General features: G+C 73.2%; 45 protein-coding genes (1 of these 45 only partly in view). 27 read left to right on the top strand and 18 right to left on the bottom strand.

Annotated features, from left to right (window positions below; genetic code table 11):
* The first annotated feature begins 238 nt into the window (after positions 1 to 238).
* Complete coding sequence (locus Q7L73_RS11935; protein ID WP_304715558.1) at positions 239 to 640, top strand: hypothetical protein; 402 nt, start codon at positions 239 to 241, stop codon at positions 638 to 640.
* Between the two features lie 137 nt (positions 641 to 777).
* On the opposite strand, the gene Q7L73_RS11940 is transcribed toward Q7L73_RS11935, so the two are convergent.
* The gene (locus tag Q7L73_RS11940) at positions 778 to 3,240 is read right to left on the bottom strand and encodes a LamG-like jellyroll fold domain-containing protein (RefSeq protein WP_304691931.1); all 2,463 of its coding nucleotides are present in this window, start codon (positions 3,238 to 3,240) and stop codon (positions 778 to 780) included.
* 86 nt (positions 3,241 to 3,326) lie between these two features.
* A complete protein-coding gene (locus Q7L73_RS11945) occupies positions 3,327 to 4,208 on the bottom strand; it encodes a helix-turn-helix transcriptional regulator (protein WP_304691932.1) in 882 nt (293 codons plus the stop codon).
* A 101-nt stretch (positions 4,209 to 4,309) separates the two neighbouring features.
* Between Q7L73_RS11945 and Q7L73_RS11950 the strand changes: the two genes are divergently transcribed.
* Positions 4,310 to 5,074, top strand: coding sequence for an SDR family NAD(P)-dependent oxidoreductase (locus Q7L73_RS11950; RefSeq protein ID WP_304691933.1), 765 nt, complete (start codon positions 4,310 to 4,312; stop codon positions 5,072 to 5,074).
* 39 nt (positions 5,075 to 5,113) lie between these two features.
* On the opposite strand, the gene Q7L73_RS11955 is transcribed toward Q7L73_RS11950, so the two are convergent.
* From Q7L73_RS11955 to Q7L73_RS11965, 3 genes are all read right to left on the bottom strand, one after another.
* The gene (locus Q7L73_RS11955) at positions 5,114 to 7,411 is read right to left on the bottom strand and encodes a PhoX family phosphatase (RefSeq protein WP_304691934.1); all 2,298 of its coding nucleotides are present in this window, start codon (positions 7,409 to 7,411) and stop codon (positions 5,114 to 5,116) included.
* A 70-nt stretch (positions 7,412 to 7,481) separates the two neighbouring features.
* Entirely contained in the window at positions 7,482 to 9,416 is a 1,935-nt protein-coding gene (locus Q7L73_RS11960) for a hypothetical protein (RefSeq protein ID WP_304691935.1), read from the bottom strand.
* 61 nt (positions 9,417 to 9,477) lie between these two features.
* Complete coding sequence (locus Q7L73_RS11965; RefSeq protein WP_304691936.1) at positions 9,478 to 12,303, bottom strand: LuxR family transcriptional regulator; 2,826 nt, start codon at positions 12,301 to 12,303, stop codon at positions 9,478 to 9,480.
* Between the two features lie 170 nt (positions 12,304 to 12,473).
* Between Q7L73_RS11965 and Q7L73_RS11970 the strand changes: the two genes are divergently transcribed.
* Positions 12,474 to 15,896, top strand: a complete 3,423-nt coding sequence (locus Q7L73_RS11970; protein ID WP_304691937.1) for a glycosyl hydrolase — start codon at positions 12,474 to 12,476, stop codon at positions 15,894 to 15,896.
* Between the two features lie 25 nt (positions 15,897 to 15,921).
* Here the strand turns inward: Q7L73_RS11970 and Q7L73_RS11975 are convergent, their stop codons facing one another.
* The 4 genes from Q7L73_RS11975 to Q7L73_RS11990 all read right to left on the bottom strand — a co-directional run bounded on the left by Q7L73_RS11975 (position 15,922) and on the right by Q7L73_RS11990 (position 20,274).
* Positions 15,922 to 17,295: a dipeptidase gene (locus tag Q7L73_RS11975; protein WP_304691938.1), complete on the bottom strand. Its 1,374-nt coding sequence runs from the start codon at positions 17,293 to 17,295 to the stop codon at positions 15,922 to 15,924.
* Positions 17,296 to 17,299: 4 nt separating this feature from the next.
* A complete protein-coding gene (locus Q7L73_RS11980; protein ID WP_304691939.1) occupies positions 17,300 to 17,713 on the bottom strand; it encodes a hypothetical protein in 414 nt (137 codons plus the stop codon).
* Positions 17,710 to 19,167, bottom strand: a complete 1,458-nt coding sequence (locus tag Q7L73_RS11985) for an APC family permease (protein ID WP_304691940.1) — start codon at positions 19,165 to 19,167, stop codon at positions 17,710 to 17,712. The genes Q7L73_RS11980 and Q7L73_RS11985 overlap by 4 nt, the downstream gene beginning before the upstream one ends.
* 147 nt (positions 19,168 to 19,314) lie before the next feature.
* A complete protein-coding gene (locus tag Q7L73_RS11990) occupies positions 19,315 to 20,274 on the bottom strand; it encodes a hydrogen peroxide-inducible genes activator (RefSeq protein WP_304691941.1) in 960 nt (319 codons plus the stop codon).
* A 130-nt stretch (positions 20,275 to 20,404) separates the two neighbouring features.
* Between Q7L73_RS11990 and Q7L73_RS11995 the strand changes: the two genes are divergently transcribed.
* Positions 20,405 to 20,989, top strand: coding sequence for a peroxiredoxin (locus tag Q7L73_RS11995; protein ID WP_304691942.1), 585 nt, complete (start codon positions 20,405 to 20,407; stop codon positions 20,987 to 20,989).
* 2 nt (positions 20,990 to 20,991) lie between these two features.
* Positions 20,992 to 21,537 (top strand): carboxymuconolactone decarboxylase family protein, encoded by a 546-nt coding sequence (locus tag Q7L73_RS12000; RefSeq protein ID WP_304691943.1) that lies wholly within the window; start codon positions 20,992 to 20,994, stop codon positions 21,535 to 21,537.
* Positions 21,538 to 21,552: 15 nt separating this feature from the next.
* On the opposite strand, the gene Q7L73_RS12005 is transcribed toward Q7L73_RS12000, so the two are convergent.
* Positions 21,553 to 22,908, bottom strand: coding sequence for a hypothetical protein (locus tag Q7L73_RS12005; RefSeq protein WP_304691944.1), 1,356 nt, complete (start codon positions 22,906 to 22,908; stop codon positions 21,553 to 21,555).
* A 242-nt stretch (positions 22,909 to 23,150) separates the two neighbouring features.
* Here Q7L73_RS12005 and Q7L73_RS12010 point away from each other — a divergent pair, with 242 nt between their 5' ends.
* Both Q7L73_RS12010 and Q7L73_RS12015 read left to right on the top strand, forming a co-directional pair.
* Positions 23,151 to 26,576, top strand: a complete 3,426-nt coding sequence (locus Q7L73_RS12010) for a phosphodiester glycosidase family protein (RefSeq protein ID WP_304691945.1) — start codon at positions 23,151 to 23,153, stop codon at positions 26,574 to 26,576.
* Positions 26,573 to 29,929, top strand: coding sequence for a phosphodiester glycosidase family protein (locus tag Q7L73_RS12015; RefSeq protein WP_304691946.1), 3,357 nt, complete (start codon positions 26,573 to 26,575; stop codon positions 29,927 to 29,929). Before Q7L73_RS12010 ends, Q7L73_RS12015 begins: the two co-directional genes overlap by 4 nt.
* Before the next feature lie 97 nt (positions 29,930 to 30,026).
* Here the strand turns inward: Q7L73_RS12015 and Q7L73_RS12020 are convergent, their stop codons facing one another.
* A complete protein-coding gene (locus Q7L73_RS12020) occupies positions 30,027 to 32,981 on the bottom strand; it encodes a LuxR family transcriptional regulator (protein WP_304691947.1) in 2,955 nt (984 codons plus the stop codon).
* A gap of 86 nt (positions 32,982 to 33,067) precedes the next feature.
* On the opposite strand from Q7L73_RS12020, the gene Q7L73_RS12025 reads away from it, so the two are divergent.
* Both Q7L73_RS12025 and Q7L73_RS12030 read left to right on the top strand, forming a co-directional pair.
* Positions 33,068 to 34,858, top strand: coding sequence for a carboxypeptidase-like regulatory domain-containing protein (locus Q7L73_RS12025; RefSeq protein ID WP_304691948.1), 1,791 nt, complete (start codon positions 33,068 to 33,070; stop codon positions 34,856 to 34,858).
* Between the two features lie 43 nt (positions 34,859 to 34,901).
* Positions 34,902 to 35,582 carry a hypothetical protein gene (locus Q7L73_RS12030; RefSeq protein ID WP_304691949.1) on the top strand — a complete coding sequence of 227 codons (681 nt, stop codon included), beginning with the start codon at positions 34,902 to 34,904 and terminating at the stop codon, positions 35,580 to 35,582.
* Here Q7L73_RS12030 and Q7L73_RS12035 read toward each other — a convergent pair.
* Positions 35,579 to 36,193 (bottom strand): TetR/AcrR family transcriptional regulator, encoded by a 615-nt coding sequence (locus Q7L73_RS12035; protein WP_304691950.1) that lies wholly within the window; start codon positions 36,191 to 36,193, stop codon positions 35,579 to 35,581. The two genes, Q7L73_RS12030 and Q7L73_RS12035, sit on opposite strands and share 4 nt — an antisense overlap.
* Before the next feature lie 107 nt (positions 36,194 to 36,300).
* Here Q7L73_RS12035 and Q7L73_RS12040 point away from each other — a divergent pair, with 107 nt between their 5' ends.
* The 12 genes from Q7L73_RS12040 (at position 36,301) to Q7L73_RS12095 (ending at position 47,639) form a co-directional block, all read left to right on the top strand.
* Positions 36,301 to 36,975: a class II aldolase/adducin family protein gene (locus Q7L73_RS12040; RefSeq protein ID WP_304691951.1), complete on the top strand. Its 675-nt coding sequence runs from the start codon at positions 36,301 to 36,303 to the stop codon at positions 36,973 to 36,975.
* Complete coding sequence (locus Q7L73_RS12045; RefSeq protein ID WP_304691952.1) at positions 36,972 to 37,898, top strand: carbohydrate kinase family protein; 927 nt, start codon at positions 36,972 to 36,974, stop codon at positions 37,896 to 37,898. The genes Q7L73_RS12040 and Q7L73_RS12045 overlap by 4 nt, the downstream gene beginning before the upstream one ends.
* Positions 37,899 to 37,935: 37 nt before the next feature.
* Positions 37,936 to 38,826 carry a methylenetetrahydrofolate reductase [NAD(P)H] gene (metF, locus tag Q7L73_RS12050; RefSeq protein ID WP_304691953.1) on the top strand — a complete coding sequence of 297 codons (891 nt, stop codon included), beginning with the start codon at positions 37,936 to 37,938 and terminating at the stop codon, positions 38,824 to 38,826.
* Positions 38,827 to 39,747: 921 nt separating this feature from the next.
* On the top strand, positions 39,748 to 40,314 hold the full coding sequence (locus Q7L73_RS12055) for a PadR family transcriptional regulator (RefSeq protein ID WP_304691954.1): 567 nt from the start codon (positions 39,748 to 39,750) through the stop codon (positions 40,312 to 40,314).
* Positions 40,311 to 41,057, top strand: a complete 747-nt coding sequence (locus tag Q7L73_RS12060) for an ATP-binding cassette domain-containing protein (protein ID WP_304691955.1) — start codon at positions 40,311 to 40,313, stop codon at positions 41,055 to 41,057. The genes Q7L73_RS12055 and Q7L73_RS12060 overlap by 4 nt, the downstream gene beginning before the upstream one ends.
* On the top strand, positions 41,050 to 41,739 hold the full coding sequence (locus tag Q7L73_RS12065; protein WP_304691956.1) for an ABC transporter ATP-binding protein: 690 nt from the start codon (positions 41,050 to 41,052) through the stop codon (positions 41,737 to 41,739). The genes Q7L73_RS12060 and Q7L73_RS12065 overlap by 8 nt, the downstream gene beginning before the upstream one ends.
* The gene (locus tag Q7L73_RS12070) at positions 41,736 to 44,255 is read left to right on the top strand and encodes an ABC transporter permease (protein ID WP_304691957.1); all 2,520 of its coding nucleotides are present in this window, start codon (positions 41,736 to 41,738) and stop codon (positions 44,253 to 44,255) included. Before Q7L73_RS12065 ends, Q7L73_RS12070 begins: the two co-directional genes overlap by 4 nt.
* A 44-nt stretch (positions 44,256 to 44,299) precedes the next feature.
* Positions 44,300 to 45,394, top strand: coding sequence for a DUF2600 family protein (locus tag Q7L73_RS12075; RefSeq protein WP_304691958.1), 1,095 nt, complete (start codon positions 44,300 to 44,302; stop codon positions 45,392 to 45,394).
* Positions 45,395 to 45,925: 531 nt separating this feature from the next.
* Positions 45,926 to 46,228, top strand: a complete 303-nt coding sequence (locus Q7L73_RS12080; RefSeq protein ID WP_304691959.1) for a helix-turn-helix domain-containing protein — start codon at positions 45,926 to 45,928, stop codon at positions 46,226 to 46,228.
* A 46-nt stretch (positions 46,229 to 46,274) separates the two neighbouring features.
* Complete coding sequence (locus Q7L73_RS12085; protein WP_304691960.1) at positions 46,275 to 46,967, top strand: hypothetical protein; 693 nt, start codon at positions 46,275 to 46,277, stop codon at positions 46,965 to 46,967.
* Between the two features lie 68 nt (positions 46,968 to 47,035).
* A complete protein-coding gene (locus Q7L73_RS12090) occupies positions 47,036 to 47,317 on the top strand; it encodes a type II toxin-antitoxin system Phd/YefM family antitoxin (protein WP_304691961.1) in 282 nt (93 codons plus the stop codon).
* 7 nt (positions 47,318 to 47,324) lie between these two features.
* The gene (locus tag Q7L73_RS12095; RefSeq protein ID WP_304691962.1) at positions 47,325 to 47,639 is read left to right on the top strand and encodes a type II toxin-antitoxin system RelE/ParE family toxin; all 315 of its coding nucleotides are present in this window, start codon (positions 47,325 to 47,327) and stop codon (positions 47,637 to 47,639) included.
* Positions 47,640 to 47,654: 15 nt separating this feature from the next.
* On the opposite strand, the gene Q7L73_RS12100 is transcribed toward Q7L73_RS12095, so the two are convergent.
* Together Q7L73_RS12100 and Q7L73_RS12105 are read right to left on the bottom strand one after the other, a co-directional pair.
* On the bottom strand, positions 47,655 to 48,098 hold the full coding sequence (locus tag Q7L73_RS12100; RefSeq protein WP_304691963.1) for an HPP family protein: 444 nt from the start codon (positions 48,096 to 48,098) through the stop codon (positions 47,655 to 47,657).
* Positions 48,098 to 49,351 (bottom strand): ArsB/NhaD family transporter, encoded by a 1,254-nt coding sequence (locus tag Q7L73_RS12105; RefSeq protein ID WP_304691964.1) that lies wholly within the window; start codon positions 49,349 to 49,351, stop codon positions 48,098 to 48,100. The genes Q7L73_RS12100 and Q7L73_RS12105 overlap by 1 nt, the downstream gene beginning before the upstream one ends.
* A gap of 119 nt (positions 49,352 to 49,470) precedes the next feature.
* Here Q7L73_RS12105 and Q7L73_RS12110 point away from each other — a divergent pair, with 119 nt between their 5' ends.
* Positions 49,471 to 50,460, top strand: coding sequence for a sensor histidine kinase (locus tag Q7L73_RS12110; RefSeq protein WP_304691965.1), 990 nt, complete (start codon positions 49,471 to 49,473; stop codon positions 50,458 to 50,460).
* Entirely contained in the window at positions 50,457 to 51,107 is a 651-nt protein-coding gene (locus Q7L73_RS12115) for a response regulator transcription factor (RefSeq protein ID WP_304691966.1), read from the top strand. Before Q7L73_RS12110 ends, Q7L73_RS12115 begins: the two co-directional genes overlap by 4 nt.
* Here Q7L73_RS12115 and Q7L73_RS12120 read toward each other — a convergent pair.
* Positions 51,067 to 51,258 (bottom strand): hypothetical protein, encoded by a 192-nt coding sequence (locus Q7L73_RS12120; protein ID WP_304691967.1) that lies wholly within the window; start codon positions 51,256 to 51,258, stop codon positions 51,067 to 51,069. The genes Q7L73_RS12115 and Q7L73_RS12120 overlap by 41 nt on opposite strands.
* Before the next feature lie 80 nt (positions 51,259 to 51,338).
* Positions 51,339 to 52,238: a LysR family transcriptional regulator gene (locus Q7L73_RS12125; protein WP_304691968.1), complete on the bottom strand. Its 900-nt coding sequence runs from the start codon at positions 52,236 to 52,238 to the stop codon at positions 51,339 to 51,341.
* 84 nt (positions 52,239 to 52,322) lie between these two features.
* Between Q7L73_RS12125 and Q7L73_RS12130 the strand changes: the two genes are divergently transcribed.
* The 3 genes from Q7L73_RS12130 to Q7L73_RS12140 all read left to right on the top strand — a co-directional run bounded on the left by Q7L73_RS12130 (position 52,323) and on the right by Q7L73_RS12140 (position 55,214).
* A complete protein-coding gene (locus Q7L73_RS12130) occupies positions 52,323 to 53,531 on the top strand; it encodes an MFS transporter (protein WP_304691969.1) in 1,209 nt (402 codons plus the stop codon).
* A 99-nt stretch (positions 53,532 to 53,630) separates the two neighbouring features.
* Complete coding sequence (locus Q7L73_RS12135) at positions 53,631 to 54,734, top strand: XRE family transcriptional regulator (protein ID WP_304691970.1); 1,104 nt, start codon at positions 53,631 to 53,633, stop codon at positions 54,732 to 54,734.
* 12 nt (positions 54,735 to 54,746) lie between these two features.
* Complete coding sequence (locus tag Q7L73_RS12140) at positions 54,747 to 55,214, top strand: DUF4411 family protein (RefSeq protein ID WP_304691971.1); 468 nt, start codon at positions 54,747 to 54,749, stop codon at positions 55,212 to 55,214.
* Positions 55,215 to 55,224: 10 nt separating this feature from the next.
* On the opposite strand, the gene Q7L73_RS12145 is transcribed toward Q7L73_RS12140, so the two are convergent.
* Together Q7L73_RS12145 and Q7L73_RS12150 are read right to left on the bottom strand one after the other, a co-directional pair.
* Complete coding sequence (locus Q7L73_RS12145; protein ID WP_304691972.1) at positions 55,225 to 55,956, bottom strand: SDR family oxidoreductase; 732 nt, start codon at positions 55,954 to 55,956, stop codon at positions 55,225 to 55,227.
* A gap of 20 nt (positions 55,957 to 55,976) precedes the next feature.
* Positions 55,977 to 56,633 (bottom strand): SDR family NAD(P)-dependent oxidoreductase, encoded by a 657-nt coding sequence (locus tag Q7L73_RS12150; protein ID WP_304691973.1) that lies wholly within the window; start codon positions 56,631 to 56,633, stop codon positions 55,977 to 55,979.
* Between the two features lie 85 nt (positions 56,634 to 56,718).
* Between Q7L73_RS12150 and Q7L73_RS12155 the strand changes: the two genes are divergently transcribed.
* On the top strand, positions 56,719 to 56,982 hold the 5' portion of the coding sequence (locus Q7L73_RS12155; protein ID WP_304691974.1) for a multidrug efflux SMR transporter. The gene runs 60 nt beyond the window's last position; 264 of the gene's 324 nt are visible here — the first part of the coding sequence; its start codon is at positions 56,719 to 56,721; its stop codon lies beyond the right edge, outside the window.

The raw sequence follows: 56,982 nt of genomic DNA on the forward strand, positions 1-56,982 counted from the left end.
CTTTGCCCCGCCGGCGCCTGCCCCGCCGGCAGCTGCCCCGCCGGCGCCCGCCCCGCCGGCAGCTGCCCCGCCGGCACCTGCCCCGCCGGCAGCTGCCCCGCCGGCACCTGCCCCGCCGGCACCTGCCCCGCCGGGATCCGCGCCGGAGGCGGCCGGCGCCACGCCGGAAGCGCGTGCCGGCAGCGGGGACGCCGACGCCGCCTATCGCGCCGCCGCAGCGCTGCTGGACGACGCCGGCATGCCGGGGCTCACGCGCGGGCTGCCGGCGCTGGCGCGACTCTGTCTCGCCGTTGCGAACCGCGCGCCGGCGCCGGCCGATCCGGCGCTCGACTGGGGGCCGTACGCGCCGTGGGCGCGGCCGCTCGTCATGCTCGCGCGCGGGGACCGGGAGGCGGCGCGCGCGGCGCTGGACGCCGCACCCGACCCGCCGCACGACCTGCTGCTGGAGGCGAACTGGTGCCTGCTCGCGCAGGCGGCGCTGCAGCTCGGCGACACGCGCCGCATCCGGCAGGCGCGCGAGGCGCTCGCGCCCGCCGCGAAGGAGCTGGCGGGGGCCGGCAGCGGTCTGCTCACCGCCGGCCCCGTCTCAGCCCATCTGCAGCAGCTCGACGCCGCACTGGGCGGCGATGCATCCGGCTGATCGCGCCGCCGCACCGCACCCGGCGGCGCGGCGTCGCGCTGACTCGCGCCGCGCGGCGCCGCGCCCGGCGGCGACGTGTCCGGTCGATCGGGACGCCGCGCCGCACTCAGCAGCGCGGCGCCAGTGCGATCAGCGACTCAGCGCGCGGTGCGCTTGGCGGCCGCTCTCGCGACCCGCACCGTCGTGCTGCGTCTGTGCGTGCCGCCCTGCGAGCGGGCGGTCACCTCGACGCGGTATCTGCCGGCGCGCAGGGAGCGCGGCAGTCTCACCGTCACCACACCAGCGCGCTTGGCGGTCACGGTGACCGTTCGCACGACGCGTCTGCAGCCGCCGTTCGTGCAGCTCTTCAGCGCGACGCGCAGTCTCGACGCGCCGTTGACGCGCACGCGCAGCGCGTTGCCTCGCAGCGCGATCGAGCTGACGCGGGCCGCCTGCGGGCGGGCCGGCGTTCTCGGCGCCGGGGGCTGGACGACCGGCGGGGTGAGGACCGGCGGCGTCACGACCGGCGGGTTCACGACCGGCGGCGTCGTGCCCGGCTGCTCCGGCTGTCTCTCTTCCGGCTGTCTCTCCTCGGGCTGTCTCTCCTCGGGCTGTCTCTCCTCCGGCGGCGCGACGTACGTGCGCGCCGTCAGCCACTGGTCACGCGGCAGCGGGCGGTCGACGATGCGGGTCTCACCGATGCAGCCGAACCAGCCGTTGCCGGTCTTGCCGCCGCCCAGGCTGGAGCCGATCCGCCACGGCAGTCTGGTGCTGGCGAGGCCGAGCGTGTTGATCGAGTTGCGCAGCACCGGCGCGCCGTCGATGTTGAGCGTGGTGGTCGCCGTCAGCGGGTCGTTGACGACCGCGATGTGCATCCATCTGCCGGCCATGATCTCGCCGGACCAGGCGGCGCGGTCCTCGGCGGGCGAGGCGCTCGACTGGTTCCACTGGACCTCGCGCAGGTTCGAGATCGCCATCGTGAAGACCGGCTCGTCCCAGCTCCAGCCGGGGTTCGTCATGCCGGGCACGTCTCTGCGGTTGCCCTCGCGGGAGAGGCCGCCCATCCAGGCGTTGGCGGTCGCGCTCCAGTCGGCGTCGACCTTCACGAACGTCTCGATCGTGTAGCCGGTCGTGACGAAGTTGACGTCGTTGACCGCCGCGCCGAGCGGGGTGTTCATGTAGCTGACTCTTCTGCCGCCGTTGAGGAAGCAGGCGCTCGCCGGGCTCGACGAGAGCGCCGAGTGGTCGCTGGAGATCGACAGGTCGCCGGGCTGGACGTCGGCGACGTTGGCGTCGGTCGCCGGGTCGGCGCGTCGCATGTCGGCGCCGGCGGCGGAGAGGTCTCTCGCAGCGACCGCGCCGTAGGCGACGGGGCCGGCGGCGGTGCCGTCGAAGCGCCAGTGCGCGAGCGTGCCGTCGACTCTCGGGTAGTCGCTCGTGTCGTGCGGCGTTCTCGGCTCGGTCGCGCCGGGATCGGTGTAGCCGTCGAGGACCGCTCTCTTGGCGGCGGCGATCAGCGAGCTGTGGTCAGCCGCGGCGGGCGCCTGCGAGTCGGCGAAACGGGCGAAGCGCGCGTTCCAGTCGATCGGCATTCTGAGGTTCTCGTTCGGCCCGGTCTTCACGGCCTGGTCGAAGTCGGGGACGATCGTGTCAGCCGGCTTGAGGCGGACCCACGGCGAGACGACGGCCGTGTCGATCGTGTTGTTGGTGAAGTCGAACTCCATCAGGCCGAGGTAGGCGTTGCCGCCCTGGTAGGCCATCTGGTAGTCCCACACGATCTGGTCGACGCTGTGACCGAAGTCGTTCGTCTTGCGCAGGTGCGCGGAGCCGTGGTTGTGGCCGTTGAGCGTCAGGAAGATCTGATCGTTGTCTCTGATCAGGTTGTCCCACAGCCGTCTGCCGGCGCCGGTCTCGACCGCGGTGACGCCGTCGGAGGCGATGTTGAGGATGTCGTGGACGGTCAGGATCGCCGGCAGTCTCGGATGCTCGGCGAGCACCTGGCGGGCCCACGCCATGCCTCTGTCGGACGGGTTCCAGCCGAGCGAGATGACGAGGAACTCACGCCCCTCGGCTCTGAACGTGTGCCACTCGTGCCAGCCGCTGGGATCACGCCCGCCGTCGCCCGGCTGGGCCTCCGCGCGCGAGGTCGGGAAGTATCTGAGGTAGTGCTCGGTCGAGGGGTCGCGCGACTCCTCGTCGTTGTTGCGGACGTCGTGGTTGCCGCTCATCATCGAGTACGGCAGCGCGGCGTCGTCGAGCGTTCTCATCGCCTCGTCGGCGACTTCCCACTCCTGCGTCTGGTCGGCGCGGTCGACGACGTCGCCGAGGTGCGCGACGAACGGGATCTCCAGCTCGGCCTGTCTGTCGGCGAGCCACTCGGTCTGGACCGCGAACGGCTCGTTGCCGTAGCGTCTCATGAAGAGGTCGCCCTGGTTGGCGGAGGCGTAGCGCGAGTAGAACTGCGTGTCCGGCAGGACGCCGAAGAGGAAGCTCGAGCGGTCGCCTTCGGCCGCGGAGGCGGTCTCCGTCAGGAAGGCCGCCGAGGTGGGGGTGAGCGCGCACACAGCGGTGGCGGCGGCAAGGGCCAGCCGACCGCGTGAGCGGCGAGTCAATCGGTTCACCAGCCGAACCTATGTCTCGTCACTCACCGATCTCGTGACCGGGAAGTGAATAGAGAGTGACTTAACTGTTGAACATGTACATCCGTTTAGGATGCGTCGCGTTGTGTGCGCGGTGTCACTTTACTGTCGGGTGAGTCAGGGAATTGAAGCCCGACGACCGCCAGCAGGCGCAGCTTGTCGGCGTCCTCGCTGCCGGGCACGGCGGTGAAGACGAGCAGCCGCTGGGCGTCGTTCTCGGCGACGAGCACCTGGCAGTCGACGGCGACCATCCCGATCGCCGGGTGGATCACGCGCTTGCTGCGCGGCTCGAGCGTGGCGCGCACCTCGTGCGCCTCCCAGATCGCCGTGAACTCGTCGCTGCGCGCGAGCAGCTCGTCGACGATCGCGCGCGCCTCGGCGTCACCAGGGTCGCGCGCGAGCGCGTTGCGCAGGTGGCCGACGAGCGCGCGGCCGTGCGTGTCGTGGTAGTCGGGCGGGTAGAAGGAGCGCGCCGCCGGGTCGCCGAACCAGCGCTGCACGAACGTGCGGCGGTCGCCGTCGAAGTCGCTGAGGTCGCCGAACAGCGCGACCCCCAGCTCGTTCTGCGCGAGCGTGTGGCCGATGTCGGAGATCACGAGCGCCGGCGCGTCGACCGTGTCGAGCACGCGCATCAGCGCCGGGCTGACGTGATGGGTGCGGAAGGCGCGCGACGGCGGCGTGTGGCCGGCCAGCAGGAAGAGGTGGTCGCGCTCGTCGACGGTCAGCCGCAGGCCGCGCGCGAGCGCGCTCAGCAGCTGCTCGGAGGGCTGCGGCCCGCGCTGCTGCTCCAGCCGCGCGAGGTAGTCGGTCGACATGCCGGTCAGCGCCGCGACCTCCTCGCGCCGCAGGCCCGGCGTGCGGCGGCGCGGCCCGGCCATGAGGCCGACGTCCTCGGGGCGCAGCGCCTCACGGCGGCGGCGCAGGAAGTCGGCGAGCTGAGCACGGTCCATCGCTCCAGTATGCCCACGTTGCAACGGTCAGCCAGGGATCGCCGGTCCCTGGATGCACGCGCCCCTCCGCAACGGCGCGCAGGCGTCCCATCCTCAGCTCCATGACCTCCACCACGCAGCTCGCACTGATCACCGGCGGCAGCCGCGGCCTCGGCCGCAACACCGCGATCCACCTCGCCAGAGCCGGCGTCGACTCGGTCGTCACCTACCGCGCCGAGCGCGCGGACGCCGATGCCGTCGTCGCCGAGATCGAGGCGCTCGGCCGCAAGGCGGTCGCGCTCCAGCTCGACACCGGCGCCCACGCCAGCTTCCCCGCCTTCGCCGAGCAGCTCGCGCGCACGCTGCAGGAGACGTGGAGCCGCGACTCCTTCGACGTGCTCGTCAACAACGCCGGCGGCGCGCTCCACGCGCCGATCGCGGAGACGACCGAGGAGCAGTTCGACGGCGTCTTCGACGTCCACGTCAAGGGCGTCTTCTTCCTCACGCAGCGGCTGCTGCCGCTGCTGGCCGACGGCGGCACGATCGTCAACGTCTCCAGCGGGCTGGCGCGCTTCAGCTTCCCCGGCAGCGGCGCCTACGCGGCCGCGAAGGGCGCCGTCGAGGTGCTGACGCGCTACCTGGCGCTGGAGCTGGGCGGGCGCGGGATCACCGTCAACACGATCGCCCCGGGCGCGATCGCGACCGACTTCAGCGGCGGGATGGTGCGCGACAACCCGGAGATGCAGGCGGGGATCGCGGCGCAGACGGCGCTCGGGCGGGTCGGGCAGCCGGACGACGTCGGCGGCGCGATCGCGGCGCTCGTGACGAGCACGAGCCGCTGGATCACGGGCGAGCGGATCGAGGTCTCCGGCGGGATGCGGCTGTAGACGACGGCGGGGGCCTCGCCGTCGTCGAGCGCACTCAGGTCAGGTCAGCTTGACCGTCGCCGCAATCGCGCGGCGGTTGCCGGCGGCGTCGACCGCGACGACCGACAGCTGCGCTCTCGTGTCTCTGCCGCGCAGCGCGCGCACGCGCAGCTTGCCGGTCGAGGTCAGTCTCAGCGTCAGCTCGGTGCGACCCGCTCTGAGCTGGCGCGTCGCGCGCCCGATCGTGACGAGCTTTCTGCGCGATCTGCGCTTTCTGCCTCTGCCGGAGACGGTCGTCACCGTCAGCTCCAGCGCGATCGTCGCTCTGACCGGCTCGCTGACCTGGAGCGTCAGCGGCAGGCCGCCTCTGAGCAGCTGCGCCTGACGGCGCGTTCTCGGCACGGCGGCCAGTCTGAGGCTCGGCTTCGTTCTGTCGGCCGCTCTGCTCGGCGGCTGCTCGCCGCCCGGGGTCGGCGGCAGCGGCGGGATGACGTTCGGCGGTCTCTCCTCCGACGGCGGCGTGACCGGGTCGTCGACGTGCGTCGGCAGCTTCGTCACCGCGACCAGCGACGGGACCGGCGTCGAGGGGTTGAAGTTGATCGTCTTGTTGCCCTCGGGCCACCACGACGTGTACGTCGCGACGTTGCCGTAGACGCCGCCCGCGGCCGGCGTCTCCTCGCCCGGGTGCTGGACGTTGACGAACAGCGTCTCCTCGTCGGGCGTGAAGTACGGACCCGTGCCCTCGGACTCGATCGGCATGTTGGCGAAGCGGAAGGCGACGCCGGCGTTGGGGCCCGTGCGCGGGATCATGAAGACCGCGTTGTTGCGGTGGTACTCGTAGTAGTCCTTTCTGCTCGTCGAGCCCGACAGCGAGCTGGACGAGATGTCCGTGACCACCCACAGGTTGCCGTGGTTGTCGAAGCAGAGGTTGTCGCAGCTGGAGAAGCCGCGCTCGCCGGCCGGGACGCCCGTGCCTCTGTCGCCGCCGCCGGCGTAGTCGGCCCACGTGAACTGCTTGTCGGAGCCGACCGCGGTCGGGTCGTTGCCGTTCTCGACCAGCTTGCGGATCGCGCCGTGGGCGTCGTTGACGTTGCTGTTGTTCGTGAACGAGATGAAGACCGCGCCGTCGCTGTTGACCTCGAGGTCCTCGGGCCGGTTGGTCGCGTGGTGGGCGAGGAACTCCGCGCTGCCGACGTTGGCGAGGATCCGCTCCTGGCAGTCCTCCAGCTCGGCCTCGGTCACCTCGCGCCAGAAGCCGACGCCGGAGGCGGGGCTGGTCGGGACGGTGTCGCCGTTTCTGGCGAAGGTGCGGCGGCCGTGGTCGAACCAGGCGATGTAGAGCTTGCCCTCCTCGAGGATTCTGAGGTTGTTGGCGCGGTCGCCCGCGACGAACTGGCGCGTCGAGACGAACTTGTAGACGCCGGCGTCGACCTTGTCGTCGCCCATGTAGAGCACGAACGGCTTGCCGGCGGCAGCCCGGAAGGCCGTGTTCTCGTGGCGGAAGCGGCCGAGCGCGGTGTGCTTGCGCGGCGTCCAGCTGGGGTCGTACGGGTCGGTCTCGACGACCCAGCCGTACTTCGACAGCGTCGTGTGGTCGTACTCGGCGTTGGTCGGGTCGGCGGTCGTCGCGGTGCTGAGCGCCCAGCCGTACGTTCTCGCGTAGTCCTGGAAGTTCTCCTCGCAGGAGAGCGCGGTGCCCCACGGCGTGATGCCGCCGGAGCAGTTCGCGAGCGAGCCTCTGGAGGTCGTCCCGACTCTGGCGCTGCCCTTGAGCGGGCCGGTGAAGTCGCAGACCGGGTCGGCGCCCGTGATGCGGCGGTTGTATCTCGACGGCGAGACGACCTGCCACAGGCCCTCGGCGTCCTTCTTGACGTGCAGGACCGAGTTGCCGACCGACTCCTGCTCCAGCTCGATCTGGGCGATCGTCTTGTTGGCCGCGGTTGTGACGCCGTGCTGGAAGAACGGCGCCGGGTACTCGTGGTTGACGAACAGCAGCCCCTCGTCTCGCTTGCCCTCGAGCGCGAAGAAGGCGAGGAAGTCGTTGTTGTAGCCGAACCTCAGCTGGGTGCCGTCGGTGTTGGCGAATCTGTCGCCGTAGCCGATCACGACGTGGGCGCGGTAGCCCGCCGGCACCTCGAAGGCGTCGGCGCTGGAGGCGGCGATCGCGCTGAAGTCGGCGAACGGGTTGACGACCTCGGCGGCGTGCGCGACGCCGGCGTCGCCGAGCAGGTCGGCGATCCCCGGGGCGGAGAGGATCGCGTTGGCGGCGACGGTGCTGGCACCCGCGGCCGCCACGCCGCGGATGAAGTGACGCCGGGTCGAGCCCCCGGCGTCAGTGGGGGTGATGGGATCTGACATGCGCCGCACCGTAGGCAGGCGTTCATGCCGAGTTGTTGCCGAAGAGTGACTAAATCGTCTCCATTAATTACTACATGCTGTAGTTGTCTGATCGTCTCATCCGCTGGCCGGCGAAATCGACCCGCGGCAGCGTGACGCGCGTGACCGCCGTCGCGCGGGTGCTGTTGCCGGCGGCGTCGTCGGCCCAGACGGTCAGCCGCACGCGGATCGTCTGGCCGTAGCCGAACGGGCCGCCGTCGCCGTACCAGAGCGCGTCGACCTTGTGCAGCCAGAGGACGCGCCGCTGGCCGGCGGCGAGCCGGAAGAGACCGGGGAAGAAGCCGTCGCCGTCGGTCCCGCGCGTGCGCACCTCCGCGCGCACGTAGAGGTCGCATGCCTCGTCGCAGCGGGCGTCGAAGCGGATGCTCTGGTCCGCGCGGGTTCTGCGGTTGAACGGCGGCAGCGGCTGGCGTCTCGGGAGCCGCAGCGTCAGGCGCGGGGCGGTGCGGTCGGCCGCCGGCTGCGGGCCGAACGCGACGGTGCGCAGGCGCGGGCGGATCGGCGCGCTGTAGTCGCCGCCGTCGGCGAAGGCGGTCTGCAGCAGCGAGACGCGCGGGCTGCCGTCGGCGCCGAAGGCCGGCAGTGCGTAGTAGGTCCAGCGGCTGCCGCCGGAGAGCGGGCGCGGCCGCTGCCAGCCGCCGCCGGCGCTGCCGAGCGCTGCGTAGGGGGCCTGGAACTGCCCCGCGGGCACCTCGCGCCCGCCGCGCCAGGCGAGCAGCGCGCGGCCGTCGGGCGCGAGCGCGAGCCGCGGCTGGTCGACGCCGATCAGCAGACGGGCCGCCGGCGCCGTGGCGACGGTGACGGGCGCGCCGAAGGGAGCGGAGCCGTGCGGCCGCCCGACGACGTCGATGCGCGCGAAGCCGCTGTCGCGACGCTCCGCCGCAAGCGCGACGAGCGCCGCGCCGCCGGGCGCGATCACGACGTCGGCGACCTCGGCGTCGTCGCTGACGACCTGCGCGGTGGAGCCGGCGAGCGCGCTGCTGCTGGCTGTCGGCGGGGCCGAGCCGGCGAGCGCGCTGCTGCTGGCTGTCGGCGCGGCCGACCTGGCGCCGGCGCTGCTGCCGGTGATCGGCGAGAGCGGCCCGAAGCCGTCGCGCGCGCTGCCGCCGGCGACCTCGACGCCCGTTCTCGTGCGCAGCACGACGAGCGCCTCGCCACTTGGCGCGACCGCCAGCCGCGGCGGCTGCAGCACCTCGGCGGCGAGCCGCTGCGGTGCGCTCCAGGCGCCGCCGGCCGGACGGCGGGCGGTCCATGCCTCGTCGGGCGCGTCGCGCTCGCTGTTCGCCGGGCGGTGCCAGACGGCGACCGCGTCGCCCGCGTCGTCGATCCCGATCGCAGGCCCGTAGCCCTCGCCCGAGGAGGCGATTCCCGGCGCGCCGAGCGCGACCGGCGCGCCGAAGGCGCCGTCGGCATCGCGCACGGCGACCAGCGGCTGGACGCGCGTCTCGCTCAGGTACGGCTCCGCGTCGAGGCGCGTCTCTTCCAGCCAGCCGACGACGGCGGCGCCGCTCGCCGCGCGCGCGACCGCCGGCTCCCGGCCGTGCGCGCCGGGCAGGCGCGTCGCGGCACCGAGCTGGCCGCCGGGGCGCCGCTCTGCGACGACGATCGGCGCCGCGCGGTCGACATCCTCGGCCCAGGCGAGCGTGGCGCTGCCGTCCGCGCTGGCAGCGCCGACCGGGCAGCCGCCGAGGCCGGCCGCCACCTCCGGGCCGGGCGGGAGCGCCGCGGCGGCGGGACCGGCGACCGGCGCCGCCTGCACCCGCGGCTGACCGCCGTGGACGGCGCCGTACCAGGCGACCGCGTCGGCGGCGCCGAGCTCGACGGCGCAGGTGCCGAACGAGGTCATCCGCACGGGCGAACGGTCGACCCACGGCTGCGGAAACAGCTCCGCGGCGGCAGCCGGCGCGGCGGGCGCCGCGAGCGCGGCCACGGCTGCGGCGATGGCGATCGCTCCGAAAACGTGCATGTGCCCCGGAGCGCTACCCGGAGCGCGGATGTGCCAAGCGGAAGGCGGGCGAGGCGCCGGCTCAGAGGTGCTCGGCCAGCTCGGTGCGGGCTGAGATGCCGAGCTTGGCGAAGACGCGCGAGAGGTGGACCTCGACAGTCTTGGCGCTCACCATCAGCTCGGCGGCGATCGCGCGGTTGGTGAGGCCGGCGGCGGCGAGCTGGGCGACGGCGCGCTCGCGCGCGGTGAGGGCGGAGCGGTCGGCGTCGCCGCGCCTGGCCGGCTGCAGGCCGCTCGCGGCCAGCTCGCGCTCGCACTGCTCCAGCAGCGGCGCGGCGCCGAGCGCGGCGAAGCGGTCGCGTGCGAGCTGCAGCAGCGCGGCGCCCTCCTTGCGCTGACCCTGGCGCCGCAGCGAGCGGCCGCGGTCGAGCTGCGCGAGCGCCAGCTCGTACGGCAGCGGCAGCCGCTCGGCGGCGGCGAGCGCGGTGGCGAAGAGCGCGTCGGCGGCGGCATGGTCGCCGCGCGCGGCCTCCAGCCGGCCGCGCAGCCGCAGCAGCGTGACCTGGCGCGAGCAGGGCGTCGTCTCGGCGGCGTCGGCAGCGGTGCGGGCGCGCTCGCGCGTGAGCACCGCGTCGGCCTCGTCGAGCCGGCCGAGCCGGATCAGCGCGTCCGCGCGCAGCTGGGGGAGGAGCGGGTCGGCGGGGGCGGCGGCGCTGAACGGCTCCAGCTCCGCCAGCACCTGCTCGGGGCGGCCGTGGGCGGCGGCGAGGGTCGCTGCCGCGATGGCGACGGTCAGGTCGCCGCGCGGGTTGCTGGCCGGTTCGCGCAGCTGGCGCAGCTGCTCCTCCGCCTCCGCCAGGTCACCACGTGCGACCGCCATCGCGCCCGCGGCGCGATTGACCTCCATCCGCGTGACGACGTTGTCGGCGACGAACAGCAGCGCCAGCGCCTGCTCGATCTCCAGCGCCGCCGCCTCCCACGCGCCCGACGCCTGCAGCGCCTCCGCCAGCCAGGCGTGGACGGCGGCCTTGAAGCTCTCGGACCCCAGCCGCGACTCGGCCGCGGCGGCGGTGCGGAGGTCGTCCAGCGCGCCGGCGACGTCGTCGGCGCCGAGCCGGAAGCGGCCGCGCATCGCGCGGATGCCGAAGTCGCTGACGAGCGTCTCGCCGACCGACAGCGCCTGGTCGAGGATCTCCAGCGCGGCGCGATGGTCTCCGGCCGCCCCATGCGCGATCGCCTCGGTCCAGCGCGACAGCTCGCGCTCCGGCCCGGCCGGCACCAGCGGCGCGACGCGGCGCGCCCACGTCAGCGCCTCGTGCGGGCGCAGGCGGGCGAGCGCGAGCACCGTCCGCCGCTCGGCGATCTTGCGGCGCACGCCGTCGTCGGCGTCGTCGCACTCCCACGCGAGCGCGAGCAGCCGCTCGGCCTCGTCGAGCCGCTGCTCCTGCAGCGCGACATAGGCGAGCACGGTCAGCAGGCGGGCGTCGGCGCGCGCCTCCGCGCCGGGCTCCGCGCGGGCGCCGAGCAGGCCGCGCGCGGCCGGCGTCAGCGCCGCGCCGAGCAGCGCGTCGGCCGCCTCCAGCTCGCGCCGCTCGCGCGCGTGCCGGTCGCTCGTCAGCCGCGCCGCGGCCGCGAACTGCTCCGACGCCGACTCCCACGCGTTGCGCAGCACCTCGCCCGCGGCGAACGCCTCCAGCTCGTCGGCGAGCGCCGGATCGGGACCGGTCGCGGCGGCGGCGCGGTGGCGCAGCGCGACGCCGGGACGGTCGGTCTGCGCGGCCGCCGCCGCGTGCAGCCGCGCGTGCCGCGCCGGCCCGAGCGCGTGGTAGACCGCGGCGCGCGTGAGCGGGTGGTCGAAGGCGATCGTCCGCGCCGGCCGCCCGCTCGTCAGCAGCCCGAGCCGCTGCGCCTCCTCCAGCGCGACGAGCGCGGCGTCGGGGCGGGCGGGCGTCGCCGCGGGGGAGCCGGGCGCCGGGCCGCCGTCGGCGGGCGCCGCGGCGCTGGACGCGGGCTCGCGCAGCCCCGCGACAGCCGCCGCGGCATGCAGCTCCGTGCGGGCGCCGAGGACGGCTGCGGCCTCGACGAGCGCGCGCGTCTCGGGGGCGGCGGCGTCGAGGCGGCGCAGCACGCCGCGGGCGAACAGCTCGGGCGCCGGCTGCAGGCCGCCGCCGGCCTCCCACGCCATCGCGGGCAGCTCGGCCAGCAGCGCGCGCAGGTAGAGCGGGTTGCCGCCGGCGTGGTCGCGCAGGCGCCGCGCGGCGAGCGGCGAGAGCGGCTTGCCGGCGGCTGCCGCGAGCGCGCCGGCCTCCGTCTCCGAGAGGCCGCCGAGCGCGATCCGGCGGACGTCGTCGAGCTTGTCGAAGCCGCCCGGGATCCGCTCGCGCATCCCCTCGCGCAGCGCCAGCACGAGCAGCAGCGGCGCCTCCGCCAGCCGCCGCAGCGCGAACAGCAGCGCCCGCAGCGAGGCGGCATCGGCCCACTGCGCGTCGTCGATCGCGATCACCACGGCCGCGCCCGTCACGCCCACGCTCGCCGCGTCACCGGCCCTCGCGCCAACCCCCGCGAACGCCTCCAGCAGCCGCAGCCCCACCGCCGCCATGTCGGCGGCGGCGCCGATCACCTGCGGGCGCTCGACGCCGGCCGCGCGCAGCAGCTGATCGGCGAGCGCGTAGTCGACCAGCGCCTCCTCCGCCTCGGCCGTCGCCAGCAGCGCGTCGCCCGGCGCGACCGCGGCACGAAACCGCCGCAGCAGCGCCGTCTTGCCGATACCCGGCGCGCCCTCGACGACGACGCAGCGCGCCCCGCCGCCCGCGGCGTCGGCGAGCGCGGCCGCGAGCAGCGCGAGCTCCTCGTCACGGCCGACGAGCGCGGCGCCGCCGCGCGCATCTGCGACCAGATCCTCTCCCATCCGCTTTCAAGCAAAGCACGCGGGCAGCGAACGCGCGAGGCGGTCGCACCCCCTTACGCGACGGCCCGGCGCCCCTGATGCGAAGCATGCACAGGCCGCGTAGAACCGTGTTCGTATTCGGTTGAACGTGCGCGTTGATGCGCGCTTCGCTTCGCAGGAGGAGAGAACAGATGAGCAGATGGATCCCGCCGCGGCGGCCGGTCCTGGCCGTCGTGCTGGCGACCGCGACCGCGCTCGGTGCGGCGACGGCGGCAAGCGCCCCCGCGCTCGCAGCCGGCCCGCAGGCGCCGCTTGACCCGCTCGCGCAGCCGCAGCAGTTCCAGTCGCCCGGCAACGCGGTTCGCCCGCAGATGCGCTGGTGGTGGGGCTCGCTCTTCTTCGGCGGCGGCGGCGCGCTCACCACGGCCGAGACGCGCAGAGAGATCGCGGCGATGGACGAGGCCGGCTTCGGCTCGTTCGAGATCGCCTTCGGCCCCGGCAAGTGGGCCAACGCCGAGCAGCGCGACAACCTCGAGGCGGCGCTCGAAGAGGCGCGCGACCGCGGCATGCACGTCGACATGACGATCGGCGCCGCCTGGCCGGTCAGAACGCCGAACACCGCGCCCGGCTCCGGCCTCTCCCTGCAGGAGCTGCAGTACGGCCGCGCCGCGCTCGACGGCGGCGACAGCTTCGAGGGCCCGGTCCCGGCCCCCTACGACGACGCCGCCAACAGCCGCGGCGCGAGACTGTTCGCCGTCACCGCCGCGAAGGTGCTCGACGCCGGCCCGGCGGTCACGAGAGTCGACGAGGCGCCGTCGAGAAGCACCGTGCTCGACCCGACCTCGCTGATCGACCTGACCGCCGACGTCGACCCGTCCGGCGACCTCAGCTGGACGGCGCCCGACGACGGCAGCTGGATCGTCTTCGGCTTCTGGCAGCGCGACGCCAGACAGGGCGTGATCGACCACTTCAACGACGCGGCCGTCGACGCCGCCGGCCGCTACGTCGACGACAACCAGTTCACGACCGCCGCCTCGAGGCTGCTGCGCGACCACGGCGGCTCGTTCTTCGAGGACTCGCTGGAGATCAACGCCGAGGGCCTCTACTGGAACGACGAGATGGCCGACCAGTTCGAAAGACGGCGCGGCTACGCGCTGAGACGGCTGCTGCCGCTCTTCTTCCAACAGGGGATGAACAAGTACTGGGTCCCGCAGGACGCGCCGGTCGCCGACTTCGACCTGCCCGGCGGCGACGGCGAGCGGATCCGCCACGACTACTACGAGACGCTCACCGACCTCTACGTCGAGGAGCACCTGCAGCCGTTCCAGGACTGGGCGAGCGCCCACGGCGTCAAGTTCCGCACTCAGGCGGCCTTCGGCCAGGACCTCGACGTGACGCGCTCGGCGCGCGAGCTGGCGCAGATGGGCGGCCTGCCCGACGACGAGTCGCTCAACGCCGGCGACAACGTCCCCTACGACCAGACCGGCAACAGAAGCGCCTGGCGGTTCGCGCTCGACCACCATCGCTCGGTCACGGGCGGCGCCCACCAGGGCGGGCTGAACGAGGTCTCCTCCGAGCTGGGCGCGGTCTTCGGCTACGCGTACCAGATGAACCTCGGCGACTACAAGGGGATCCTCGACAAGGAGTGGGCCGCCGGCACGACGCGCGCGACCGTCCACGGCTACACGTACCAGTCGGCGACCGCGAGCTGGCCCGGCGACAACACTTTCGCCGACTACGTCTCCGACTCGTGGAACAGCACGACCTTCCCGCAGTGGGGCGACTGGAGACCGCTGACCGACTACTGGGCGCGCGGCACCAGCGTGCTGGAGGCCGGCACCGCCCGCGCCGACGTCGCCCTCTACCGCGACGGCTTCGTCACGACGGCGGCCCAGGGCCTCGGCAACCAGCCCGTGATGAGACCGCTGTTCGACTCCGAGAACCTGGAGAGAGCCGGCTACGCGGTCGAGTTCCTCGATCCCAACGGCGTGCTCGACCCCGACGGGGCACCGTCGGCGAGCGCTAGCGAGGCGAGGGCCGGCACCGCCGTGCTCTACCCGCGCGGCCCGCGCTACAAGGCGATCGTCGTCGACGAGCGGTCGCTGCCGGCCGCGGTCGCGGAGCGGCTCGCGGTCGAGGCCGAGCAGGGCCTCGCGGTCGTGCTCGTCGGCGACCTGCCGAACGCCGACACGAGCTACAAGAACGCGACCCGCGGCGACACGCGCGTGCGGGCCGCGATCACGCGCCTGCTCGACGCGCCGAAGGTCGCGCGCGTCGGCACGCAGGCGGAGGCGGCCGGCGCGCTGGAGCGGCTCGGCGTGACGCCGGACGCGAAGTGGGCGGCGCCGGCGCAGCTGCTGACGCAGCACCGCGAGACGAAGACGACCGACTACTACTACCTCTACAACGCGACCGACGAGGCGATCGCGGTCGACGGCTCGTTCGCCAGCGGCGGGCGGCCGTACGCGCTCGACCTGTGGACGGGCGCGATCGACCCGGTCGCCGCGTTCGCGCAGGCCGGCGGCCGCACGACGATCCCGCTGAAGGTGCCCGCGCTCGGCACGACCGTGATCGCCTTCCGCAAGGGCGAGGCGGCGCCCGCGCTGCACGCGGTCTCCGCCAGCGGCGGCGAGCTGGTCGCCGGCAACGACGCGAACACGGTCGAGCTGCGCGACACGAGCGCCGGCGCCCGCAGCGTGACCGTCGCCGACGGCTCCACCCGCGCGGCGACGATCCCGGCGCTGCCGGGCGCGATCTCGCCGACGAGCTGGAGACTGCACGTCGCCCCGGAGGCCGCCATGCCGGCGGCGCCGGTCGACCTCCAGCTCGACGCGCTGAAGGACTGGCGCGAGCTGCCGGGCCTGGCCAGAACGGTCGGCGTCGGCACCTACACGACGACGCTGGAGCTGCCGGCCGACTGGACCGCCGCCGACCGCGGCGCCTACCTCGACCTCGGCGCCGTCTCCGGCTCGGTGCGGATCGCGCTCAACGGCAGAGCGGTCGCGCCCGACTCGGTCCCCGGTCGCCGCTGGGACGTCTCGCCGCTGCTGAAGCCGGGCGCCAACGAGCTGACGGTGCGCGTCGCGACGACCCTGCGCAACGCCGTGCCGGGCATCGCGATGCCGTACACGTCGATGCGCGTCGGCCTGCTCGGGCCGGTCTCGCTGGTGCCGTTCGGCCGTGCGAGCGTCGACCTGCGCACGCCGGTCGTGACGCCCCCGCCGGTCGATCCGAGACCGCCGGTCGTCACCCCGCCGGCGAGAAGACCGTCGACGAAGGTGACGGTCGAGGCGGCGAAGTCGGTGCGGCTGAAGGGCCTCAGCGGCACGGGCCTGCTCGTGAAGGTGACCGTCCCGCAGCGGGCGAAGCTGGCGCTGACGCTGTCGGCGAAGCTGCCGCGAGCGAAGCGGGCGACGGCGCTCGCGCGCGCCTCGCGCAGCACCACCAAGGCGGCGACGGTGAGCCTGCGGCTGAAGGCCGGCAGAGCGGCCGTGCGCAAGCTGAAGCTGGCGCTGAAGAGCAAGCGGCAGGTGACGGCGACGGTCGCCGTCAAGACGACGCTGTCCGGCGGCAAGCCGGCGACGAAGACGCTGCGGATCACGATCCGCCGCTAGCGCACGACGAGCGCCGCGCCGTCGTTCACGACGCCGCGGCGCTCGCTGCGTAGCGCTGCAGGAAGAGCGCCTCCGCCAGCGCCGTGTGCTCGATCTCGCGCGGGTCGACGCTCTCGTTCGGCGCGTGGATCAGGCACTTCGGCTCCTCGACCCCGAGCAGCATGATCTCGGCGTCGGGGAAGGTCTCGGCGAAGACGTTGCAGAGCGGGATCGAGCCGCCCTGGCCCTCGGTCGTCATCGCGTGGCCGAACGCCTCCTCCATCGCGACCTTCATCGCCTCGAACGCCGGGCCGTCGAGCGAGCCGACGAACGGGTCGCCGACGGCGACGCGCGCGATCTCGCACTTCAGCCCCCACGGGGTCTTCGCCCGCAGGTGCGCGACGAGCGCGTCCTGCGCGCTCTGGCCGTTCACGCCCGGCGGGATCCGCAGGCTGACGCGCGCGGCGGCGCTCGCCTGTATCGCCGCCGAGGAGCCGATCACCGGCGGCACGTCGATCCCGAGCACGGTCGCCGACGGGCGCGCCCACAGCATGTCGGCGACCGACCCGTCGCCCATCAGCTCGACGCCGTCGAGCACGTTCGCGTCGGCGCGGAACTGGGCCGGCGGGTAGTCGACGCCGCTCCAGCTGCCGCTCGCGTCGAGGCCCTCGATCGTCGTGTTGCCGTCGCCGTCGTGGAGCGTCGCGAGCAGCTGGATCAGGCCGAGCACCGGGTCGGGCGCGGGGCCGCCGAACATGCCCGAGTGCATCGCGCTGGAGAGCGCGGTCAGCGTCACGTCGACGCTCGTCATGCCGCGCAGCGTCGTCGTCAGCGTCGGCACGCCGACGGCGAAGTTGCCGGTGTCCACGACGAGGATCGTGTCGGCCTTCAGCAGCGCGGCGTTGGGCGGCACGAACGCCTCCAGGCCGCCGGTCCCCTGCTCCTCCGAGCCCTCGCAGATCAGCTTCACGTTGCACGGCAGGCCGCCGTGCTGCTGCAGCGCGCGCAGGGCCGTCAGGTGCATCACGATGTTGCCCTTGCAGTCGGCGGCGCCGCGGCCGTACCAGCGCCCGTCGCGCTCGGTCAGCTCCCAGATCGGCGATCTCCAGGCCGCCTCGCCGAGCGGCGGCTGCACGTCGTAGTGGCAGTAGAGCAGCACCGTCGGGCTGCCGGGCGGGCCCGGCGCGTGACCGTGGACGGCCTTGCTGCCGTCCGGCGTCGCGGACGCGGTGACGTCCTGCAGGCCGGCCTCGGCGAAGGCGTCGATCACCCACTGGGCGGCCTTCTCGCACTCCTCCGGCGGCTCGATCTTCGCGTCGGCGACGGAGCGGAACGAGACCAGCTCGGCGAGGTCGCTGCGGGCGCGGCCCATCAGCGAGCTGACGGTCGCGCGGAGGGCGGTGGCGTCGGTGGCGGCCATCGGTCTACTCCTTGTCGGTGGCGTCGGACGTGTAGTCGCCGATCTTGTCCGCGACGTCGTCGAGCCTGTCGGGGCAGTAGACGCTCAGCACGATCAGCCCGCCGCGGATCAGGTTCGTCGAGGCGCGGATCGGCCGCTGGCCGACGAAGCTGGCGCCGTTGACGAGCTGCGCGTCGAGCTGCGCCTTCTTCAGCGCCGCGCCCGGGTCGTCGCAGACGGCGCCGCCGTCGTCGCCCAGCACGCGCGTGATCGTCTTCTTCGAGGCCGGCGCCGGCAGGCCGGCCGTCTCCAGCTTCGTGATCAGCTCCTCGGCCTTCTTGTCCGCGCGCGCGTCGGAGTGCTCGTAGCCGTAGCTGATCAGCCCGATCACGAGCAGCACGCCGAGGACGCCGACGATGACGATCCGGTGGGCTCTCATGCCGGCGCCTCCTCGGTCTTCCAGTGCGGTCTTCGCAGCCGGTAGAGCAGCAGCGGCGGCAGCAGCCCGATCAGGCCGATGCCGAGCACGATCAGCAGGATGTACGCCACCGTGCTGCCGTCGGCGAACTGCGACGGCGGCACGAAGCCGATCGCGAAGGCGGCGATCGAGGAGAGGAAGCCGACGACGCACAGCAGCGGCAGCATCGGCGCGCGGTAGCCGCGCGGGTGGTCGGGCTGGTCGCGTCGCAGCCGTATCGCCGCGACGAACATCAGCAGGTAGACGATCAGGTAGACCTGCGTCGTCATCACCGACAGGATCCAGTAGGCGCTGGAGACGTTCGGGATGAACGCGTACAGCAGCGCGATCACGGTCGTGACGGCGCCCTGCGTCACGAGGATGTTGACCTGGATGCCCTGTCTGTTGAGTCTCTGGAAGAACGGCGGCAGGTAGCCGTTCTGCTTGCCGATCAGCAGCAGCCCCTTCGACGGGCCGGCGAGCCAGCCGAGCATGCCGCCGGTCGCCGCGCAGACGAGCGCGATCGCGATCACCGGGACGAGGAACGAGACGCCGAAGTGGCCGAAGAACTCGCTGAACGCCTGCATGATCCCGGCCGTCAGCGAGACGCTGTCGGAGGGGACGACCCAGGAGACGGCGAGCGCCGGCAGGATGAAGATCAGCAGCACGAGCCCGATCGCGAGGAACATCGCACGCGGGAACTCGCTGCCCGGCTCTCTCAGGTCGGAGACGTGGACGGCGTTCATCTCCATCCCCGAGTAGGAGAGGAAGTTGTTGACGATCAGCACGAGGCTGGCGATGCCGGTCCACGCCGGCAGCAGGTGGCCGGCGTCCATCGGCGCCGAGGAGGCGTTGCCCTGGAACAGGTAGACGACGCCCATCGCGACGAGCAGCACGCCCGGGATCAGCGTGCCGATGACGAGGCCGCTGGAGGCGAGCTTGGCGATCTCGTCCATGCCGCGGGCGGAGACGAAGACGCCCGACCAGAAGACGATCACGATGATCGCGCCGGTCCAGACGCCGGAGGAGGCGAGGCTCGGGTCGATCACGTACGCGAGCGTGCTGGCGACGTAGGCGAGCAGCGTCGGGTAGTAGAAGATCGTCATCGCGAACTGGCACCAGACCGCGAGCAGGCCCATCGGACCGGACAGGCCCTCGCTGACCCAGCGGTAGACGCCGCCGGACCAGCCGGAGGCCAGCTCGGCCGCGACGAGCGCCTGCGGCAGCAGGAAGAGGATCGCGGGGACGACGTAGAGGAAGACGCAGGCGAGGCCGTAGACCGCCATCGTCGGCGCGCTGCGCAGGCTCGCGACCGAGCCGGTCGTCATGAACGCCAGCGCCAGCCACGAGATCCACTGCCGTCTCGGAATCGAGACCGCGCCGACCGGCGCCGTCACCGCGCGCGGCAGCGGCGCGTCTGCGGGGACGTCGCTCATTCCTGCACCTCCCGATCGCTCGTCATCGGGCGCGATGCTCCTCACCCGCCGGGTGAGCGCGCCTCATCCGCGGCGGGTGAGCGGATGCGCGGCATGAACCCCGTGAAGTAACTGGTCCCACAGACCCGAAACTTCACGGGGATCGGCTCAGGCGGCGACGCGGACCGGCAGCCGCGCGCGTCTGACGGCGGCGCGGATCATGCCCGCCAGCCGCTCCCACTCCTGCGCGCGAGCGGTTCCGCCGGCGCGGAAGACGAGGCCGATCCGGCGGCCGGGCGGCGGCTCGCCGGCGAAGCGGGCGGTCGCGACGCGCGTGCGGCGCGTCTCGACCCGCTGCGCGCTCGCCGGCAGCACGGTGATGCCGAGTCCGCCGGCGACGAGCTGGACGATCGTCGGCAGCGAGACGGCGCGCTCCTCCTCGGGCGTTCCCGCGCCGCAGAGCGCGAGCGTCTGGTCGCGCAGGCAGTGGCCGGGCTCCAGCAGCAGCAGGCCGGCGCTGCCGACCGCCTCCGGCGCGAGGTCGGCTCTGCCGGCCCACGGGTGGCCGGCCGGCACGACCACGACGAACTCCTCGTCGTACAGCGCCAGCTCGCCGAGCCCCTCCTCGGCGAGCGGCAGCGCCAGCACCGCCGCGTCGAGGTCGCCGCCGCGCAGCGCGCCGAGCAGCGTCTCGGTCTGGTCCTCGCGCACGTGCAGCTCCAGCTCCGGCGCCTCGTCGCCGAGGCGCGCGAGCAGGGCCGGCAGCAGGTAGGGGGCGACGGTCGGTATGAGGCCGAGCCGCAGCGGGCCGGCGAGCAGCCCGCCGAGGCCGCTGGCGGCGATCTCGAAGGCGTCGGCGGCGGTGACGGCGGCCTGCGCGTGCGCGAGCAGGCGGCGCCCCTCGGGCGTCACGACGATCCGCCGCGGGCCGCGCTCGACCAGCCGCGCGCCGACGCTCGCCTCCAGCGCCGCGAACGCCTCCGAGAGGGTCGACTGGCCGATCCCGAGCCGTCTCGCGGCGGCACCGAAGTGACGCATCTCACAGAGCGCGACGAAGGCGCGAAGCTGCGCCAGCGTCGGGGTCGATCGCCCGCTACGACGGGCAGGAGGGGCGACCTGATCGGACATCCCGATCACCCTACGACGGCGGAGGCGATTTCGTCTTCCGCAGTTCCCCACATACCGTTCCCGCCCTTCGTCGGTGAGGCTTTCCCGACGGATGCGTTCCCTTGTTTCACGAGACCAGTTGGAGACTCACATGCTGACGATCGGTGACCAGTTCCCCGCGTACGAGCTGACCGCTGTCATCCCCGGCGACCTCGGCGGCGTCGACGCGAAGCAGCCGGAGGACTACTTCACGACCGTCAGCAGCAGCGCGACCGGCGAGGACCGCTGGCGCGTCGTCTTCTTCTGGCCGAAGGACTTCACCTTCGTCTGCCCGACCGAGATCGCCGCCTTCGGCCGCCTCGCGGAGGAGTTCGACGACCGCGACACCGACGTGCTCGGCGTCTCGACCGACTCCGAGTTCGTCCACTACGCGTGGCGCCGCGACCACGAGGACCTGCTCGACCTGCCGATCCCGATGGCGTCGGACCTCAAGCGCGAGCTGGTCGCGCAGCTGGGGATCCTCAACGGCGAGGGCGTCGCCGACCGCGCGACCTTCCTGATCGACCCGAACAACGAGATCCAGTTCGCGATGGTCACGGCCGGCTCGGTCGGCCGCAACGTCGACGAGGTGCTGCGCGTGCTCGACGCGCTCCAGAGCGACGAGCTGTGCGCCTGCAACTGGAAGAAGGGCGAGGCGACGATCGACGCCGGCGCGCTGATGGCCGGCGCCGCCTGAGCATGGCGCTCGAGACGCTGCGCGGCGCGCTGCCGCCGTACGCCAAGGACCTCAAGCTCAACCTCGGCTCCGTCACCTCCAGCAGCTCGATGAGCGAGCAGCAGCTGTGGGGCACGGTGCTCGCCTGCGCCGCCGCGACGCGCTCGCAGCGGACGCTGCGCGAGCTGGCCGAGGAGGCGCAGGAGCACCTCACCGACGAGGCCTACGAGGCGGCGCTGGGCGCCGCCTCGATCATGGGCATGAACAACGTCTTCTACCGCGCCAAGCACCTGCTGCACGGCGCCTACGACGACCTGCGCGCCTCGCTGCGGATGCAGATCATCGGCAAGCCGGGCGTCGACAGAGCCGACTTCGAGCTGTGGTCGCTGGCGGTCTCCTCGATCAACGGCTGCGGCGCCTGCCTCGAGTCGCACGAGGCGGTGCTGCGCGAGGCCGGCGTCGCGCGCGAGCAGATCTTCGACGCGCTGCGCGTCGCGGCGGTCATCGCCGGCGTCGCGCAGGCGGTCGAGATCGACGTCGCGCTCGGCGCCGAGGCGACGCTCTCCTGAGCGGCCGCGCGCGCCTCAGCGCACCTTGACGGTGGTACGCGCGCTGGCCTTGCCGGCGCGCACCGTCAGCGTCAGCCTTCTGCCGCGCAGCCTGCCGGCGGCACGGGCGCCGAGCTTGCCGAGCCTGACCGTCACGACGCCGGCTCTGCGCGCTCTCGCGCTGCCGTGGGCGACGGTCCTCCTGCCGAGCGTCAGCGTCACGGCGACGCTGCCGGCGGTCGAGCTGCGGACCTTGATCGCGAGGCCTCTGCGCAGCGCGGCGACGGTCGGGCGCGGGGTCGCGGCGAGGCGGATCGTCGCTCTCGTGCTCCCGCCTCTGCCGTCGTCTCTCGCTCTCGGCGTGACTCTCGGCGTCTCTCTGGGCGTCTCTCTCGGGACCTCTCTCGGCGGTGCGACCCAGCGCGCTGCCGCCGGATCGGCCGGGCCCCAGTCGGGCTCGCTGCCGCCGGCAGCGAAGACGACCGATTCGCCGGTCGTCTGGCACAGGTCGGGCCCGAAGGCGGCGAAGCGCAGCAGCTCGATGCCGTTGCTCGTCTCGGCCGCGAGGCCGCTGCCGTCGGGCGACCAGCTCGGGTCGCCGTAGCGCTCGTCGGCCGGCGTGATCTCGCAGGCGAGCGACGGCTGCGGCGGCGGCAGCTGGGTGCGCACGTCGCCGTTGACGGCGAACAGCGCGATCGTCTTGTTCGTGCCGTAGGAGAAGGTCGCCGCGAGCCGCTTACCGTCGCGCGAGACCTCGCCGTCGCCCATGTCCTCGTTCGGCGTCACCCACGGCACCTGCGAGTAGTCGCCGGGGCCGAGGTCGTCGATCGAGATCTGGCTGCCGAAGCCGCCGAAGACGAGCGTCCGCTCGTTCGTGACCCACTCGGGGTCGGAGACGCTGAACTGGTTGCCCCAGTCGTCGATCGGCGTCGCCTCGGTGACGTCCGCGCGCGTGTAGAAGGTCGACCGCTGCAGCGAGCAGCTGACGCCGGGCGGGCAGGAGTCGGCGACGTAGGCGTAGGCGATCTTGCTGCCGTCGGGCGAGAACGACAGCTGCACCGGGCGCGCCGCGAAGGTGCCGCCGTTGGCGGTCTTCGCGGACGGGGTCGCGATCGTCCGCAGCGGCTGGCCGTCGCGCGCCATCACGACGATCGGGCCGGTCCCCTGGACGGCGGCGATCGTGCCGTCGTCGGCCTGCGTCGGCGAGTGCCAGCTGCCGCCGTCGGTCAGCTGCACGCGGCCGCTGCCGTCGGGCCGGCCCGACCAGACGTTGCCCTGGTCGACGTAGACGATCGAGTCGGCGACGGCCGTCGCCGACAGCGCGAGCACGGCGGCGCCGGCCAGCAGCGCGGTGGTCCGCGCAAGGCGGCGCGGTCTGTGGTTTGGCGTCATGGATCGATCGTCCCGGCGCGAGCAGCCGCGGGCATCGGGGAGGTCCCTGACCGATCCCGCAGTCCACCCGAACGGCGTTGATCAGCGAGAGAGTGCATTCACCAAGTGATCTCACTTTGAACACAGTTGTGACTGAACGATTCCGATTCGGTAACGCCTCCTTCACAGACACAGTCACTGCCGTGTCGATACTCCGCATCCTTCACCCGTCGGGGGTCGAATGAATTAAGGAGCAACACCAAATGGCAGAGGCCCGGCCTCACCGCCCGTTCGCATTCGCACGGGCGCCTCGTCGTGCCCGTGGACTGGTCATCGGGACCGTCTCGTTCGGACTCGTCGCGCTGACGGCGGCGCCGTCCGCGCTCGCGACCCCGCTGAGCGCGTCCGAGACGACCGAGCAGCTCGCGCCGGGCATCGTCCTGCGCACGCTCAGACCGCTGACCTCGGCCGGCTTCGTCTCCGCCGACGTGCTCGAGGTGAGAATGGGCAGCGGCGGCGCGCGGCTCGGCTTCCTGACGCAGCCGACGACGACCTTCTCGGTCTCCGGCATCAGCACCGCGCCGAGCGCGCTCGCCAGAAGCGCCGGCGCGATCGGCGCCGTCAACGGCGACGCGTACGACAACGGCAACACCTTCGCGCCCAACCACGCGCAGATCCTCGGCGGCGCGCTGACGACCTCCGGCCCGCCCAGCGAGACGCGCGCCTGGCCGACGATCGGCGTCAGCAGAGCCGGCCTCGGCCTGCTCGACCTGCTCACCTTCGGCGGCACGGTCACGCGCACCGACGCGACCAGCGCGAGAACGTCGCTCAGACTCGACGCCGTCAATCAGCACAACGGCTACACCTCCGACGACGTCGCCGTCTTCACCGACCACTGGGGCGCCGCCACGCGCAACCGCCTCGGCGGCTCCAACCCGGTCGAGGTGCGCGTCGGCAGCGACGGCAGGGTGATCAGCGTCACCAGCGGCACGCCCGGCACGGGCGCCGTCGCCGCGGGCGAGTTCTACCTCGTCGGCCGCGAGGCCGGCGGCACCGCGCTGCAGCAGTTCCAGGTCGGCGACAGCGTCGAGCTGACCTACGCGCTCAGAAACGCCGACGGCCTCACGCCCGACTTCGACTTCGCGCTCGGCGCCCACAACTCGAACGCGCCGCTCGTCCGCAACGGCGTCGTGACCGCCGCCGACGACGGCGCCGGCGCCGCCAACCGCACCTCGGTCGGCTTCTCCGCCGACGGCAGAACGGCCTACCTCGCCGCCGTCCGCACCGCGAACCTGCCCGACCTCGGCGTCTTCATGCAGTCGCTCGGAGCGGCCAGCGCCGTCAACCTCGGCGGCGGCGGCTCGACGACCCTCTCGGCCCGCACCGCCGGCGCCGCCAACGTCACCGTCCGCACCGGCAGCGAGCGCAACGAGAACGGCGCGGTCGGCGTCTTCACCGCGAGCGGCGACGGCACCGCCAGAAACCTCCTGATCAGACCGGCCGGCAGCGCGCGGCCGCGCGTCTTCGCCGGCGGCCGCCTGCCGCTGACGGCGACCCCGCTCGACGCCGGCTGGGGCCCGGCGACGCTGAGCACGCAGGTCAGCTGGTCGGCCTCGGCCGGCAGCGTCGACGCCAGCGGCGTCTTCACCGCGCCCGCCGACGGCGGCGACGTGACGCTGAGCGCGAGCGCCGGCAGCGGCGTCAGCGGCAGCGCGACGATCAAGGTGCTGCCGAAGCTGCAGCGGATCACCGCCTCGCAGGCGAGCTACTCCTTCATCGGCACCTCCTCGGACCCGACCTTCGTGTCGCTGACCGGCCGCGACGCCGAGGGCTACGGCGCCCCGGTCGACGCCGCCACGACGGCGCTCGACTACGACAGAGCGATCGTCGACGTCGCGGTCCAGTCCGACGGCCGCCTGAAGATCACGCCGAAGGCGACCGGCTCGACCGTCCTGTGGGCGAAGCTCGGCGACGCCGCCGTCAGCGTCGCGCTGCTGGTCGGCTCGGGCGAGCTGCCGACGGTGATCCCGCCGGCCGAGCTGCCCGACCGGATGGTCGCGACCGACGGCAACGCGACGCTGCAGCAGTGGAGCTTCGCCGCGCTCGCCAACAGCGGCATCGCCGCCGGCGGCGACGCGGGCGCGCAGGCCGCGACGCGCGCCGTCAAGGCCGCCCGCGCCGCGGGCGCCGACCTCGTGCTGCTGTCCGGCGTGACCGCGGGCGCCAGCGGCCAGGCCGCCGCCGCGCGCAGCGCGCTGGAGGCCGCCGGCTGCGACGTGATCGGCGACGGCGAGTCGGTCCCGGCCGGCGCGCCGAGCGGCGGCACCGTCCCGTGCGTCGCGACGGCCGGCATCGCCGACCGCGTCGGCGGCTCGCTGAGCGAGTGGGGCGCCGGCTTCGGGGCGGCCTGGCGCGGCTTCGACCACCGCGGCGTCCGCTTCGTCCTGCTCGACTCCTCCGCGACCCAGCTGCGCGCCACGAGCGCCCAGCTGCGCGCGCTCGCGACCGCGCTCGACGGGGCCGAGACCGACAGCTCGATCCACGCCGTCGTCGTGCTGACGACGCGCCCGACGACCGACCCGCTCGGCGACACCAGCCGCGCGCTCACCGACGCCAACGAGGTCGCGCTGCTGCGCACCCTGCTGCGCGGCTTCCACGACCGCTCGCACAAGGGCGTGACGCTGATCGACGGCGAGTCGCGGATCGCGAGCGTCCGTCGTGACGAGGGCGTCGCCGAGTTCGGCCTGCCGACCGTCGCCGGCGAGCCGCGCGGCGACGTCGCGGCCGGCGGCTTCAGCGGCTGGACCCGCTTCACCGTCGACACCGAGGCCTCCGACGCCGGCCTCGACACGATCGGCGCCGACGTCCGCCCGTTCGCCTCGCAGGTCGCGGTCGACGCCGCCGACGAGGTGCTGGTCGACGAGGCCGTCGACGTCATCGCCGACGTCGAGCAGGGCTCGCGCACGGTGCCGCTGCGCTACCCGGCCTCGCCCCGCTGGTCGGGCTCGGCCAACCTCGCGATCGGCTCCGGCGCGGCCGCGCTCCGCGACGCGAAGGCGGCCGGCAAGGTCGCGCTGCTGGACCCCGCCAGCGGCGAGCTGACCGGTCTCGCCGAGGGCGAGGTGACGGTCACCGCGACCGCCGACGGCGACCTCTCCGAGCAGCCGGTCGCCGGCAGCGCGACGGTCAGCGTCGTCGCGCCCGAGCAGCCGCAGGAGCCGGGCGGCGAGGAGCCGAACAGAGAGCAGCCCGGCGGCGAGCAGCCCGGCGGTCAGCAGCCGCTGCCCGGCGGCCAGACCCCGGTCACGAGAACGCCCGACGTGCTGCAGCCGACGAGCCCGCTGCCGAGCGGCCCGGTCCGCACCGGCAAGGTCGCCGTCAAGGCGAGCGCGGCGAAGGCCGGCGCCGTCAGAGTGACGCTGTCGGTCGCGAAGGGCTCGACGGCCACCGCGACGGTCCAGCTGAGAGCGAAGCTGCGCGTGGGCAGGAAGACGGCGATGGTGCTCGTCGGCCGCGGCAGCGCGACGCTCGGCGACGGCGGCAGCAAGACGCTGACGCTGAAGCTCAACGCAGCCGGCAGAAAGGCGCTGAAGAAGGCCCGCAAGCTGAAGCTGCAGGTCGTCGTCTCCGCCAGAGACGCCGCCGGCAAGCTCGTCAGAACGACGAAGTCGCTCACGGTCAAGCGATGAGCGCACGCCGCACCCGCACCGCCGTCGTCGCCGTCACGCTGCTCGCCGCCTTCCCGGCGGCGGCGGTGACGGCGGCGCCGGCCGCGGCCGGGATCCTGCCGTCGCTGGACAGCAGCGAGCAGATCGGTCCCGGCATGACCTACCGCCACGTGCAGTACCCGCAGGCGAGCGGCTGGGTCGACGCCTATCTGCTGACCGCCGACCTCGCGCAGAGCGGCGTCAGAATCGACCTCGGCCACCCGCCGGTCGTCGCGCAGGGGATGGCGCTCAGCAGACAGCTCGCCAACGTCGGCGCGATCGCCGGCGTCAACGCCGACTTCTTCGACATCAACAACTCGTACGCCTCGATCGGCTTCGAGGTCGCCGCCGGCGCGCTGCGCAAGACGGCCGCGCCGGAGGCGCTCAACCGCGACGCGTCGATCGTCACGAGCGCCGGCAGAGCGCTGATCTCGCAGCTCAGATTCAGCGGCACGGTCAGAGCGGGCGGCTCGACGCTCGCGCAGTTGAGCGGTGTCAACAGCCACAGCGCGGCGAGCGGCGGGATCGTCGCCTTCACGCCGCTGTGGGGCACCTACTCGCGTGCGCGCGCCACCAACGGCGCCGGCGACACCGCCGAGGTGCTCGTGCAGAACGGCGTCGTCACCGCCGTCAGCAGCGGCACGCCCGGCTCCGGCGCGATCCCCTCCGACGGCTTCTACCTCGTCGGCCGCGAGGGCGGCGCGACGACGCTCGACACGCTCCAGGTCGGCGACCCCGTCACGCTCGACTACGCGGTCGCAAGCGCGGCCGGCGACGACGTCCGGTTCGCCGTCTCCGGCGGCGCGCGGCTGGTCCGCGACGGCGTCCTGCAGTCGCCCGCCGGCAGCGAGGCCGGCGATCCGCTCAACCCCAACCCGCGCACCGGGATCGGCTTCGACAGAGACGGGCGCCGCGTCTACCTGGCAGTCGTCGACGGCCGCCGCAGCGGCTTCCCCGGCGTGCTCCAGAGCGAGCTCGGCAGACTGCTGCTCGACGCCGGCGCCTGGAACGCGCAGAACCTCGACGGCGGCGGCTCCAGCGAGCTGATCGCGCGTCCCGCCGGCTCCTCGTCGCTGGCGATCCGCAACGTCCCCTCCGACGGCCAGGAGCGCACCGACGCGAACTCCGTCGGCCTCTTCATCGCGCCCGGCGACGGCACCGCGAGAACGCTGCTGCTCGACCCCGACGGCGACGCGGCCCGCTCCTCCGGCGCGCCCGCGCGCGTCTTCGCGGGCCTCCAGCGGCGCTTCAGAGTCGCGACCGCGGTCGATGCCGGCTGGGGTCCGGCGACGTTGCCGGCGACGCCTGCCTGGAGCGCCAGCGGCGGCAGGATCGCGACCGACGGCAGACTGCGCGCGCCGGCCGGCTCCGGCAGGCTGACGGTCACCGCGACCGCCAGCGCCGCCAGCGGCAGCACGGCCGTGACGGTGCTCGACGCGCCGCGCACACTCGAGCCCTCCTCGCGCTCGGTCGCCTTCGGCACCGCTTCCAGCTCGCCCGCGAACGTGACGCTGAGCGGCCGCGACGCCGACGGCTTCACCGCCCCGCTCGACGCCGCCGACACGACCTTCACGTACGACAGAGCGGTCGTGACCGTGACGGCGGCCAGCGACGGCCGTCTGCGGATCACGCCGAGAGCGGCCGGCGCGACCGTCGTCGCCGTCAGCGTCGGCGACGCGAAGGCCGAGCTGGCGGTCACCGTCGGCTCGGCGAGAGCGCCGGCGATCGACGCCGCGCCGGTCGCCGACCGCCTCGTCGCCGCCGCCGGCGGCGCGCCGGCGGCGTGGAGCTTCGCCGCGCTGGCCGCGCCCGACATCGCCGCCGACTCCGGCGAGCGGGCTGACGCGACCGTCGCCGCGCTCGCGCGGATCCGCGCGACCGCGCCCGACTTCGTGCTCGTCAGCGGCGTGACTGAAAGCGGCGGTGACGGCCAGGCGCTGGCCGCGCGCGACGTGCTCAGACGCGGCGGCTGCCAGCTCGTGACAGCGGCGATCGATCCGCCGACGGCCTCCGCGGGCAGCGTCTCCTGCGTCGTGCTGCCGGGCGACGGCGATCGTCAGGGCGGCACGCTGTCGAGCACCTTCAACGCCTCCTTCGGGCCGGCGTGGCGGGTCTTCGACCACAAGCGCACGCGCTTCGTGCTGCTCGACTCCTCCGCCGGCACGCTGCTCGGCGACGCGGTCGCCCAGCTCGACGCGCTCGACGCGGCGCTCGACGGCGCGGTCTCCGCCAGCGGCGTCGACAACGTCGTCGTCGCGACCCACCGCCCGGCGGCCGATCCGCTCGGCGACGGCTCGCGCCAGCTGGCCGACCCGCGCGAGACGGCGCTGCTGGAGAAGGCGCTGGCCGGCTTCGCGCAGCGCAGCGACAAGCCGGTCGTGCTGCTGTCCGGCGGCGGCCGCAACGCCGCCGTGCGCCACGCCGACGGCGTCGCCGAGCTGGGTCTGCCCGCGCTCGGCAGCCCACGCGGCAGCGCCGCGACGGGCGGCTTCACCGGCTGGACGCGGCTCGCGGTCGACGCCGGCGCACCCGACGGCGTCGTCGCCGACGTGCGCCCGTCCGGCAGCGCGGTCGTGCTCGACGCGGCCGCCGAGGTCGCCGTCGACGCGACGATCCCGCTCGCCGCGTCGCTGACGCAGGGCGATCGCACGGTGCCGCTCGCCTACCCGGTCTCGCCGCGCTGGGACGGCTCGGCCGAGCTGGCGATCGGCAGCGGCGGGACCGCCCTGGCGGCGGCTCGCGCGGCCGGCAAGGTCGCGCTGCTCGATCCCGTCACGCGGCAGCTGACGGGCCTGCGCGCCGGCACCGTCACGATCGCCGTCGAGACCGACGCGGCGAGCGGCACGCAGCCGCTGAAGGCCGCGCGGAGCGTGACGGTGACGGCCGCGACGACGCCGCCGGACGGCCCGCCGCTGGTCGGCGATCCCGGTCCGCAGCCGGGCCTCCCGACGCCGCCCGCGCCGCTGCCCGGCGGCGGCGCCGGCACGAAGCCGCCGGTGAGAACGGCGGCGCCGGCCGCGAGCATCCTCTCGCTGAAGGCGACCAGAGCCGGGTTCGCGATCGTGCTGCGCGCCCCCGCCGCCGGCCGCCTGACGGTCTCGGCGACGGCGACCCCGCGCGGCGGCACGCGCGCGCTGAAGCTCAGCACGAGCAGCGCCCGCGTCCGCAAGGCCGGCAGGGTGACGGTGACGCTGAGAGCGAGCAGACGGACGCGCGCGCTGCTCGCCGCCGGCAGAGGCGGCAGAGCGACGGTCAAGGCGCAGATCCGCTTCGTCACGGCCGACGGCCGTTCGCGCACGACGACGAAGAGCGTCGTCGTGCGCGTGAAGCGCTGAGCGGCGACCAGCCGCACCCGCCACGCCCGCGCGCCGGCAGCCGCGGCATGGGAGCGCGCGGGCGATGGGCGGCGCCGCAGGTCGCGGCGGCGGTCGCTCAGTCGGCGCGGAGCCTGTCGAGCGCCGGGCCGAGCTGGTCGCGGCCGGCGACGCCGAGCTTGCGGTAGACGTTGGTGAGGTGGAACTGGACGGTCTTCGGCACCACGACCGCCTCCGCCGCGATCTCCGCGTTCGTCAGCCCGAGCGCCGCCAGCCGCGCGATCCGCCGCTCGCTCGGCGTCAGCGCCGCCGGGCCCGAGGTCGCCGTGCGGCGCGGCCGCGCGCCGGTCGCCACGAGCGCCGCGCCGGCCCGCTCGGCCAGCACCGTCGCGCCCAGCTCGGCGGCCAGCGCCGCCGCCTCGCGCAGCGTCGCGCGCGCCGCGTCCGCGGCGCCGTCGTCGGCCAGCGCCGCGCCCAGCTCGACGAGCGTGTGCGCCCGGTCGAGCTGCGCCGGCGAGCCGGCGAGCACGGCGGCCGACTCGCGCAGGAGCGCGACGGGTGTCGTATCGGCGTCGGCGGCGTCGGCGGCGTCCGCGGGCGCCGCGCCGGCGTCCTCGCGGCCGAAGCCGTCCGTGTCCGCCCCCGCGACGAGCGCCTGCGTCCGCAGCGCCGCGCCGAGCGGTCGCGTCAGCTGCAGCGCGCGAGCGCTCGCGACCTCCTCGGCGACCAGCGCCCGCGCCCGCTCGCCCTCGCCGAGGCGCGCGAGCGCGAGCGCGGCCAGCGAGCGCCAGGGGCAGAACGGGTGGGTCGTCTCCATCGCGCGGATCAGCTCGCCGCAACGCTCGAACGAGGCCAGCGCCGCGGCCGCGTCGCCGCGCGCGAGCGCGACGCGCCCCTCGGCCTCCAGCAGCATCGCGTACGGGATCGAGCCGGCCCAGCGCTCGGCGGCGTCGGGCACGTCGAGCGCCGCCGCGACGGTCGCGAGGTCGCCGCGCTCCAGCGCCACGAGCGCGACGACGGCGCGCGCGGCCGGCTCGTACATCTGCCAGCCGGGCGTCGCCAGCGCCGCTCTCGCATCGGCGTCGGCGGCGGCGAGCGCGCCGCGGTAGTAGCGCGGCCAGGCGCGCAGGTAGGCGGCGGTCGCGCGCTGGTGGGCGGCGCCGTGGCGGTCGGCATGCTCGACGGCGGCGTCGAGCACGCGCTCGGAGTCCGCGAGCGCGTCCGACCAGGTCAGCGTCGCGGCGATCTGCGACAGCACGATCCCGTGCGTGTCCAGCTCGTCGAGGATGCGGCCGTCGGCCCAGGCGCGCAGCGCGGTCGCGATCGCGGTCGGCGGCGGCGCGCTGCGGATGCCCTGCTCCAATGCGACCTCTGCCAGCAGCGCCCGCTCGCCGCGCGTCTGCCCGTCGGCCGGCGTCTCCAGCAGCGGCGTGAGCCGCCGGTACGCCTCCGGCCGCAGGCTGGTCTCGAAGCGGGCGGCGCCGATGAAGCCGGCGCGCAGCTCGGCGGTCAGCTCGCGCGGCCCCTCCCCGTCCAACGTCACGAGCCCCGCGTCGAACGCCTCCGCCGCCTCCAGCAGGGCGCCGCGCGCGAAGCGGGTGCGGCCGAGCCACAGGAACGCCTCGGCGCGCTCCTCGCCGCGCAGGCGCCCGGCGGCATCGGCCAGCGTCGCCTCTGCCTCGCCGGCGCCGACCGCGGCCTGCGCACGGCCGAGGTCGAGCAGCACCGCCGCCAGCTGCCAGTCGCTCGGTGGTTCCTCCAACGCCCGTCGCAGGTACGCGATCGCCGACTCCGGCGCGGCGCGGGCGCGGGCCTGCGCGGCCGCCTCGCGCAGCCGTTCGACGACCTCCGTGTCGCGCGCCGGCAGCGCCCGCAGCAGGTGCGCGGCGACGCGCTCGCGGTCGGCGCGGTCAGCCGCGAGCTGGCGTGCGGCGGCGGCGTGGAGGCGGCCGCGGCGGGCCGCCGGCAGGTGGTCGTGGAGCGAGGAGCGGACGATCGGGTGAGCGAAGGCGAGCGGCTCGACGCCGGCGAGGATCCCCGCCGCCAGCAGCCGGTCGGCGGCGGAGGCGGCGCTGTCGAGGTCGGCGCCGGCGAGCCGCGCCGCCTGCCGCAGCGTCGCCCCGTCGCCGAGCACCGCCGCCATCCGCGCCAGCTCGCCGGCGAGCGGCGGCAGCCGCGTCAGCTGCGCCTCGACGTAGCGCGCGATCGTCTCGACGCCGGCGAGGTCGCCCGCTCCCGCGCCGCCCGCTCCCGCGCCGGCCGCAGTCGCGCCTCTCCCGTCCTCCCCGGCGGCCGCCACATCTCGCAGCAGCGCCGTCATCAGCAGCGGGTTGCCGCCGCTGGCGGCGGCGCAGGCGTCGAGGAACGAGCGCGGGGCGCCGGCGCGGCCCAGCTCGGCGGCGAGCGCGGTCAGCGCGGTGGCGTCGAGCGGGCCCAGCTCGAGCACGATCGCCGGCGGCGCGACGCGGAACCGTTCGAGCGCGTCGGGGTCGGTCGGCTGCTCGCCGGCGCGCAGCGCCGCGACGACGACGAGCGGATGGCGCGCGGCACGCGCGGAGAGGTGGGCGAGCGCGGCGAGCGTGCCGCGATCGGCCCACTGCACGTCGTCGACGACGACCAGCAGCGGCTGCGCGGCGGCCGCGTTCGCGAGCAGCCGGTAGGCGCCGTGGGCGTAGCGCTGAGCGGCGTCGGCCGGCAGCGGCCCCGGCGCCGGCCGCAGCAGCGGCAGCACCAGCGCGGCACCGCCGGCGAACAGCCCGGCCCCCGCGCCGCCGCCTGCACCCGCCCCGCCCACCGCCTCCTCCGCGAGCGGCGCGATCAGCTCCAGCAGCGTCCCGAAGGCGGCATCGGTCGTCAGCGGGTCGCCGGTCGCGGTCAGCGTGCGGGCGCCGGTGCGGCGGGCGATCTCCTCCAGCTCGCGCAGCAGGCGCGACTTGCCGATCCCGGCGGCGCCGACGACGAGCGCGTGGCTGCCGCCGCCGCGCGACGCCTCGTCGAGCAGCTCGACGAGCAGGTCGAGCTCGCGGTCACGGCCGAGCAGCGGCACGTTGTCGGGACGGCCGAGGACGCTCATGCGCCGACATTCTGGCGCGTTTGCGCAAAAGACTGGGAGGGGGTCCAGTGTGAGGTCAGTGCACCGGCCTTTAGCGTCGCCGCTCGATGACTGCCGCCGCCCGCCTCCGCGCGCTCGTCTGCGCTCTGATCGCCGCCGCCGCGCTCGCGCTGGCCGCATCTCCCGCCTACGCCGGCGACTGGACCGTCGCCGAGATCACCGGCCCGCCCGGCACGAGATGGATCCAGCCGACCGCGGTCAACATCAACGGCGTCGTCGTCGGCCGCGCGTACTTCCCCGGGCGCGGCGACATGACCCCGTTCCGCTGGGAGAACGGCACGATGGTCGAGCTGGCGACGACCGAGGGGATCGCCTACGACGTCAACGACAGCGGCGTGATCGTCGGCCGCCTCGGCGACAACGGCGCCGTCTGGACCGGTTCGCCGCCGGCGCTCGGCCTGACCGCGAGAAACATCGCCGGCAGATACGGCTCGGCCGCCCACGGCATCAACGCCAGAGGCACGATCGCCGGCTCCGCGGGCGACGCCGGCAACATCCCGCCGCCGTGGAACAACGGCAGAAGCACCTACGACAACCGCTTCCCGGCGTTGACGACCGGCGGCGGCTGGTCGCGCCTGCCGATGCCCGACGTCATAACCGACAGAGGCGCGACGATCATCGGCGGCGACGCGATGAAGGTCAACGACAACGGCCTGATCCTGATCGGCGGGATGAACATGAGCGGCCGCCCGCGCCTCTCCAGCGGTGGCGTCGCCGGCCCGATCTTCGACATGGTCGCCGGCAACCAGGGCTTCAACAACAGCGGCCAGATCGCCGGCCGCACGCTCTTCAGCAGCCCCACCACCGATCCGTTCTCGGCGCGCGTCTGGGACGGCACGCAGTACGTCGACGTCGGCGCGGGGCAGCCGAGATCGCGTGCGAACGCGATCAACGACAACGGCTGGATCGTCGGCCGCGCCGGCACCGAGGACTACCAGGCCGAGTACAGACAGCTCGGCAACGCCTGGCTGTGGCGGCTCGACGAGGCGCCGGTGCCGCTCGCGCAGCTGGGCCCGGCCGGCTGGTCGTACGCGAACGCGACCGACGTCAACAACGACGGCGTGATCGTCGGCGTCGGCCAGCACGGCGGCGTCGAGATGGGCTTCATGATGACCCCGGCGGCGATCGCGCACAGACTCAGCGGGACCGTCTGGGACGCGAACGGCGGCCCGGTCGCGGGCGCGCAGCTGCGGATCGTCGGCGCCGCCGGCCAGGAGATCACGCCGGCCGTCACGACCGGCGCCGACGGCAGATACAGCACGACGCTGCTGCGCGGCGACTACCTCGTCACGGTCCTGCCCGCGGGCAGATACGTGCCCGACGCTGGCGCCGGCTGCGCGCTGCTGGGCGCGACCTGCGGGCTCGGCCTGAGCAGAAACCGCGTCGTCGACTTCTACGCGATCCCCTCGATCCCGCCACCGCCGCTCCCGCCGGGCAGAGACAGCGGCAGAAGCGGCAGCGCCGACAGAACCGGTCCGGCGATCAGAGGCCCGAAGGCCGGCACGACCGTCGCGCTGTCCAGAAGAGGCGCCGTCGGGATCGGGCTCGGGCCGTTCGCCGAGCCGGTCAGCGGCACGGTCGTGCTGCGCGAGGCGGCGGCCAGAAGAGGGAGAGCGAGAAGACGCGCGCTCGCGGCGGCGAAGCAGCCGGCCCCGCTCGGCCGCGCATCGTTCAAGGCGAGAGCGAGCAGAAGGGTCGTCGTGACGATCAGACTGAGCCGCGCCGCGAAGAGACGCGTCAAGCAGCGCAGACGCCTCGCGGCTGTCGTCGTCGTGACCGCGCGTGACGCCGCCGGCAACGCCACGACGAAGAGCTTCAGCGTCACGCTCAAGGGCTGACAGCCGGCGCGCGCTGGCCGCGCGCGCTGCGATGATCGCGCCCATGGACGCCCTGCCCGACCCTGAGCTGGAGGCCGAGGAGACGACCGTCTTCCGCGCGACCGTCGACGGCGAGGAGGTCGGCGGCGGCACGCTGACGCTGCGGCCGGAGGGCGAGCGCGAGCTGGTGCAGGCGATCGCGGGCGAGGCGTTCGGCCGCGTCAGCGGGACCGTCGAGACGCGCTTCCGCCGCCGCGGCGGCGAGCTGCTGGCGGCGTCGCAGACGATCGAGCTGCGCGACCGCGAGCGCGAGCTGTACCGCATGAACGCGACCTTCCGCGACGTGCAGGCGCCGCAGATGGGCGGCGAGCTGACGCCCTACCCGCGCGAGATGGTGCCGGCGCCGGCGCTCGCGCTCGCGCTGCGCGCGCTGCCGCTGGGCGAGAGGGCGCGCTTCGTCCCGCGCGTGTGGCTGGCCGCGGTCGTCCACTGGCCGCTCGACATGCGCGTCGAGAAGCGCGAGCGCGTGACCGTGCCGGCCGGCAAGCTCGACTGCTGGCGGATCCGGATGCGCCCGTCGCTGCTCGACGTCGCGCAGGCGCTCGACGAGCTGTCGGCGAACGTCGTCCCGCCGCTCGTCGCGCACGTCGCCGTCGACGGCCAGCGGCTCGTCCGCCTCGCCTTCCCGACCGGCCCCGGCCGCAGCGACCCGCCGGGGCTGCTGGAGGCGACGGAGCTGCGCTAGCCGCGCTCGGCCTCGGACGCGCTCGCGCCGAGCGTCTGCGCCGCGTAGGCGGCCATCATCGTGCGGCCCTCGCGCAGCAGCGTCGGGTCGCCGTCGGGGTCGATCCGGAAGGCCTCGCGCAGGACGCCGTCGCCGACGAGCACGATCATCCGCGCGGCGACGTCGAGCCGCTCGGCGGGCGCGCCGGGCCAGTGGACGGCGAGCACGCGCCGCAGCGCGCCGGCGACCTGCTCGCGCATCGGCCGCGTCGCCGTGCGGACCTGCTCGGTGCGCAGGCCGCCGTACCAGAGCGCGCGGAACGACGGCTCGCCGCGGAAGCCGGCGGCGAGCGTCTCGATCACGGCCCCGAGCGGGTCGGCGGCGGGGTTCGTCTCCTCCGCCTCGGCGGTCGCGGCGACGAGGTCGGCGAAGCGCTGCCAGTGGCGCAGCGCGAGCGCTTCCGCGATCGACTCCTTGTCGGCGAAGTAGGCGTAGACGGAGCCGACCGCGACACCCGCCGTGGCGGCGATTCTCGTGGTCGTGAGCGTCTCGGCGCCGTCTCTCGCGAGCAGCGCGTCGGCGGCGTCGAGAATGCGGTCGTGCTTCTCGCGGGCACGCTGTTGCTGGGGCACGCGCCGCGTCGTCTCGCCGCCCGCTCTGCGGGCTCCTGACGCGGCTGCTCTCTCGGACGACGACTTGAACATGAAGTCGCATTCAGGTTACGCTCCGCCGCGGATCGATGCAAGCCGCTCCCGACATCGTCAGCGCACGCGCCCAGGTCGCCGCCGCCGCCCATCGGCTCGCCGCCGCGGGGCTCGTCGCGGGCACGGCCGGGAACGTCAGCGCGCGCGTCGGCGAGGCGGTCGCGATCACGCCGACCGGCGCGGTGCTGGCGACCGTCGAGCCGGACGAGGTGACGGTCGTCGCGCTCGACGGCACGGTGCTCGACGGCGCGCTGGCGCCGACCTCGGAGCTGGACCTGCACCTCGGCGTCTACGACGCCTACGGCGCCGGCGCGGTCGTCCACACGCACGCGCCGGTCGCGACCGCGCTCGCCTGCGTGCTCGACGAGCTGCCGTGCGTCCACTACGAGATGCTGCTGCTCGGCGGCCCGGTGCGGGTCGCCCCGTACGCGACCTTCGGCACGCCGCAGCTGGCCGCGTCAGCCGTCGCGGCGCTGGAGGGGCGCACCGCCGCGCTGCTGGCCAACCACGGCACGATCGCCTACGGCGCCGACGTCGAGTGGGCGCTGCGCGCGACCGAGCTGCTGGAGTGGGCGGCGACGGTCTGGTGGCGCGCGTCGCAGCTCGGCACGCCGCGCGTGCTCGACGCGGCGGCGCGGCAGGCGGTCGTCGACGCGGCGATCGCGCGCGGCTACGGCGCCACCCGCCGGATCACGGAGGAGAGAGCATGAGCGAGCAGGTCGTCGTCGCGCTGGGCGTGCACGTGCTGGACGTGCTCGTGCGGCCGGTCACCGAGATCCCGCAGGGGCAGGGTGGCGCGCTGGTCGAGCAGATCAAGCTGACCGCGGCCGGCTCGGCCGGCGGGACGGCGCTGGTGCTGAGCCGGCTCGGCGCCGAGGTCCGCAGCGCCGGCGCGATCGGCACCGACGCGCTCGGCGACGCGCTGCTGGCCCTGCTGAAGCGCGACGGCGTCGACACGCGCGCGCTGCTGCGGCGCGACGAGGCGCAGACCTCGGCAAGCGTGCTGCCGATCCGCCCCGACGGCTCACGGCCGGCCTTCCACGTCGTCGGCGCGAACGCGACCTACACGCCCGCGGACGTGACCGACGCCCTGCTCGACGGCGCGACGCACCTCCACCTCGGCGGCCCGGAGTTCCTCGGCGGCGAGCAGGCGGCGGAGATCCTGCGGCGGGCCCGCGCGCGCGGCATCACGACCTCCGCCGACGTGCTCGCGCCGGGCGACATGGGCGTGCTGGAGTGGATCGCCAGCGCGCTGCCGGAGCTGGACTACTTCCTCCCCAACGACGAGCAGGTGCTCGGCTTCACCGGCGCCGCCGACCTCGAAGCGGGCTGCCGCCAGCTGGTCGAGCGCGGCGTCGGCTGCGTCGCGGCGACGCGCGGCGCGGAGGGCGTGCTGCTGGTCGACGGCGCCGGCCCGGCGCTCGCCGTGCCCGCGACGGCCGCCGAGGTGGTCGACACGACCGGCTGCGGCGACGCCTTCTCGGCCGGCTTCCTGCGCGGCCTCGCGCTCGGCCGCAGCCGCGAGCAGGCCGCCCGCCTCGGCTGCGCGGTGGCGGGGATCGTCGCCGGCGGCCTCGGCTCCGACCACGGCGACTACGACCTCGCGCGCGTCGAGGCGCTGCTCGCGGGTTGAGACAGCGTCAGCGCCGGCTCGCGCATAGGATCTCCCGATGGCGCGTATCGAAGAGATCTATCTGAAGGCCGACGAGCCGGTCTTCTCGTTCGAGTTCTTCCCTCCGAGATCGGAGAGAGGCGAGGTCAACCTGGCGAACGCGCTGAGAGACCTCCAGCCGATGGCGCCCGACTACGTCTCGGTCACCTACGGCGCCGGCGGCTCGACGCGCGAGCGGACGCTCGGCGTGGTGCTGCAGATCAAGCAGGAGCTGGGCCTGGAGGCGATGGCGCACCTGACCTGCGTCAACGCGACGACCGAGGAGCTGCGCGGCGTGCTCGACCGCATGCGCGACGGCGGCGTCGAGAACATCCTCGCCCTGCGCGGCGACCCGCCCCACGGCCAGGAGCGCTGGACGAAGACCGACGGCGGCCTCGAGTTCAGCCACGAGCTGGTCGGCCTGCTGCGCGACGACTACGACTTCTCCGTCGGCGGCGCCGCCTTCCCGGAGACGCACATCCACGCCACCTCGGCGGAGGACGACCTGCGTCACCTGAAGGCGAAGGTCGACGCCGGCACCGGCTTCCTGATCACGCAGATGTTCTTCGACAACCGCTTCTACTTCGACTTCGTCGAGCGGGCGCGCGCGATCGGCATCACCGTCCCGATCGTCCCCGGCGTGATGCCGATCCTCTCGCTCGACGGCATCAAGCGGATGACCGAGCTGTCCGCCGCCCACCTCCCCCCGGCGCTGGAAGCCGAGCTGGAGGCCCGCCGCGGCGACGAGGAGGCGGTCGCCGAGCTGGGCGTCTCCTACGCCACCCTCCAGTGCGCCGAGCTGCTCGCCGGCGGCGCCCCCGGCATCCACTTCGTCACCCTCAACCGCTCCCCCGCCACCCGCGCCATCCTCAGCGCCCTGCGCCTGTCGCGGCCGTGGGAGCGGGGCTGACGGACATAGTGGGTTAGGACGGCACGACGAGCGCGTCCTGCCAACCGCTTCTGCACTCGTCCCAGGAACAAGCAGTCGCAGGCGCTCGAGAGCGTGAGCCGATGTGTCGATTTCCCGCCCGCTGCCATCAGGTCCTGCGCAGCGCGAGACGCGGCGTCCTCGCCATCGATGACGATCAACGGGAGACGCGGGCGAGGCGCACGCGGCCGTTCCACCAGCAGCGCGTAAGCCATCCAGAACCAGAGTCGATAGACGGCGATGGGATGTCTCGTTCGCAACCCGACCGCGAGTATCCGAACTTCCCGCGTACGCGCAATGTGTTCCAACGCCTCCGATAGAACTGAGCTCCGGCGCCCCGGGCGCTCAGCGGCGCCCCACCGCTCGCGAGAATGCGGTTCTGCGCGTGAAACGCGGCTCCGTCCCTTTGAGCAGCTCACGTCCTTTGACTTCCGTGCGCCCTGACCGGCTCCCGAGGTGATCTCCGATGAAGTCGTGCCAGCGACGCTCCGCCGAGCGGAGCCAACGTGCCGGAATCAAAACCCCTGCAACCACCTGCACGTCAGGACTCATCTCGCCGGACTCATCCAAGAACGCGACGTAGTCCTCGTTACGCAAGCCGCCCACGAGAGCGGCAGTGTCGCAGACGATGAACCAGAAATGCGCTAAGCCCGCGGTTGCGGGCCTAGCGGCGCCTGGTCCGCGATCCCTCTACCGGGGGCCGACCAAGCAATGAAATAACTGTAGCCGGTCATTCGTCCCTGAAACAACCTGGATGGAACATCCCAGGAAATGATGATCGCGGAAGTGACGTTTGCCTAGCGCTCAGTAGCCCGAAACGCCTGCTGCTGCGGCAACGGCGACCGCTGTCAGGTACGGTCGCGTTCATTGCCACTGGGGCGGAAACTGGGGGTCGGGAGAGCGGTGTCTGTGCAGAACGTGGTGCTCGGGGAGCTGGTGCGGCGTCGCGGCTACGGCTACCAGCTGCACGACCGGCTTCGCGAGCTGCTGACGGACGTCTTCGGCTTCTCCGAGACCGCCGTCTACCCGGCGTTGCAGGCGCTGGAGAAGAGAGGCCTGATCGTCGAGGTCGACCGCGCGCCGTCGCGGCGTGAGGAGCGCTGGTCGAACCCGCGGATCGTCTACGAGGCGACCCCGGCCGGCGAGCGCTTCTACCGCGACTGGATCGCCCAGCCGACGAGAAAGACGCCGCTGCGCGAAGAGCTGCATCTGAAGCTGATAGGCGCCGGTCCGGCCGACGTCCCCGCGCTGCTCGACGCGCTCGACGGCGTCGAGGACGACTGCTGCCGCCGGCTCGCAGAGATCGCCGCGCGCCCGCTCGTCAAACGCCAGCCCGGCGGGACCGGCAGCGGCGCGTTCGGTGCGCTGCTCGTGCAGGACGCGCTCGTCACGCACCTGCAGGCGACGTTGGAGTGGGTCGAGCGCTCCCGTTCCGCACTCGCGAACGTCCACGATCACGAACAGCGATGACCGTGGCGAGGAGCGTGCTCGAGTTCGAGAACGTCGCGAAGACACATCGCGGTGCCTCCTACGACAAGCCGCTGCTGCGCGACATCTCGCTCTCGCTCAGCGCCGGCGACGTGGTCGCCGTCTGGGGCTCGCCGCGCTCGGGCAAGACGACGCTGCTGCGGCTGGCGGCGGGGTTGGCGACGCCGGACAAAGGCACGATCCGCTTCGGCGGCGTCGACCTGTCGACCCGCTCGCAGAGCGCCGTCAGCGCGCTCCGGCTCGGTGACATCGGGCTGGCGCGCATGGACGGACCGAGAACTACAGAGCTGCCGGTCCTTCACTACGTCGCGCTTGCGGTGATGAAGTCACAGGGGCGCGGTGGCGCGCTGAGACGCGCTCGCTCCGTGCTCAGGTGGGTTGGTGCCGCCGACTGCGCCAACGCCCGCTGGGAGCACCTGTCCGACAGCGAGAAGGCGCTCATCAGCCTCGCTCATGGACTCGTACGCGAACCGCAGTTGCTGCTGGTGGACGATGTGACCGCACGGCTCGACGCGCTCCAACAGGCCGATGTCATCGACGCACTCCATCGCGCGGCGAGCGATCGGCGGGTCGCGGTGCTCGTCACCTGTTCCGCGCTGTCGGCTGCCGTCGGCGCGCACGAGTCGTTCACGCTCTCGCAGGGCCGGCTCAAGCAGATCAACGACCCCGCGAGACTCGGCCAGGTCGTCAGATTCCCGCAGCGAACGAGTGGTGGCGATGCTTGAGCTCGACGGCCTCACGAAGCACTTCCAGTCCCCGGACGGCGAGGTGGTGCGCGCGGTCGACGAGGTCTCGCTGTCCGTCAGCGCAGGAGAGATTGTCGCTCTGTACGGGCCCAGCGGCTCGGGCAAGACGACGCTGCTGAAGCTGGTCGCCGCGCTGCTGCCTCCGGACGCTGGAAAGGTCGTCGTCAACGGCTGCGAAGTCTCTGGCCTGAGCGGCCGGGAAGCGGCGGCCTTTCGGCTCACCGAGGTCGGGCTGATCCGGCAGACGGCCGACTTCGTTCCCGGCGCCAGCGCGATCGACAACGCCGCCTTCAAGCTGCTCGGCAGATACCGGATCAAGGAGGCGCGTCATCGCGTCGAACAGCTGATGGGAGAACTGGGGCTCGGCGAACGGCTCACCCATCGTGGCAGTCAGCTGTCCGGTGGCGAACGTCAGCGCGTGATGATCGCGCGAGCACTCGCGATCGACCCGGCACTGGTGCTGGCGGACGAGCCGACCGGCAACCTCGACAGTCGCCGCAGCGAGGAGGTGCTGAGACTGCTTCGCCGGCTCAGTCACGAACGCAGAACGGCGACGATCCTCGTCACCCACGACCCGCTCGCCGCAAGATATGCCGACCGGGTCCTCGAACTGCACGACGGTCGCCTTCGACCCCACATTTCGAGCGTCGCGTCGGCGTGAAGCTCTCCAACATCGCGTCGCTGTGGTGGATCCGCCTGTGCGCACGGCTCGGTCAGGAGCTGTTGGCACTGGTCGGCATCGCCGTCGGGGTGGCGCTGCTGTTCGCGGCCCTGGTCGCCAACGCAAGCCTCGTCGGCTCGTTCCAGCGGACGATGGACGCCGTGATCGGGCAAGCGCGCATGCAAGTCACGGCGCGCGGCGGCGGCACGATCAACGAGCAGACCGCCGTGAAGGTGCGTCAGCTCGACGGCGTCGCGGCGGCCGCGCCCGTGCTCGAGATGCGGGCCCAGGTGGTCGGCCCTGACGGCGCGCGCTCGGTCGTGATGATCGGCGTGACAAGCGACTACACCCAGATCAACGGGACGATCACGCGAAAGTTCGCGATCAGCTACCTCGTCCAGCAGAGCGGGATCGCGTTGCCGGCGCCGGTGACCAAGGCGCTCGGTCTCGCACTGGGGCAGGAGGCGTCGCTGAACATCAACGGCGTCGACCGGCGGGCGCGCATCGCGGCGCAGCTCTCCAGCGATCAGATCGGCGCCCTCGTCGACAGCCCGATCAGCGTCGCGCCGCTCAGATACGCCCAAGAGCTGAGCCGTCAGCCAGGGCGGATCAGCCGGATCTTCGTCCTGCCGGAGGAGGGCCGCGATGCGCAGGTCGCGGATGCCCTGAGACGGCTCGCCGGAGCCGAGCTCGACGTCCGTCCTGCTGACTTCGAGGCCCAGCTGTTCCGCCAGGCCTCCGAGCCGTCGAATCAGTCGATGGCGATGTTCTCGGCCTTCAGCGCGATGGTCGGATTCCTGTTCGCGTTCAGCGCGGTGCTGCTGACGGTTCCCGCACGTCGTCTCGTCGTCTCGGATCTGCTGCTCGAAGGCTACGGCGGCGCGACGGCGATGAAGGTGATGCTGTTCGACGCATTGATGCTCGGGGCTGCCGCGTCGGTCGTCGGCGTGGGGCTCGGAGAGCAGGTCTCGCGACACGTCTTCGCCAACCCGCCGTCGTTCCTCGGTCTCGCCTTCCCCTACGGGACCGAGCGGATCGTGACGGTCTCCAGCGTCGCCTTGGCGGTGCTCGGCGGGGTCGTGGCGAGTTGCGTCGCGGTGCTCGCGCCGACGGCGCTCGCCGTGCGCGCGGAACGGCGAGGTGAGGTCGGCCTGCCGGTGAGGCGGAGACGTGCGCTGTCGACCAAACTGCTGCCGGTCTGCGGCGGGATCGCGTTGGCGACAGGCGCGGCGATTGCGTTCTCGGCTCCCGATTCGGTGTCGTTCGCGCTCGCCGGCCTCGTGCTGCTGACCGTCGCGATGCTCGTGCTCTTGCCCGTGTCGGTGCAGCTGCTCGTGGCCTCAGTCGATCAGTTGACCGCGTCGCTGCGCAGCGTCGTCCCGTACATCGCCACGACGGACCTGCGCAGCTCCACTGCCCGCGTTCGCGCGTTGGCGGTCACCGCGACCGGAGCGGTCGCTGTGTTCGGCAGCGTCGCGTTGCAGGGAGCGCACGCCGACCTGCAGCGAGGACTGGACCGCACCTCGGTCGATCTCTCGTCGATCGGGGAGGTGTGGGCCGTCCCACCGGGTGACGCCAACCTGCTGGCCACCGTTCCGTTCGACGCTCCGCAGGTCGACGCGCTCTCCGGGATCGACCGGATCGACAGCTATCGCGGCAGCTTCCTCGACATCGGCGACCGGCGCGTGTGGGTGATCGGCTCGCCGACGACAGCACGCCATCCTGTGCCGCGCGGGCAGGTGCGCGAAGGAGACACGGCGTTGGTGGCACCTCGCATCAGAGCTGGCGGGTGGGTGGTCTTGTCGACCAGAGTCGCGTCTGAACTTGACGTCGGTGTCGGCGACCGCGTCGTGCTGCCGACTCCGGTCCCCACCTCACTCCGGGTCGCGGCCTTGACGACGAATCTCGGATGGCCTCCGGGGACGATCGTTCTGAACGCCGACGACTACGCGCGCCTGTGGGGCAGCGAGCAGGTCAGCGCGCTGCAGGCGACCTTGTCTCCAGGAACCTCCCCAGAGGAGGGAGCACGGGCTCTGCGCGCGGCACTTGGCCCCGGATCGGGCCTCGACGTCCAGACTTCGCAGACGCGTGAACGCGATCAGCGCGCGGCGAGTCGCGAGGGGCTCGTCCGGCTCAGTCAGATCGCGCTGCTCGTGCTCGCCTCGGCGGCGATCGCGATGGCTGCAGCGATGGCGGGCTTGATCTGGCAGCGTCGCGAGTTCCTCGCGTTCGTGAAGCTCGAGGGTTACAGCACGGGTGAGGTGTGGCGCGCGCTTGTCGTGCAGGCGGCCCTGCTCGTCGGCGCTGGCTGCGTGCTCGGCGCCTGCTTCGGTCTGCTCGGTCAGCAGCTGCTCGCTCGCGCCCTGATGGAGGTGACCGGGTTCCCGGTCGACTACGCGCTCGCATGGCCGAACGCGCTGATCACCTGCGTGATCGTCACAGCGGTCGTCGTCCTCGTCGTCGCGTTGTTCGGCCGGCGAGCCGCTGGCGTCGAGCCTGAGCGGGGTCTCGGCTAGATCGGCGGGTTCGCGGCTGTCTGCTGGCGATACTCGCCTGCGGCATGTCCGATCCGCTTCCGCTCACCCGTGCGCAACTGCTCGCGCTCTTCGCAGCCGTGGCACGCGAGTTCGGTGGCGGTTTGCTCGCCGTCTCACACGAGGTACGTCGTTGGCGCCGCATCGCGGCGCGGATTCCGGACGATGCGTTGCGGGCTGACGCGCTCACGGCGATCGATCACAAGCGCGGGCACATCGACGGCGCCGCGTTGTTCTGGACTCTCCCTCACCGCCGCGACAAGCGCCTTCTGCGCGCCCTCGTGACGTATGAGCTGCTGCAGGACTTCCTCGACTGCGCGAGCGAGCGCGGCGCGGAGATCGACGCCGGCAGCGGCCCTCAGCTCTACCGCGCCATCACCGACGCCGTCGACCCGAGCCTGCCGCTCTCCGACTACTACCGCGACCATCCATGGCGCGACGACGGCGGCTTCCTGCCAGCGCTCGTGCGGGCTTTCCGTGATGACAGCGCGCGTTTGCCGTCCTTCGACGTGATCCGGCCGCACCTGGCGCGCGAGGCGTCACGCACGTGGGTCCTCGACGCGAACCACGGGATCGACCCGGTCCGGCGCGACGATGCGCTGCGCGCATGGGCCGCGAGCGAGTTTCCTGCCGAACACGACCTGCGCTGGTACGAGCTGACCGCGGCTGCGAGCGGTTGGATCACGGCGCATGCGCTGTTGGCCGTCGGCGCCGAACCGAACGTCACGAGCGAAGACATCGACGCCGTCTACTCCGCCTACTTCCCCTGGTACGCGATGTCGCTGACGATGCTCGACAGCTACGTCGACCAGGCCGAGGACCTGAGCGATGGCGCGCACAGCTACTTCGGGCACTACCAAGACGGTGAGGAGGGGGTCGACCGTCTCTGTGCGAGCCTCGAACGCTCGGCCAACCACGTCCTCACCCTTCCGCACGGCGAACGGCATGCTGTGCTGTTCGGTTGCATGGTCGCGCTCTATCTGAGCAAGGACAGCGCCCGCACGAGCGGGATGCGGGCGTCGACTCGCCGGATCGCTCAGGCAGGCGGGACGCTGCCACGGGCGCTGTTGCCGGTGCTGCGGATCTGGCGGCTCGCGAACGCGCAGAGCGCATCCACCTGAGCGCTCAGCGATCAGCGCTAGGGCCTGGCCAGCCGATCGGATGCGGCATAGCGTGGCGGTGGCGCACGCTCGTCTCCCCTCGATGCGCTGCGCGCCGCCGCGATCCGCGGGCGCTCGCGAGCACTCCCCTTGCCGCGAGCGCCCGCGCCCTCTCGCTGATGATGCAGACCACGCATTCTGAAAGTGCCGAGCGCTCGTTGCGCGAACAGTGGCGTACGTTCTCCGCGCTGGAGCCGGGAAGGACGGTGACGGTGCCGCGGTGGTGTCGCGGCTGCGTGGCCCGGCGGGGAACGCGCGCCGCGCTGCGAGGCGCGGCGGTGGTCGAGGCGGTTGTCGCAGACCTCCGGCGGCTCACCGGTGACGACGACCTACGAGCCCGTCCACGGCGCGTCGTGGCCGGTCGGATCTGGGAGTTGGTCGTCTACCGCCGAGAGATGCCGCCACGACAGCGGGTGATTGCAGCGATGCGCAGGTCGACGCGACCGCCCTGGCGGCTGGATCGCATCGCGTACTTCGTCGTCGCTGAGCCCGATGCTCATCAGCACCGGCGCCCCGCACAGGAAGGAAGACTGCCTCGTGAGTGACGTGGATCCCGTCGATCTCGATCGTCTCGGCCACGCGATTCGTGTCCGCCGGCGGGCGTTGAACCTGTCTCAGAACGGGGTGGCGCGATCGAGCGGCATCCATCGCAACTACATCGGCGCGCTGGAACGGGGTGAGGTGAACCCGACGTACGGGACGCTGCTGCGGCTGGCGCGTGGGCTGCGGATGCCGCTTGACCAGCTGATCGCGAACGCGCAGGGACGCGGCGAGCCGTTCGCCGGGCGCGATTGACTGGAATTTGCATCACACGGCGAGGTGGTCGAGACTACGGCGGCAGATGAGCCGGCGACGCTCCAGCTATTGCGCCCATCCCGCCTTCGTCCTGAGACCGGTCGCCGACCCCTCGGGGCGGGTCTCGGACGAGGCACTCGGATACGCGTGGCTGAAGCTCAGCCGCGAAGAACGGGAGCGCCGGGAGCGGGTGTTCTTCTCGGAGCTGCTGGCGCGATTGAGCGTGGAGCCCGACGCGACGGTCGAGGCGTCGTTCGAGGACCTTCACGCCGCAGAGGCCTTCGCCGCGCGCTGGCAGCTGGTCCGGGACGGGTACGACGTGAGCGGAACGTGCAGCTCCGACCTCGCCCAGGCGCTTGTCGGCGAAGCGCTCGACCGCGCACGGATCGAGAACCCCGACGACGGGCCGCTGTTCGCGTTCGAGAGCGGTCGGAACAGCGTCGAAACCTGGGTCTCGGACCGCGACTGGTGGCAGTGGTATCTCGAGCTGCAGGCGGCGATCCAGCCTGACCCGCATGCGCCGGCGGCGACGGAGCACCCGGTCAGAGCGTCGCTGTTCATCGTGCTCAGCTATGCGACGTACCTCGTCGGCTCGCTGATCGCGGTCGGGGCGATGCGTCTGCTCCACCACTGGGGCCTGCCGCTGCCGGCGGCGATCGCGATCGGGTTCGTGCTGCTCGTCCCGCTCACGCTGGGGCCGGTCAGTCGCGTGAAGAGACGGATCGACCGCCTCGTCTGACGCGGCGGTGGAAGCGGTCGCCTATACTCATGTACGTACATTGAGTCGTACACGGTTTGGGGTCTTTCGTGAGCACCATCGGAGTCCGTGAGCTGGCCCGGAACGCCAGCGCCATCATCAACGAGCTCGACGCCACCAAGCAGCCGGCGCTGATCACGCGCCGGGGGCGTCCTGTCGCGTACATACTCCCGGTCGACTCGGAGCAGTTCGAGGACTTCGTGCTCGCCAACGCACCCGAGTTCGTCGAGGGCATGGCCGCTGCCGATCGCGAGCTGCTCGCCGGCGAAACCACCTCGCTCGCGGCCGCGCGGCGCTTGCTCGAAGACGACGCCGATCTCGGCGACGACTGACCGCACGTTGCATCACGTCGAGCTGTCCCGGCGCGCACTCAGAGACCTGCGCCGCATCGACCGATGTGATCGGCGAAGGCTCCTCGACGTGCTCGAGCGCGAACTGGCCGCCGAGCCACAGCCACCCAACCTCGACGTGAAGCAGCTCGCCGGTCGTGCGCCGTGGCTGCGCCTGCGGCGAGGCGGCTACCGCATCCCCTACCGGCCGCTGGCCGACGCAGAGCTTGCGACACTCGGCGCGGCCCAGCCGTCCGGATTCCTCGTCGAGCGGGTCGTCGATCGCGGCGACCTCGACCGAGCGGTGACCACGCTCCCGACATAGGCCGCGCCGCCTCGTCTAAACCTCCGGCAGCCGCCCCGAGACGATCTCGAAGAACGTCCGTCGCGTGATCACGCCGGTGACGCGGTGTTCGGGGTCGAGGACGGGGATGATCAGGACGCGGTGATGGAGGAAGGTCTCGGCCAGCTCGGCGTCGGAGAAGCCTTCGGTGACGGCGATCGGCTCGCGGTTGGCGAAGTCGAGCAGCGGCTGGGCGAGGCAGCCGGAGCGGCGCTCGATCGCGACGTCGAGGGAGCGGGGGAGGAAGCCGGCGAATCTCAGCTCTCCCAGGTAGCCGGGGAAGATCGCGGCGATGAACTCGCGCTCGCCGAAGATGCCGCGGAAGCGGCCGTGCTCGTCGGCGACGGGGAGGGCGGGGACGTCGACCTGGCGCAGCGCCTCGACGGCCTCCCGCAGCGGGCGGTCGGCGCGCAGCACCGGGACGTGCGTGAGGATCCCCATCAGGTGTACCGCAGCAGCAGGTAGACGGTCGCGCAGGCGGTCGAGAAGAGCGTCACCGGGATGCCGACGCGCAGAAACTGCACGAAGCCGATCGGGCTGCCGGCGCGCGAGGCCATGCCGGCGGCGGCGACGTTCGCGGCGGCGGAGATGATCGTCAGGTTGCCGCCGAAGCAGGCGCCGAGCGACAGCGCCCACCAGTAGGCCTTGTCGCCGCTGCCGGCCTCCAGCGTGTCGACGACGGGGATCATCGTCGCCGTCAGCGGGATGTTGTCGACGATCCCGCCGACGATCGACGCCGACCAGGTGATCGCGAGCAGCTCGGCGGTCCGCTCGCCGTCGGTTATCGAGACGATCGCGTGGGTCAGCTCGTCGATCGCGCCGGAGTGCTCCAGCGCCCCGACCATCACGAACAGGCCGACGAAGAAGAACAGCGTCGGCCACTCGATCCCGCCGAGCGTCGACTGCAGCGACTGGCGCGTCACCGCCAGCATCGCCGTCGCGCCGCAGAGCGCGACCGTCGCCGGCTCCAGCCCCAGCGGCTTGTGGACGAAGAACGCGAGCACCGTCAGCCCCAGCAGCGGCAGCAGCCGCTTCAGCTCCGCCGGGTCCTCGATCGAGCGCGCCGCGTTCAGCTCCATCACCTTCTCGCGCGCCTCGGGCGCGATCCGCAGCCGGCGTCTGAACGCCAGGTACAGCATCCCCACCACCGCGAACATCGTCAGGTAGGCGATCGGCGCGACGTTGAGCACGAAGTCCATGAACGACAGCCCGGTCGCGCTCGCGATCATGATGTTCGGCGGGTCGCCGATCAGCGTCGCGGTGCCGCCGATGTTGCAGGCCATCACCTCGATCAGGATCAGCGGGATCGGGTCGATGTCGAACGCGTCCGCGAGCAGGAACGTGATCGGCACCATCAGCAGGATCGTCGTCAGGTTGTCGAGGAAGGCCGACAGCACCGCGGTCGGGATCGCGAGCGCGATCACGAGCAGGAACGGCCGCCCGCGCGACAGCTGCCCGGCGCGGATCGCGATGTAGGTGTAGACCCCGGTCGCCTCCGTCAGCCGGACGACGATCATCATCCCGGCGAGCAGCCCGAGCGTGTCGAAGTGGATCGCCTCGAGCGCCTGCTCCTGGTCGATCGTCTGCGTCAGCAGCAGCGCACCGGCTCCCACCAGCGCGATCTTCGTGCGGTCGAACTTCTCCGCGACGATCAACGCCAGCGCACTGAGGAAGATGCCGACGGGGACGATCATCGCCCCACGAGACGGTATGGGCGCCACGCCCGCGCGCACATGGGTGCGCGCATGCAGATCGCATGGGGGCGAGCGTGCAGATCGCTCGCCGCCGCCGCGATCTGGGGCACACTGGTGAGGTGTCGCTGCTGCAGCGGATCTTCACCCTCAACGTCGCCGTCATCGTGCTCGCCGGGCTGCTGCTGGCGCTCACGCCCGCGACCGTCAGCTCCGAGATCGCCCGCCTGGAGGCGGTCGTGCTGCTCGCGCTGCTGGCCGCCGTCTCCGCCGTCGACTACGTGCTGCTGCGGCGCGCGCTGGCGCCGCTGCGCCGCCTCACCGGGCTGATGGAGACGGTCGAGCCGCTCCACCCCGGGCGGCGGCTGCCGTCGCAGGACGCGCCGCCCGAGCTGCGCCGCCTCACCGAGGCGTTCAACCGCATGCTCGACCGGCTGGAGGACGAGCGCCGCGGCAGCGTCGCGCGCTCGCTGACCGCGCAGGAGGCGGAGCGGCTGCGGGTCGCGCGCGAGCTGCACGACGGGATCGGCCAGTCGCTGACCGCGCTGATGCTGCAGATCGACCGCGTCGCCAAGCATGCGCCCCCGCCGCTCGACGACGAGCTGACGGAGGCACGCGAGGCGACGCGCGCGCTGATGGGCGAGGTGCGCGACGTCGCGCTGCGGCTGCGGCCCGAGGCGCTCGACGACCTCGGCCTGGAGGAGGCGCTCGCGGCGCTCTGCGACCGCGTCGGCGCGCAGGGCGGGATCGCCGTGCGGCTGACGGTCGCGCCAGCGCTGCCGCCGCTCTCCGAGCAGGCCGAGCTGGTGATCTACCGCGTCGCGCAGGAGGCGCTGACGAACACGCTGCGGCATGCGGGGGCGCGCAGCGCCGAGCTGACGCTGGGGCCGGCGCGCACCGGCGACACGGGCGCGGGCGCGCTCGCCCTGACCGCCCGCGACGACGGCCGCGGCCTCGGCGCCAGCGCGCCGGGCGCGGGGATCCAGGGGATGCACGAGCGCGCGCTGCTGCTCGGCGGCTCCTGCTCGCTCACCGCCGTTGCGGCCGACGGCGGCGGGACCGAGGTGCGGCTGCTGCTGCCGCGCGCGGCGGTCGCGGCGGTGGCGGCGTGAACCCGACGAGGATCCTGCTCGCCGACGACCACGCCGTCGTCCGCCACGGGCTCAAGCTGGTGCTGGAGGCCGAGCCCGACCTGACCGTCGTCGCCGAGGCCGGCGACGGCCTGGAGGCGGTCGACCTCGGCACGCGCGCCGACGTCGACCTCGCCGTGCTCGACGTGACGATGCCGCGGCTGACCGGCATCCAGGTCGCGCGCGAGCTGTCGAGGCGCCGGCCCGAGCTGCGGATCCTGATCCTCTCGATGCACGACAGCGAGCGCTACCTGTTCGAGGCGCTGCGCGCCGGCGCCTCCGGCTACGTGCTGAAGTCGGTCGTCGACAGAGACCTCGTCGAGGCCTGCCGCGCGGTGGTGCGCGGCGAGCCGTTCCTCTACCCGGCCGCGATCAGCGCGTTGATGCGCGACTGGGTCCGCCGCGCCGGCGACGGCGAGGAGCTGCCGGAGAACCCGCTCACGCCGCGCGAGACCGAGATCGTCAAGCTCGTCGCCGAGGGCAACACCAGCCGCGAGATCGCGGAGCTGCTCGTGATCAGCGAGAAGACCGTCGACCGCCACCGCGCGAACGTGCTCGAGAAGCTCGGCATGCGCGACCGCGTCGACCTCACTCGTTACGCGATCCGCTCCGGCCTCGTCGAGCCGTGACGGCGCCGGCGACGATCGCCAGCGACCACACGATCAGCATCCAGCCGACGCCGGGCAGCCGGTCGGCGGGAGACAGTCTCAACCCGGCCGCGAGCAGCAGCGCGGCGGCCGCGGCGAGCAGGAGAAGGGCATGTCGTCTGATCCACTTCATGCGCTCGACCATGGCACCCGTCGCGCCGCTCCGCAATCGGGCCGCGAGTGCATCCTCGGCCCGGCGAGGATGTAGTAGGCCTAGGCGTGCGTCGCCGCGATCCGCTCGATCGTCGCCACCAGCGCGCGCGCGGCGGCGCCGACGCGGCGGTCGGCGGGGACGATCACCGAGGTCTCGAAGCGCGGCACCCGGCCGCGCAGCGGGACGAAGGCGATCTCGCCCGCCGGCACGGTCGAGTACGACCGCGGCATCAGCGTGATCGCGAGGCCGTGGGCGACGAAGTCGAGCACGGCGGCGGTGTCGTTGACCTCGTAGGCGATCGTGCGCTCGATGCCGGCGGCGGCGAAGGCGCGGTCGACCAGCATGCGCGTGCCCCAGCCGGGCGGCAGCTCGACGAACGCCTCCTCCCGCAGCGCGGCGAGCGCGACGCTGCGGCGCGCGGCGAGGCGGTGGCCGGGCGCGACCGCGAGCATGATCGGCTCGCGCGCCAGCGGCGTCAGCGCGAGCCCAGGCGGGTCCGGCTCCGGCAGCGCGACGACGGCGACGTCGAGGTGGCCGTCGCGGACGGCGTCGGCCATCGCGGCCGAGCCGCCGCCGTGGCGCACGCGGACCGCGACGCCCGGGTGCGTGCGGCGGAAGTCCGCGAGCACCTCGGCGACGCCGATCGCGCGCATCGCCTGGCCCTGCATCGTCCCGAGCGTGATCGTGCCGCGCAGGCCGCCGCGGTGCTGCTCGATCGCCTCGCGCGCGGAGGCGGCGGCGGCGAGCGTCGCGCGCGCCTCGGGCAGCAGCACGCGGCCGGCGTCGCTGAGCGCGACGTGGTGGGTCGAGCGATCGAACAGCGTCACGCCCAGCTCCGCCTCCAGCTTGCGGACGCTCGCCGAGACGGCCGACTGGACGACGTGCAGGCGGTCGGCGGCGCGCGTGAAGCTGCCCTCGTCGGCGATCGCGACGAACGTGTTGAGCTGGTGCAGCTCCATCGCCGTGCCATTATCGCGTTTGGTGATGACCGATGTCGTAGATGTGCGTTGAATGAGATGAGACGGAGGCGCAGACTGCGCTTCATGTCAGTGATCGCGGTTCCTCGTCAACGCATCCGGGTCGGCGGCTTCTGGGCGGTCGCCTTCGCCTTCGCCGTCGTGATGGGCTTCACGACGATCCCGACGCCCTTGTGGCCGATCTACCAGCAGCGCGACGGCTTCTCGTCGCTGACGGTGACGGTCGTCTTCGCCGCCTACGCGGTCGGCGTCGCCGTCAGCCTGTTCGCCGCCGGTCACCTCTCCGACTGGCACGGGCGGCGGCGCGTGCTGCTGACCGCGCTCGCCTTCAACGTCGCCGCGGCGGCGATCTTCCTGGTCTCCTCGGCGCTCCCGGCGCTGCTGCTGGCGCGCGTGCTGAGCGGGCTCGGCGTCGGCGTCGCGACGGCGACCGCGACCGCCTGGCTGGCCGAGCTGGAGGCGCGCGACGCGCCGCAGTCGACGCTGCGCCGCGCCCAGCTCGTCGCGACCGCCGCCAACCTCGGCGGCTTCGCGGCCGGCGCGCTGCTCGGCGGCGCGCTCGCGCAGTGGGTCGCGCAGCCGCTGGTCGTCCCCTTCGCCGTCTCGCTGGCGCTGCTGCTGGCCGGGATCGTGCTGGTCGCGCTGACGCCGGAGACGCGCCCGCCGCTGGTGCCGCGCCCGGCCTACCGGCCGCAGCGGGTGGTCGTGCCGTCGGCGGCGCGCGGCCGCTACCTCGCCGCCGCGGCGGCGACGCTGCTCGCCTTCGCCGCGCTCGGGCTGTTCTCGTCGCTGACCGGGACCTTCCTCGCGCAGACGCTCCACCAGCGCTCCCACCTGCTGGCGGGTGCGGTCGCGGCGGCGGTCTTCGGCAGCGCGGTCGCGGCCCAGCTGGCGACGATCGCGCTGCCGCCCCGGCGGCTGGTCGTGACCGGCCTGACGGCGCTGCCGCTGGGCCTCGCGCTCGCCGTCGCCGGCGTCTGGCTGCCGTCGCCGAGCCTCGCGCTGTTCCTCGCCGGCGGCGTCGCGATCGGCGCGGGCGCCGGCCTGCTGTTCAAGGGCGCGCTCGCGACCGGCGCCGCGCTCGCCCCCGACGAGAGCCGCGCCGAGGCGCTCGCCGGCCTCTTCCTCGCCGGCTACGTCGGCCTCGCCGGCCCGGTCGTCGGCCTCGGCCTGCTGACCCAGCTCGTCAGCATGCGCCTCAGCCTGCTCCTCTTCGCTGCCGCCCTCGCCGCCGCCGTCGCGCTCGTCGCGCGGCCGCTGCTGAGCGAGCGGTGAGCGGCTAGAGCGCCACGCAGATATGGCGTTGCACCAGAAGCAACAGTAAAACCCTGCATAGCGGCACAATCTGTCGGCGGAGCGGCTACGCTTGGCGCGATGGCGACGCGTGCGCTCACCACCCCGAATGTGCTCAGATGGGCCCGTGAGGCTGCGGGCTACGCGCCGTCGTCCGCGGCCAGAAAGGTCGGCGTCAGAGAGGACATCCTGCTTGCGGCTGAGCGCGGCGATCACTTCTTGACGCTGCGCCAGGCGGAACTGGCAGCGGCGGCGTACGGCCGGTCATTGGCGCTCCTGATGAGTCCAGAGCCTCCCGCGGAACTGTCTGTCGACGCGAAGTACCGACGCCTGCGCGGGGCGCCGAGACCGCCGTGGAGTCCGGAGCTGATCAAGCTCGAGCGAGAGATCCGCGACCAGCAGGACACGACGGTGGACCTCTGGGCCGCGCTTGGCGAGTCACCGCCGTGGCATGAGGCGATGCGACGGCTCCAACTGCCTCGGCTGCCGGAAGCGACGTATCTCGCACACATTCTCGGTCTGGAGCCCTATGCGCTGCGGTCATCGGACCCGCGCAACATCTGGCATTCCCGCCGGGCGGTGGTGCGGGCAGCCGAGTGGGCGGGCGTGCTCGTCATCCGCTGCCCGGTCCCGGACAGCGGCGTTCGGGGTTTCGTGCTGCCGCATGCAGACGTCCCTGCCATCTACGTGAACAGCGCCGAGGATCCTCGTGCGCAGGCTTTCACCGTCATGCACGAGTTCGCGCATCTGCTGCTCGACGTCGCAGACGAGCGCCGAGACGATGAAGAGCGCTGGTGTGATGAGTACGCCGGCACCGTTCTGATGCCGGAGCCGGAGTTCGCTGAGTCGTTCGGCGTGGGACAAGGGCGTTCGATCGAGTCGATCGCCCAGGACTTTGGCGTCACTCCAGGCGCCGCGGCCACACGCGCCGCCCAACTCGGTTTGCTGGGCTGGTCGCAGGCTCGCGACATCCTGGGCCGGTCGTTCTCCGGCCCGACGGCAAAGGGTGGAAACGGCAATCAGCGCAAGGTCGCTCGCTTGAGCCCGACGTTCACGGACCTCGTGCTCGCCGCTGCTGACTCCTCTGCGGTGACGCTCGCGACCGCGTCACGCTTGCTGAGAACGAAGGTCGAGGACTTTGCAAAGCTGCGGGCTTTCGCAGACCGAGAGCTGCTGGATCGATAGCCGAGACCGAGCGTGATCGTCCTCGACACGTCAGCTCTGATCGGCGCTTTCAATGCGCACTACCTTCCCGATTCGATCAAGGGATTCTGGGCGTTCCTCGACACGGAGTGGCGTGCTGGCAACGTCGTGGTGCCACGTTCCGTCTACGAAGAGTTGAGAGACGGCAGCGGCGGCGCGTTTGCATGGGTTCGCGAGCGCAGGCCTTTCGTGGCGGAGCCTTCGCACGACGTTCAGCGGCTGGCGGGCGGTCTGCTGACGAGATTCCGGTTCAAGCAAGGCCGCGACAGAGCTGATCCGTTCGTCATCGCCGAAGCGAGCGTGCGCGGGTTCGGCGTCGCGACGTACGAAGGCATGAGCCCGACCGGCACCGTCGCGCGCGCCAAGGCGAGCGTCGACAACATGCCGGACATCTGCAGGGTGCTGAGAATCGAGTGCTTCCAGCCTGCGAGAGCGTGGCGGCATGTCGGGCTGGCCTTGTAGACCGTAGCGGCTACAGCGTCTGCGCCGTCGGGCGGACCAGGATCTCGTTGAGGGTCATGCGGTGGGGGCGGGTGACGGCGAAGGCGATCACGTCGGCGACGTCCTCGACCGGGATCGCGGTGCTGGCGTAGAAGCCCTCGCTGCCCTTCTTGGCGGCGGGGTCGGTGATGTGGTCGGTCAGCTCGGTCGCGATCGCGCCGGGCTCGATCAGCGTCACGCGGACGGCCGGCTGCAGCTCTCTGCGCAGCGCCTCCGACCAGCCGTTGAGGCCCCACTTGGTCGCGTTGTAGACCGACGAGCCGGGGCCGGCGGTGCGGCCGGCGACCGAGGAGATGTTGATCAGGTCGCCCTCGCCGTCGCGCAGCTGGTCGAGGAAGACCTCGGTCGCGGTCATCGCGCCGAGCAGGTTGACCTCGACCATCTGCCGGTGCTCGGCGCGCTGCGCGGAGCTGAACGGCGCCAGCAGCATCACGCCGGCGTTGTTGACGAGCACGTCGGCGCCGCCCAGCTCCGCCTGCACGCGCGCGGCGGCGGCGACGAGCGAGTCGCGGTCGGTCACGTCGGCGGGGATCGCGACGGCGCCCGCGCCCAGCTCCTGCGCCAGCGCCTCGATCCGCTCGGCGCGGCGCGCCAGCAGCGCGACGCGCAGCCCGTCGCGCACGAACGCGCGCGCGGTCGCCTCGCCGATGCCCGACGAGGCGCCGGTGATGACCGCGACGCGGCCGGTGGTGTCGTTGCTCATGAGGTGGTCCTCCAAGGGGTTCAGTCGATGCCGATGCGGATCTGGAAGCGGTCGCGCGCCTGGTGGTGCTCGCGCCACAGCAGCTCCGCGACGTCGGCGGGCTCGTGGGCGCCGCCTGGGGCGATGATGCCCCCGATCGCGGTGTGGCCGACATGGATGCCGCGCGGCGCCAGCTCCTCGTGCAGCATCCGCGCGTAGGCGACCTCGCCCGCGAACGAGATGCCGACGCCGGCCCGCAGCGGGTACGGCGCGATCGCGGCGCCGCCGGTCGTGTAGAGGATCGTGCCCGCGCCGCGCTCCAGCATCCCCGGCACGACCGCGCGCGCCGCCGCCACGGCGCCCAGCACGCTGAACTCCAGCGGCCCGCGCACGTCCTCGACGGTCGTCTCGAGGATCGGCTTCATGAACGCTCTCGCCGGCAGCGGCGAGTACTCCAGCACCTCGACCGGGCCGAGCCGCTCGGCGAGCGTCGCGATCGCGCGCGTGAGCGCGTCGGTGTCCCGGATGTCGGCGGTCGCGACCTCGGCGGTGAGGCCGTCCTCGCGCAGCTGGCCGGCGAGCGTGTCGAGCTTGGCCGCGTCGCGCGCGATCAGCCCGACGCCCATCCCCTCGCGCCCGAACCGCCGCGCGACCGCCGCGCCGAGGTTCGGTCCTGCTCCGATGATGACGATTGACATGCCTCTCACGTAAGCAGGCCGACGCCCTCCGCTACTATCCGAACAACCTTCCAAGAAGTTCGTTCGGATAGTTGGAGTGCGTGGGATGGGGTACCTGTTCCTGGCCGGCGCGATCTGCGCCGAGATCGTGGCGACGTTGAGCCTGCGGGCGTCTGAGGGCTTCAGCAAGCTGCCGTTCGCAGCGGTCATGGCCGTCGGCTACGTCGTCACGTTCACGCTGCTGTCGATGGCGCTGGAGCGCGGCGTGCCGCTCGGCGTCGCGTACGGGATCTGGTCGGCGATCGGCGTCGCGGCCGTCGCGGCGCTGTCGGTCCCGCTGTTCGGCGAGTCGCTCTCGGCGCTGCAGCTC

It is taken from the genome of Conexibacter sp. CPCC 205762 (assembly GCF_030646155.1).
In the GTDB taxonomy this organism is placed as follows: domain Bacteria; phylum Actinomycetota; class Thermoleophilia; order Solirubrobacterales; family Solirubrobacteraceae; genus Conexibacter.

What these genes read in the sequence shown, in the direction of transcription:
- Q7L73_RS11935 (WP_304715558.1), top strand. Translation starts at nt 239, where the DNA reads ATGCCGGGGCTCACGCGCGGGCTGCCGGCGCTGGCGCGACTCTGTCTC.
- Q7L73_RS11945 (WP_304691932.1), bottom strand. Translation starts at nt 4,208, where the DNA reads ATGGACCGTGCTCAGCTCGCCGACTTCCTGCGCCGCCGCCGTGAGGCG.
- Q7L73_RS11950 (WP_304691933.1), top strand. Translation starts at nt 4,310, where the DNA reads ATGACCTCCACCACGCAGCTCGCACTGATCACCGGCGGCAGCCGCGGC.
- Q7L73_RS11955 (WP_304691934.1), bottom strand. Translation starts at nt 7,411, where the DNA reads ATGTCAGATCCCATCACCCCCACTGACGCCGGGGGCTCGACCCGGCGT.
- Q7L73_RS11960 (WP_304691935.1), bottom strand. Translation starts at nt 9,416, where the DNA reads ATGCACGTTTTCGGAGCGATCGCCATCGCCGCAGCCGTGGCCGCGCTC.
- Q7L73_RS11965 (WP_304691936.1), bottom strand. Translation starts at nt 12,303, where the DNA reads ATGGGAGAGGATCTGGTCGCAGATGCGCGCGGCGGCGCCGCGCTCGTC.
- Q7L73_RS11970 (WP_304691937.1), top strand. Translation starts at nt 12,474, where the DNA reads ATGAGCAGATGGATCCCGCCGCGGCGGCCGGTCCTGGCCGTCGTGCTG.
- Q7L73_RS11975 (WP_304691938.1), bottom strand. Translation starts at nt 17,295, where the DNA reads ATGGCCGCCACCGACGCCACCGCCCTCCGCGCGACCGTCAGCTCGCTG.
- Q7L73_RS11980 (WP_304691939.1), bottom strand. Translation starts at nt 17,713, where the DNA reads ATGAGAGCCCACCGGATCGTCATCGTCGGCGTCCTCGGCGTGCTGCTC.
- Q7L73_RS11985 (WP_304691940.1), bottom strand. Translation starts at nt 19,167, where the DNA reads ATGAGCGACGTCCCCGCAGACGCGCCGCTGCCGCGCGCGGTGACGGCG.
- Q7L73_RS11990 (WP_304691941.1), bottom strand. Translation starts at nt 20,274, where the DNA reads ATGTCCGATCAGGTCGCCCCTCCTGCCCGTCGTAGCGGGCGATCGACC.
- Q7L73_RS11995 (WP_304691942.1), top strand. Translation starts at nt 20,405, where the DNA reads ATGCTGACGATCGGTGACCAGTTCCCCGCGTACGAGCTGACCGCTGTC.
- Q7L73_RS12000 (WP_304691943.1), top strand. Translation starts at nt 20,992, where the DNA reads ATGGCGCTCGAGACGCTGCGCGGCGCGCTGCCGCCGTACGCCAAGGAC.
- Q7L73_RS12005 (WP_304691944.1), bottom strand. Translation starts at nt 22,908, where the DNA reads ATGACGCCAAACCACAGACCGCGCCGCCTTGCGCGGACCACCGCGCTG.
- Q7L73_RS12010 (WP_304691945.1), top strand. Translation starts at nt 23,151, where the DNA reads ATGGCAGAGGCCCGGCCTCACCGCCCGTTCGCATTCGCACGGGCGCCT.
- Q7L73_RS12015 (WP_304691946.1), top strand. Translation starts at nt 26,573, where the DNA reads ATGAGCGCACGCCGCACCCGCACCGCCGTCGTCGCCGTCACGCTGCTC.
- Q7L73_RS12020 (WP_304691947.1), bottom strand. Translation starts at nt 32,981, where the DNA reads ATGAGCGTCCTCGGCCGTCCCGACAACGTGCCGCTGCTCGGCCGTGAC.
- Q7L73_RS12025 (WP_304691948.1), top strand. Translation starts at nt 33,068, where the DNA reads ATGACTGCCGCCGCCCGCCTCCGCGCGCTCGTCTGCGCTCTGATCGCC.
- Q7L73_RS12030 (WP_304691949.1), top strand. Translation starts at nt 34,902, where the DNA reads ATGGACGCCCTGCCCGACCCTGAGCTGGAGGCCGAGGAGACGACCGTC.
- Q7L73_RS12040 (WP_304691951.1), top strand. Translation starts at nt 36,301, where the DNA reads ATGCAAGCCGCTCCCGACATCGTCAGCGCACGCGCCCAGGTCGCCGCC.
- Q7L73_RS12045 (WP_304691952.1), top strand. Translation starts at nt 36,972, where the DNA reads ATGAGCGAGCAGGTCGTCGTCGCGCTGGGCGTGCACGTGCTGGACGTG.
- metF (WP_304691953.1), top strand. Translation starts at nt 37,936, where the DNA reads ATGGCGCGTATCGAAGAGATCTATCTGAAGGCCGACGAGCCGGTCTTC.
- Q7L73_RS12060 (WP_304691955.1), top strand. Translation starts at nt 40,311, where the DNA reads ATGACCGTGGCGAGGAGCGTGCTCGAGTTCGAGAACGTCGCGAAGACA.
- Q7L73_RS12065 (WP_304691956.1), top strand. Translation starts at nt 41,050, where the DNA reads ATGCTTGAGCTCGACGGCCTCACGAAGCACTTCCAGTCCCCGGACGGC.
- Q7L73_RS12075 (WP_304691958.1), top strand. Translation starts at nt 44,300, where the DNA reads ATGTCCGATCCGCTTCCGCTCACCCGTGCGCAACTGCTCGCGCTCTTC.
- Q7L73_RS12080 (WP_304691959.1), top strand. Translation starts at nt 45,926, where the DNA reads ATGCTCATCAGCACCGGCGCCCCGCACAGGAAGGAAGACTGCCTCGTG.
- Q7L73_RS12085 (WP_304691960.1), top strand. Translation starts at nt 46,275, where the DNA reads ATGAGCCGGCGACGCTCCAGCTATTGCGCCCATCCCGCCTTCGTCCTG.
- Q7L73_RS12100 (WP_304691963.1), bottom strand. Translation starts at nt 48,098, where the DNA reads ATGGGGATCCTCACGCACGTCCCGGTGCTGCGCGCCGACCGCCCGCTG.
- Q7L73_RS12105 (WP_304691964.1), bottom strand. Translation starts at nt 49,351, where the DNA reads ATGATCGTCCCCGTCGGCATCTTCCTCAGTGCGCTGGCGTTGATCGTC.
- Q7L73_RS12120 (WP_304691967.1), bottom strand. Translation starts at nt 51,258, where the DNA reads ATGAAGTGGATCAGACGACATGCCCTTCTCCTGCTCGCCGCGGCCGCC.
- Q7L73_RS12125 (WP_304691968.1), bottom strand. Translation starts at nt 52,238, where the DNA reads ATGGAGCTGCACCAGCTCAACACGTTCGTCGCGATCGCCGACGAGGGC.
- Q7L73_RS12130 (WP_304691969.1), top strand. Translation starts at nt 52,323, where the DNA reads ATGTCAGTGATCGCGGTTCCTCGTCAACGCATCCGGGTCGGCGGCTTC.
- Q7L73_RS12135 (WP_304691970.1), top strand. Translation starts at nt 53,631, where the DNA reads ATGGCGACGCGTGCGCTCACCACCCCGAATGTGCTCAGATGGGCCCGT.
- Q7L73_RS12145 (WP_304691972.1), bottom strand. Translation starts at nt 55,956, where the DNA reads ATGAGCAACGACACCACCGGCCGCGTCGCGGTCATCACCGGCGCCTCG.
- Q7L73_RS12150 (WP_304691973.1), bottom strand. Translation starts at nt 56,633, where the DNA reads ATGTCAATCGTCATCATCGGAGCAGGACCGAACCTCGGCGCGGCGGTC.